Consider the following 45,943-nt stretch of genomic DNA (forward strand, 5'->3'; position numbering starts at 1 on the left):
CCTTCTCGGCCGCACGAGCCTGGGACAGCAGCTCGGCGGGGCCGTACTCCTCGCAGGAAAGGAAGTATCCGATGCGCATTTGCGCCGTATACCCCTACTTCTTGCCTCCGAACATGCGGCGGATCGCCCACAGAAGGATGAGGAAGGCCAGGGCCACGCCGAGCAGGCGGACGGCGTGCACCTCGGACCAGTTGACACCGGACGCGGCCAGCGTGGAGGGAGTCACCAGCGCATGGTAGCGAGCAGGCTTAACCCACACCTAATAGAAAGGTTTGTTGACTGAAACGCGCCCGGGGTGTGACCATTGGTCGGCAACACGGGGGTGCGCGTTCCTCAGAGCGCGCTGGTCGTCACCGGAGGTACGGGGACTAATGCCGAGACATGGCGAATTGCCGGAACTCGCCGCGGCGGTGCTTCAGCCGGGATTCGCCGGCACCACCGCGCCCGACTGGGTCCGGCGGTGGCTCGGCGAAGGCCTCGGCGGGGTCGCGCTGTTCGCCCGCAACGTCGAGTCGCCGGCCCAGGTCGCGGCGCTGACCGCGCAGCTGCGGGCGGAGCGGCCGGACGTGCTGGTGGCGATCGACGAGGAAGCCGGCGACGTCACCCGGTTCGAGTCACGGCACGGCAGCTCCCGGCCCGGCAACCTGGCCCTGGGCGCGATCGACGACGTGCTGCTGACCGAGGAGGTCGCCCGCGATCTGGGCGCCGACCTGGCCAACGCGGGCATCACCCTCGACTACGCGCCCGACGCCGACGTCAACAGCAACGCGGCCAACCCGGTGATCGGCGTACGCGCCTTCGGGGCCGAGCCGCTCCTGGTGGCCCGTCACTCCGCCGCCTTCGTACGCGGTCTGCAGTCGGCCGGTGTCGCCGCGTGCGCCAAGCACTTCCCCGGTCACGGCGACACCAGCGTCGACTCGCACCACGACGTTCCCCTGATCGAGCGCGACCGGGCCCAGCTCGACGAGTGCGAGCTCGTGCCGTTCCGGGCCGCGATCGAGGCCGGCGTCCAGGTGGTCATGACCGGGCATCTGCTCGTCCCGGCGTACGACGCCGAGCTGCCGGCCACGCTCAGCCACAAGATCATGACCGGCTTGCTGCGCGAGGAGCTCGGTTTCGACGGGCTGATCGTCACCGACGGCATCGAGATGCAGGCCGTACGCCGCCGCTACGGGCTGGCCGGCGCGACCGTGAAGGCGCTGGCGGCCGGCGTCGACGCGATCTGCGTGGGCGGCGACCACGCCGACGAGCAGACCGCGATCCTGCTGCGCGACGCGATCGTGGCCGCCGTGCGCTCGGGCGAGCTGGCCGAGGAACGGCTGCGGGCGGCCGCGGCCCGGGTCAGCCTGCTGGGCGCGTGGGCCACCTCGACCCAGACCGCCACCGGCTCCCGAGCGATCGCCGACGCGGCCCCCGAGGTCGTCACGCTGGCCCGCACCGACAGCGTCGGGTTCGCCGCCGCCCGCCGTGCCGTCCGGGTGACCACGACCGAGGACGCCGTCCTGCCGGTCACCGCGGCGCCGCACGTGGTCGAGTTCGCCCCGCCACGCAACATCGCGATCGGCGCCGAGACCCCGTGGGGCGTGGGCGCACCGCTCGACGACCTGCTGCCCGGCACCACGTCCGTACGCCTGACCGAGGACGACCTCGGCGCCGACCCGGCCGTGACGGTGCTGGACGGTGCGGCCGGCCGGCCTCTGGTGCTGGTGGTGCGCGACGTGCACCGGCACGCCTGGCAGGCCGACGCGCTGACCGCCGTGCTGGCCCAGCGCCCGGACGCGATCGTGGTCGAGATGGGCGTGCCCGAGACCGTCGTCGGCGCCGTGCACATCGCGACCTACGGCGCCACCCGGGCCTGTGGCCTGGCCGCGGCCGAGCTGATCGCGGGCGCCGGGGTGCCCGCCCCGCAGCCGCTGGCCGCCTGACGACTCCGGTTGCCGGCGGTCAGGGCGGGGGGCTCGATCGCCGGCAACCGGTAGTCACCGCGGGCTCAGTTCTCGATGATGTCGTCGTACTCCGGGTGCTCGGCGACGTACTTGGCGAAGAACGGGCATGACGGATAGACACGCGCTCCGCGGGCCCGCAGCTCGTCGAGCGTGCGCTGGGCCAGCACGCTGCCCAGGCCCTGGCCGCGGAACCGCCGGTCGACCTCGCTGTGGGTCACGACGACGACGCCGTCCCGCACGCGGTAGACGGCCATGCCGGCCAGTTCCCCGTCGACGGTGAGCTCGAAGCGTTGCTGTTCCGGGTTGTCGCGCACATCGACGTCGCTCATCGGCCCAGCTTAGGGTCGCGCGGGCCTCGTACGCTGGAGAGGTGTTGAAACCCACGCCCCGCCTCGCCATTGTGCCCCGCCTTGCCGCTGTCCTGAGCTCGGCCGCCCTCGGCCTCGCGCTCCTCGCCGGTTGCAGCAACGACAACGTCAGCTGCGGCCTCGACCAGTGCACCGTGACGATCGACCGTGAGACCAACGCCAGCGCGAGTTTCCTGGGTGTGGAGGCGAAGTTCGTGAGCGCCGACGCCAACACCGTCACCCTCGACGTGGCCGGCGAGCAGGTCAGCCTGACCAAGGGTCAGCAGGCGATCGAGGTCGCCGGGCTGCAGGTGTCGCTGGACAGCGTGACCAGCGACCAGATCGGCCTGCAAGTCTCCCGATAGCACATGCCGTCATACCCGTCCCGGGTTTGAGAAAACGCGGGACGGGTCAATGTGGCTGGCATGACCGCCGCCTCTAACGTCAAGGGTTCCGCTTCGCGGGCCGCCAACAGCAAGCCGCTCGAATACCTGGCTCGAGGCGGCTTCATCGGATACGGCATCATCCACCTCCTCTTCGCGTGGATCGCCCTTCAGGTGGCGTTCCAGGGCTCGTCGCAGGAGAGCGACCAGTCCGGGGCGCTGCAGAGCCTGGCCGGAAGCGGCGTGGGCAAGACCCTCCTCGTCCTGATCGTCATCGGCATGGTCGCGATGGCGATCTGGCAGGGCTTCGAGGCCGCGATCGGCGAGAGCGGCGAGCAGACCCGTTCGGCCAAGGCCGAGCGAGGGCTCTCGGTCGCCCGCGCGCTCCTCTACCTCTACCTCGCGTTCTACGCCGTCAAGGTGCTGCGGGGCTCGAACGCCTCGATGGGCGACACCTCGCAGAGCAAGACGTCGAGCATCATGGACCACAGTGGTGGCCGCTGGCTGGTCGGCCTGATCGGCCTCGTGGTGATCGGCGTGGGCGTCGGCATGGCCATCTACGGCTACAAGAAGAAGTTCCAGAAGCACCTCAACACCGGTCAGATGCCGGCCGGCACCCGGCAGCCGATCATCCGGCTGGGCATGGCCGGTTACATGGCCAAGGGCACCGCGTACGCGATCGCCGGTCTGCTGGTCGTCGTGGCCGCCGTGAACTACGACCCGGAGAAGGCGCGCGGCCTGGACTCGGCGCTCAAGACCCTTGCCAGTTACTCCTGGGGCGTCTGGGTGCTGGCGTTGATCGCGGTCGGGATCGCGGCCTTCGGCGTGTACTGCATCGCACAGGCCAAGTACCGGAAAGTGTGAGCAACCTCTGAACTCCGTACGGGAAAGTTGCGGGTACCGGTGACCTGGGCAAGCTGGGTCGCTGGTACCCGCAGCCTTTTCCTGCGAAGGAGAGACAAGTGCCCAGCACTCTGAAGGCCGTGCTCACGGTCGTCGCCGCGACGGGGCTGGCGATTCTGCTGGTCGCCGTGATGCACTGGCTTCTGGGCCGGCTCGGCCGCAAGTCGGAACTCGCCGCCGATCTGGCTCGTACGACTCACAAGCCGTTCCAGGCGACGATGATCCTCTTCGCGATACAGCAAGCGTTGCGAAGCGTGACCGCCGACTTCCCCGGCCGCGACAGTGTTCTGCACGCGCTGGTCGTCTTCTTCATCGCCGCGTTCGCCTGGCTGGTCGCGGCGTTCGTGCTCGTGATGGAGGACGCGGCGCTCGCGCACTGGCGCACCGACGTTCCCGACAACGTCCGCCGCCGCCGCTTCAAGACGCAGATCGTGATGATCCGCCGGATCACCGTGGCCACGATCGTGGTCCTCGCCCTGGGCGTCGTGCTGATGACCTTCCCGGGCATCCGGGCTCTCGGCGCCAGCGTCCTCGCCTCGGCCGGAATCGTCAGCGTCATCGCCGCCCTGGCCGCCCAGAGCACGCTGGGCAACGTCTTCGCCGGACTGCAGCTCGCGTTCAGCGACGCCGTGCGGGTCGACGACGTGGTGGTCGTCGAGGGGGAGTGGGGCCGCATCGAGGAGCTCACCCTCACCTACGTCGCGGTGCAGATCTGGGACGACCGGCGACTGCTGCTGCCCACGTCGTACTTCACCACCAAGCCGTTCCAGAACTGGACCCGCTCGTCCTCGGCCGTGCTGGGCACCGCCGAGGTGGACGTCGACTGGTCGACCGAGATCGAACCGCTGCGGGCCGAGCTGCGCGCCACCTGCGAGGGCTCCGAGCTGTGGGACGGCCGGGTCTGCGTGCTGCAGGTGACCGAGGCGATCGGCGGCATGGTGCGCCTGCGGGCCCTGGTCAGCGCGAACGACGCGCCCTCGCTGTGGGACCTGCGCTGTTTGGTGCGCGAGCGCCTGGTGACCTACATCTGGGCGCATCAGCGTGGCGCCCTGCCGCGCTACCGGGCCGACATGGCCAACGTGACCCGGCCGGTGTCCGAGGTCCTGCGCCCGTCGCCTCGCGCCGACCCGGACGACGCCCGCGTCTTCTCCGGTGAGGACGGCGACGAGCGCGCCGCGACCTTCTCGGGGCCGGGCGAGCCGGTGCCGGTTCCCGCCAACCGCTGACAGTTGTGGCGGGTTCCCGGCAAGAGGATTGACGCTCCGGTGATCAGGGCATACACCGGGACAGGGAAGGGAGAACACCATGGCCGATGTCCTGAACGGTCGCACCACCACGGGCACCGATCAGTCCACCGCCGAGCTGGTTCAGCGCGCGAGCGAGCAAGTCAGCCGGCTCGTTCGTGATGAGATCGCATTGGCCAAGGCCGAGCTCGCCGAGAAGGGCAAGCATGCCGGCATCGGCATCGGGCTCTTCGGCACCGGCGGCGTGCTGGCCATGTACGGAGTGGGCGCCCTCATCGCCACTCTGATCATCGTCTTCAATCTGTTCCTGCCGTTGTGGCTGGCGGCATTGATCATCACGGTGGCGCTGTTCGTGGTCGCCGGCATTCTCGCCCTCGTCGGCAAGAAGCAGGTGACCAAGGCTGTTCCCCCGGAGCCCAAGGCCGCGATCGAGAGCGTCAAGGCCGATGTCGAGCAAGTCAAGCAGTCGGTCAGGGAGCGGAGTCGCGGATGAGCGAGAACAACGGGTCGCCGGCTCCCAAGCCGACGGTCGAGGAGCTGCGCGCCGAGATCAAGCAGACGCGCGCGGAGCTCGGCGAGACGGTTCAGGCCCTCGCCGCCAAGGCCGACGTCAAGGCCCGCGCCAAGGAGCAGGTCGAGCAGACCAAGCTCAAGGTCAAGGCCCAGGCCGCGGAGGCCACCGAGCGCGTACGCGGGGCGGCCGCGGCCGCCGCCGGCGCGGTCTCCGGAAAGGTTCATGAGGTGGCCGACCAGACCACCGAGAAGGTCAACCAGAACGGCTCACGTGACCTTGCCGTGCAAGCCAGGGAACAAATACGGAACAGTCCGGTTCCGATTTCCCTCATTGTCGCGGGTGCGGCTGCGATCGTGGGCATCATTTTGATCGTGCGAGGGAGTCGACGGTGAGCGGCAAGGTTTCGAAGCTGGCCTACAAGCCGGTCGGGTTGCTGCTGGGCATCGGTGCCGGTGCGGTAGCCGGCCTGGTTTTCAAGGAAGTCTGGAAACTTACCGCAGGTGACGACGATGCGCCGAACGCGACGGACGAGGAGCGGGGCTGGGGCGAGATTCTCGCCGCCGCCGCTCTGCAAGGCGCCATCTTCGCTCTCGTGAAGGCGGCCGTCGATCGCGGTGGCGCCGTTGGAGTACGGAAAATGACTGGTCAATGGCCTTCGTGAAGTTAGGTTAACAGTCACTGGTCTCCCACATCGCGAGAGCGAAGTGGGGGACCTTTTCCATATCTGGCCGCCGCTTATTCGATAGTCCTAGGGGCAGCTTTGTACCCCGATTCTCGGGTACAGTGTGCCCAGTTTTTGCGTACGTGGTTCGCTGCTTCCGCCCGATCAAGGGAAGCCGGTCACCAGCCGGGGCCTCGAGACCGAGCGGATGGGACGTCCTCTGAAAGGCCGCCTCACGGCGCCGCTGCTCGAAAACGGTCATCGGCCCGGGCATCACGGGGTCGGCATTTTCAGAAGGAGAGTTCAGCATGGCGCAAGGAACCGTGAAGTGGTTCAACGCAGACAAGGGCTTCGGCTTTATCACCGTCGATGGCGGGGGTGCTGACGTGTTCGTCCACTTCTCGGCCATCCAGACGAGCGGCTACCGCAGTCTGGAAGAGAACCAGCGGGTCGAGTTCGAGATCGCCCAGGGCCAGAAGGGCCCGCAGGCGGAGCAGGTTCGTCCCCTCTGAGAACCCCGTGCCGGTTGCGAGACCGGCCGCCGATCGCCTGGCGGAGATCGGCTCTAGCGCAGAAACCCCCGCATCCTCGGTGAGGATGCGGGGGTTTTGTTCATTGCCCCTCGGGCGTAATCGCGGCCGCTTCGGCTCGCTTCACGCGCGACCTCGTGCGCTCGCCCAGAATGATCATGATCAGTCCGCCGATGGCCACGATCGGACCGATGATCGACCAGATCCCGGCTCCGCTCATCCGGCTGTCGGTGAGAATGTCCAAACCTTGCAGCGTCCACAGTGCACCGACGACGACAGCCAGGACTCCGAGGGCCATTGGCAACCAGCCATAAAGCCTTTTGTGGTCCGGTGCCGGTTCGTTCACCATTTGTTATGCACCTGCGGGCGAATGAGTTCGTCGTACACCTCACGGACGCCGGCTTTCGCCTCGTCGGTGAGCGGCGGAAGCTCGGCCACGGCGGCGTTGGCACGAGCCTGCTCCGGGTTGCGCGCACCCGGGATGACCACCGTGAGGCCGGCCTGGTCGAGCACCCAGCGCAGCGCGAACTGGGCCATCGTGAAGCCCTCGGGCACCAGTGGCCGCAGCCGCCGGACGGCCTCGAGGCCGGTCGCGAACTCCACGCCCGAGAACGTCTCGCCGACGTCGAACGCCTCGCCCTGCCGGTTGTAGTTGCGGTGGTCGTCGGCGCCGAAGGTGGTGTGCTCGTCGTAGCGGCCGGAAAGCAGCCCGCTGGCCAGCGGAACCCGCGCGATGATGCCCACGCCCGCCTCGGCCGCGGCCGGCAGCACCCGCTCGAGCGGCTTGAGCCGGAAGGCGTTGAGGATGATCTGCACGCTCGCGGTGCCCGGGCGGGCGATTGCCGCCAGCGCCTCCTCGACCTTCTCGACGCTGACCCCGTACGCCCGGATCCGCTTCTCCTCGACGAGCGTGTCGAGCGCGTCGTAGACGGCGTCGGACGAGAAGACCGGGGTGGGCGGGCAGTGCAGCTGCACGAGGTCGAGCGTGTCGACGCCCAGGTTGGACCGGGAGCGGTCGGTCCACGCGCGGAAGTTGTCGAGCGTGTAGTTGCCGGGCTCCTGAGCCATCCGGCGCCCCATCTTGGTGGCCACCGTGAGCTGCGGCTTGTCCTTGACGAAGGAGCCGATGATCTGCTCGCTGCGGCCGTCGCCGTAGACGTCGGCGGTGTCGATGAAGGTGACACCGGCGTCCACCGCGGACTGCAGGGTCGCGTGCGCGTCGGCCTCGCTCACGTCACCCCAGTCGGCGCCGAGCTGCCATGCACCGAGTCCTACCACGCCGACCGAGCGGCCCATCCGGCCGAATTTGCGATTCTCCACGGGTCCCGACCTTACTCTCCGCTTGTTATCGTGCATGCAAGACGTACGTACGGTTTGGAAGGGACGATCATGTGGGATCCGGCTGTCTACCGCCGATTCGGCGCCGAGCGCTCGCGCCCGTTCTTCGATCTGATCGGCCGGATCGGCGCCGACCGCCCGCGCGCCGTCACCGATCTCGGCTGCGGCCCCGGCGAGCTGACCCTGACGCTGGCCGAGCGCTGGCCGGGGGCGCGGCTGGAAGGCGTCGACTCCTCACCCGAGATGATCGAGAAGGCGCTCGCGCACGGTGGCCCGGCCGAATTCCGGGTCGGTGACGTACGCGAGTGGCGGCCCGGGCCCGACGTCGACGTGCTGGTGACCAACGCCACCCTGCAGTGGGTGCCGGAACATCGCCACCTGCTCGCCCGCTGGGCCCGCGAGCTGGCGCCCGGGGCGTGGCTGGCCATGCAGGTGCCGGGCAACTTCGGGGCGCCCTCGCACGTGCTGCTCCGCGAGGTCGGGCGGCGCTACGGCGTGGGCGAGGTGCTGCGTGAGGCCCCCGTCGACGACCCGGCCGGGTACGCCGACCGGCTCGTCGCGGCCGGCGCCGAGGTGGACGCGTGGGAGACCACCTATCTGCACCTGTTGCCGGACGACGGAACCGAACATCCGGTGCTGCGCTGGATGGAAGGCACCGCGTTGCGTCCCGTCAAGGCGGCCCTGGACGAGAATGCTTGGCAGTCCTTCCGGGCCGACCTGGGCCGGGAGCTGACCGGCGCCTACCCGGCGACCGGCGGGTACGTCGCGTTCCCGTTCCGCCGCATCTTCGTGGTGGCGCGGACCGCCCGTTGAGAAGGGACCTGAGGTGACCGACCTGACCTCGTTCATCGCCGGACTGCCGAAGGCCGAGCTGCACGTGCACCACGTGGGCTCGGCCTCGCCGCGGATCGTGGCCGAGCTGGCCGCCCGGCACGAGGGCGCGTCCCCGGTGCCGGCCGACCCGGTCGCGCTCGCCGACTACTTCGAGTTCCGCGACTTCGCGCACTTCATCGACGTCTATCTGACCGTGGTCGACCTGATCCGCGACGACGAGGACGTACGCGTGCTGACCTTCGAGGTGGCCCGCGAACTGGCCCGCCAGCAGGTCCGGTACGCCGAATTGACGATCACGCCGTATTCGAGCGTGAAGCGGGGCATCCCGGCCAAGGCGTTCTGCGAGGCGATCGAGGACGCCCGCCGAGGGGCCGCCGCCGAGTTCGGCATCGACCTCCGCTGGTGTTTCGACATCCCGGGCGAGGCCGGTCTGGCCGCGGCCGAGGAGACGGTGCGGGTCGCCCTCGAGGAACAGCCCGACGGTCTGATCAGTTTCGGCCTGGGTGGTCCCGAGGTCGGCGTGCCGCGGCCGCAGTTCAAGCCGTACTTCGACCAGGCCCGCGCGGCCGGGCTGCACAGCGTCCCGCACGCCGGCGAGACGACCGGGCCGCAGACCATCTGGGATGCCGTACGGGATCTCGGCGCCGAGCGGATCGGGCACGGCATCTCCGCCGCCCGGGACCCGGAGCTGATGGCCTATCTGGCCGAGCACCGGATCCCGCTCGAGGTCTGCCCGACGTCGAACGTGCGGACCCGCGCGGTCGCCTCGATCGAGGAGCACCCGCTGGCCACTCTGGTCGGTGCGGGCGTGCCGGTGAGCATCAACTCCGACGACCCGCCGATGTTCGGCACCACGCTCGAGGAGGAGTACGCGGTGGCCGCCCGGCTGCTCGGTCTCGACGAGCAGGGCGTCGCCGGGCTCGCCCGGGCCGCCGTCGAGCAGAGCTTCCTCGACCCGTCGGGCCGGGCCGCCCTGCTCGCCGAGATCGACGCCTACTCGGGCCGCAGCGCGTAGAGCGGTTCCTGCCACATCGCCAGCACCACGACGATGCCGATCGTCAGGACCGCTATCCAGCGCACGAGACGCCGTTTGTTGAACCTGGCCGGGCCTTCCTCGGGCTCGGTCAGGGGCCGATCCAGGGTGTCGCGCACAGCCTTGCCTTCCGCCTAGTCGGGTACCGCCGTCCAGCTCTGGTACCGCTGGTCGTTGCCGGCCTGCAGCACGAGCACCCGGTGGGCGCCGTACCGCTGGTCGCCGACGCCGGCCACGAGGCCGCCGTCCGTGGTGCGCAGGGTGAAGCCGTACGGCGAGGCCTGCAGCGTCCACTTGGCCGCACCGCCGTCGCAGTCGGTCTGCACGAGCGGGATGCCCGCCCCCGTCTGCCGGTCGAGCGGGCCGACGCATCGGCCGGACGCCCGCGAGACCAGGGAGTAGCTGTTGTTGCCGGCCGGCACCAGCTGCCACTGCTGCTGGGCGTCGTCGTCGGCGTCGCTCAAGGTGATCGGCGTGCCCGGAGTCGCCCGGGCCGCGTAGAGGTTGGCCGCGCCGCCGGTCAGAGCGTTCGTCAGGGTGAACCACGAATTCTCGGCCGGGCGGGCCGCGGGGGCCGTCTCGGCGGTGACCTTCGCCGTGTAGCGCGGGCCCGACTTCACGGTCACCTGGTATTTCGCGTCGGGCTTGAGGCCGATCAGCCGGGCCCGGGTCGCCTTCGTCGTGGCCACCGGCTGATTGTCCACCCACACCTGGTAGGTCGCCTTGGCCGAGGCCGCGCTCCAATTCAGACGGACCGTGCCGCTGGTCGCGTCGCGCACCTCGACGACCGCCTGCACCGGCTCGGACTGCACGCCGTTGGCCGGCGCAGTCGGGGGAGCGGTGGTCGCCGCGACCGGCACGGACGGCACGTCAGCGCCGGCGCCGGGGGTCTCGGCCGGGGCGGTGGGCTCGGCGCCCGGCTCCTCGGCCGGGGCCGACTCGCTCGGCGTCACACCGGCCGACGGCGGGGCGTCGCCGCCACCGTCGGCCTCGCCGGGCTCGGCCACCGTCGGGGTCGGCTCGGCGGTCACCGTCGGCGTGGGCCCGGCCGGGGCGGCCGGGCTGGGAGTCTCGGCCGGCTGCGGCGCGCCGATCGCGTCGGGGATGTCGTCACCACCGTCGCTGCGCAGCAGGAACTCGCTCCGCGCGATGTTCCAGTTCTCGTCGAGATAGCTGCCCGGCTTCGGGTTGGTGTTGAAGTAGTCGTCCTTGCCGCAGTCGAGCCGCGTCTCCTGCTTGCGGGGGCAGACGTTGCGCACCGCCTTGCCCGAGCGGTCGGCCCCGCACAGCAGGTCGTAATCGTCGAGGCAGCCGCCGGCTCCGCTCGAGTTGGGCGAGTCGATCAATGTCGCGCCCAGCGTGTGGGTCAGCTCGTGCGCGGCCATCGCCGAGCTCCAGCAGCCCGCGTCGACCCGCCCGTACGAGGGTCCGCCGTTGTTGCGGTTGCCCAGGCCGGGCCGCCGGTCGGCGATGTAGGTGGCGATGCCGCAGTAGACCTTGGTGTCGGCGAACAAGAGGTACTTGCGGTCGGTGCGGTTGTAACCGAGCTTGCCGAGCGCCTCGATGTTGCCGGTGAACGAGCCCAGCGCGCCGGTCGGCAGTTGCACCTCGGACACGTCGACCCGGCACTGCGGCGTGGTCACGAAGCGCACATGCCGGGAGCCGCCGGTCTCGGCCGCGCTCTCGTCGAAGATCTGGTCGACTCCGGCCGACCACGTGCGGATCGAGCCGAGGAAGTCGGTGTAGCGGCTGGGGGTGCCGTACTCGTGCAGATAGAGCACCTGGACCCGCTTGCCGCTGCGCCCGTCGCCCTCGCAGGCCACGTCGTGCGCGCCCATGATGAAGTCGGCATCGCCCGGGGCCGCGTCGGGCACCAGCGCCGGCGCGTCGGCCGTCAGCGCGCTGCCGCCCTCGTCGCGGGCGATCTCGGCGTCGGTCGGGGTGGCCGCGGCGGCTTCGCGTACGGGATCGCGGGGCTCGGGCGCTTTCGCGGTCACCGGGGTGACATCGGTGCGCACCTTGAGCCCGGCCGGCGCCTCGTCGGGGCCGTGCGTGCAGGTCTGCTTGTCCATTTCGTACGAACCCGCGCACAGCGACCCGGCCTTGGCCGGCTTGAGCCCGTCGTAGACCAGTCCCTCGTCGGGCCGGTCGGCGGGCAGGCCGGTGAGCGAGAACTTGCGCGAGCCGTTGCTGCCGGCCACGTTGTCGACCACGCTCGGGCCGACGACCCCGCCCACACCGAGCAACGCCAGGCCCAGCGCCACCGGAACCAGCCGGTGCGGCCGCCGGGAAACGGCCCGGCGGTGACCACGCGGGGCCGGCTGGCGTGGCGTGGACAAAACCTCTCCTAGTTTGGCCGGGAACTGCGCGGGGGCGCGGTGGGAGGTGGTCATGGGGTTACCACCCCTCACCGCGCGGCGGCCTCGCCGGCTCGCGGGTGCGGGCGTCGAGCCGGAAGACCGGATGGGATCGGTGGGAACACTGCCAGCCCGGCCCGGCGAGCGGAACGCCTTTAATACAGATCTAAGCAAGAACTTGGCCCGGTTCACTCGGAACGGGCGGGCCGGCCGCCACGCTCGCGGGCCAGGCGCCCGACCAGGCCGAAACGGCTCGCCTGTTTGGGGGTCGCCTCGGCGTCGGAGAGCAGCATGACCACGCTCGCGCCGCCCATGGCCGCGCGATCGAGGCTGACCGAGCCGCCCGCGGACTGCGCCGCGCGGCGGGCGATGTCGAGCCCGAGCCCGGTCGAGCCCTGGTCGCTCTGGCCACGTTGCATTGCCTTCTCCGGATCTCCGATGCCCGGCCCGGCGTCGTCGACACGCACCGCGACCCAACCGTCGCGCCGCGAGATGCCCACCTCGAACGCCGTGCCCTGGGGGGTGTAGCGGAACACATTACCCAGAATGGCGTCCAACGCGGCAGCCAGTTCGGCCCGGGCCACGGGTACGGGAATGCGAACGCTGGCCCCGACCATGCGGTAGCTGCGGTTCTGGTCGCCGGCCAGCGCCGACCAGAACGTCATGCGCTCGCGCACGACCTCGCTGGCGTCGCACACGCCCGTCTCGGGGGCCGACGCGACCTGGGCCGCCACCGCCTGACGGGTCGTGTTGATCAGCTCGTTGACCTCGCCTTCGAGGGTGACGATGGCCTGCCGGATGCGCCGGATGCCGCGCCGCCGGTCGATCTCGTCGGCGCTCAGGTTGATGATCTGGGTGTCGTCGGGATCGAGGGCCTCGGCGTCCAGGCGCAGCGCGGTCAGCGGGGTGCGCAGCCGGTGCGACAGGTCGGCCACCATCTCCCGCTCGCTGGTGCGCGAGGTCACCAGCCGGTCGGCCATCCGGTTGAACGCGTAACCGGCCTCGGCCAGCTCGCGCGGCCCGGACGGCTGGATGCGCACGCCGAGGTCGCCACCGCCGACGGCCATGGCCGCGTGCACCAGGTTGCGCGCCGAGTTGACCGCGCCCCGGGCCAGCCGGTCGACCACCACGACGCTGCCCGCCACCAGCACCAGCGCGATGCCGAGCAGCAGCCACCAGTCGTTCGCCGTGCCCTCGCTGAGCTCGTCGGCGGGCACGAAGACCTCGACCACCGACGTACGGGTCCCGGCCGTCACCGGCTCGAGGCGCACGAGGCCGCCCTCGACCTCCTGGGTCACGGTCGAGCCACTGGTGGCGGCGTGCCGGACCTCGTTGTCGTCGGCCCGGCCACCGACGGTCTGACCGGGCGCGTAGACCTTCACGCGGCCCCCGCTGCCGGCCAGGGCAGCGGCCAGCCCCTTGGCGCCGGCGCCGGCCGTGATCGCGCCGGCCACCTTGGCGCTCTGCCGTTCGGCCGCGCCGATCGCCTGGTCGCGATGGTCGTTGCGCAGTTCCCAGCCGAGCGGGATGAGGAAGGCGAGGGCGGCGACGGCGGTGGTCGCGGCGGTGATGTAGGCCAGGCGGCCCCTCAGTCCGGCGCCACCAACCGGAATCCGACTCCCCGCACGGTGCGCAGGTAGCGCGGCTTCGCCGCGGACTCGCCCAGTTTCCGTCGCAGCCAGTACAGATGGACGTCGATCGTCTGGTCCTCGCCGACCGATGGCTGTCGCCATACCTCCTCCAACAGCTCACGACGCGAAACCACCCGGCCCGGACGGGCGGCCAGATAGGCCAGCAGGTCGAACTCCTTGCGGGTCAGCGCCAGGGCCTGATCGGCCAGGGTGGCGCTGCGCTCGCCGACATCGACCCGCAGCTCGCCGACCTCGTGCACGGCCGGCTGGGCGGTGCGGCTGGCCCGGCCCACACGCCGCAGCACGGTGGCTATGCGGGCGTCCAGATGGGCGCCGGTGAACGGCTTGACCATGTAGTCGTCGGCGCCGGCCCGCAGCAGCCGCACGACGGTCTGTTCGTCGTCGCGTGCGGTGGCGATGATGATCGGCACGTCCGTGATGCCGCGCAGCATGCGCAGGGCGTCGGAGCCGTCCAGATCGGGCAGACCGAGGTCGAGCACGACGAGGTCGGGCGTCTCGGCGGCGACCCGCCGGAGCGCGTCCAGCGCGGTGCCGACGGCGTGCACGGCATGCCCCCGGTCGGCGAGCGATCGAAGCATGGCACCGCGCACGACGTGGTCGTCCTCGACGAGCAACACCGTGGCCATGCGAAGAAGGTACTGCGCCTGGCAACCAGGGCCTAACCGGTGATCCAGGGATACCCTTCGATCACCGAGGGTGAGCGAATACCATCCGTTGTGCCGATGTCGTTCACACTTTTTCCCGGTACGCGCCGGGCCCTGGCCCTCGACAGCCTGGCCGGCCTGAGCGTGGGTGACGCGCTGGGCGCACAGTTTTCCGGATCTCCGGCCGACCTCGCCGACCCGCCGCCCGCGCCCTGGCCGTGGACCGACGACACCGAGCAGGCGTGCTGCCTCGTCGCCGTGCTGGCGGAGGGTGACTTCGACCGCGACTCCTTCGCCGAGCTGCTGGGCCACCGGCACGACCCCGGCCGTGGCTACGGCGCGGGCGCCGAGGTGATGCTCCGCGCGATCCGAGACGGGCTGCCCTGGCCGATCGCCGCGGCGTCCGCGTTCGACGGTCAGGGCTCGGCCGGCAACGGCGCCGCCATGCGGGCCGCCCCGCTGGGGGCCTGGCACGCCGACTCGCCGGCCCGCGCCGCCGCTCAGGGCGCCCGGGCGGCCGAGGTCACCCACGCGCACGCCGACGGCATCGCCGGGGGAGTGGCGGTGGCCGTGGCCGCGGCCGTGGCGGCGGCGGGCCGGCTCGACGGGCAACGACCCGCGCTGTTGCGGGCCACGGCCGCGCACACGCCCGAGGGCGTCGTGCGCGACGGCCTGGTGGCGGCCACCCGCCTCACCGATCCGGGCGAGGCCGCGGCCCGGCTGGGCAACGGCGCCCGGGCCATGGCGCGCGACACCGTGCCGTTCGCGGTCTGGGTCGCCGACCGGTTCCTCGACGACTATCCGGCGGCGATCGCGGCCTGCGTGCGCGCCGGCGGCGACGTGGACACCACCTGCGCCATCGCCGGGGGCATCGTGGCCGCGTACACCGGAATCGACGGCATCCCGCCGGCCTGGCTCGCCGCCCGGGAGCCGCTGCCCGGCTGGGCGACAGCGGAATAGCCCGACCGCATCCGGCGGCCCGGGAGTCACGCCCGGGTGGAGGACCGCGGAACCAGTCGCAATCGCCGGCCGGGAGCCGCTGCCCGGGTGGGTGGGCGCCGGAACAACCCGATCGCAACCGCCGGCCCGCTCAGGAAATCGGCGGCCGGGCCGAAACAGCGGGCATGCCCAGGGCTCGGAGTCTGTTCGCCGCCGGTGGCGCGGCCGTCGCTGCGGCGTGGTCGCTGCTGCACCCGACCGGGGCGGGGCTCGCGCAGGCGGCCGTCATCGTTGCCGTCATGGCGCTGGTCGTCCGCATGATGGCCGGTCGCGACGCCGACCGGCGCGCGCTGCGTTGCGCTCTGGACCGCGAGAGGGTGCTCGCCGAGCTGACCCCGGCGCTGACCACCACCACGGACGAGGCCGGGGTGCACCGGCACGCCGTCGAGGGGGCCGCTGCCCTGCTGGCCGGCATCCCGGGCGCTCGCGCGACCATCATCCACCCGGACGCCGACGGGTCACCCGACCCCCGAGCGGTGGGGCCGGTCCGCTCACCGCAGGCCGGTGAGCGAACGGCCGACCTGATCGCCCGGCTGCGGGCGGGCGAGGTCGTGGAGGTCACCGACCTGGCCGCCCGGGGCGGTCCCGGTCCCGGCGGCCCGCACACGCTGATCCCTCTGACGACCGGTGGCCGGTTCTTCGGCATCCTCGCGGTCGGCGCCGACACCGTCCTGCCGACCGACGTCCTGCTGGCCCTGCGGGCCCTGGTTGCCCAGGTAGCGCTGGCGCTGAACGCCGTCGCCCTGACCGCCGAGCTGACCGACCGGGCCCTGCGCGACCCGCTGACCGGCCTCGGCAACCGCGCGATGCTGCGCGAACGGCTCGGCACTGCGCTGGCCCGCGCCCGCCGCACCGGCCGCCCGGTCGGTGTGCTGCGGCTCGGCCTCAACGGCTTCGACCGGGTCAACGACGTGCACGGGCCCGGCGTGGGCGACCAACTGCTGCAGGCGGTGGCCGAGCGGCTGCCCGGGTGCGTCCGCGCCGAGGACACCGTCGGGCGGCTCGACGGCGACGAGTTCGTGGTGATCACCGAGGACCTGGCCTCGGCCCGGGACGCCATCGTGGTGGCCGAGCGGATCGTCGACTCGCTCGGCGCGGCCGTCCCGGTCGGGGCCCAGCGGTTGCGCACGCCGGCCGGTGTCGGCATCGCGCTCTCGCACACCGAGATCAGCGGGCCGGACGAGCTGTTGCGCCTGGCCGGCGCGGCCCTGGGCCGGGCCCGGCGCGGCGGTGGCGGTCACCACCTGCACGGGGCGCCGGAGACCGAGCCCGCGCTGACGTAGGGTGCCCCTGTGAGCGATCCCGACGGCCTCGAGCGGCTCTGGACGCCGCACCGCCTCGACTACGTCACCGGCGAGGGCCGCCCCGACGGCTGCCCGTTCTGCCTGGCCCCGAGCGACCCCGAGCCGGTCAGCCTGGTCGTGGCGCGCGGCGAGCTCGTCTTCGCGTTGCTCAACCTCTATCCGTACAACCCCGGCCACGTCATGGTCTGCCCCTACCGGCACGTCGCCGACTACACCGACCTGACCGACGACGAGACGGTCGAGGTCGCCGCCTTCACCCGTACGGCGATGCGCGTGATCCGGGCCATCAGCAGCCCGCACGGCTTCAACCTGGGCATGAACCAGGGCGCCGTGGCCGGCGCGGGCATCGCCGCCCACCTGCACCAGCACATCGTGCCGCGGTGGGGCGGCGACGCCAACTTCATGAGCGTGGTCGCGCAGACCAAGGTGCTGCCTCAGCTGCTGGCCGACACCCGCCAGCTATTGATCAAGGCGTGGCCCGCCCAATAGGCGTACGCCCTCGGCGATCTCCTCCGGGCCGGGCGCGCTCCCGGGGTCGGTGAGCCACTGCGTCACCACCCCGGACATCAGGGCCATCCGGGCCGAGCCGACCGTCCGCACGGTCCGGTCGTCGAGCTGATCCTCGGGGGTGCCGGTGGCCAGCGCGGCCATGCCCCGGCGGCCGGCCTGCAGACCGCCCGCCAGCTGGGCCCGCAGATGCGGGTTGTGCTCGGCCTGGATCATCACCTCGACACTGGCCAGCCACAGCTCGCGGTGCGTGGTGATCGAGTGGATCACCCGGCGCCAGAAGTCCACGACGGGGTCGCCGCCGTCCGCCTCGGGTTCGGCGCCCAGCGCCCGGGCGATCTCGTCGCCCCAGTCCTCCATCGCGCCGAGCATCGCCGCGGTCATCAGCGCCTCGGTCGAGCCGTAGTGGTAGCCGATCGAGCCGAGGTTCGTCCCGGACAGGGCGACGATGTCGCGCGCCGTCGTGCGGGCGTAGCCCTTCTCGTAGAGCGCGCGCTTGGCGCCTTCCAGCAGGTCTTCCCGGTGCCCCATGGTTGCCGATCCTAAGTTCTATACAAACGTATAAGACGTTTGTATAGTAGCGGCATGGACATCCTCGTGGTGGGTTCCGGCATCGCCGGCCCGGCAGTCGCTCACTTCCTCACCCGGCAGGGACACGACGTCACCGTCGTCGAACGCGCCGCGGCGCCCCGCGAAGGCGGATACAAGGTCGACGTGCGCGGCGCGGCAACCACCGTGCTGCACCGCATGGGCGTCTACGAGCAGGCCCGCGCGGCCGACACCGGCATGCGGCAGATCACCTACGTCAACCGGCACGGCAAAGGCTTCGCCGAGCTCCCGGCCGACCTGATCATGGGGCGGCGCGGCGACGACCTCGAGATCATGCGCGGCGACCTGGGCCGCATCCTGCGCGACGCCTCCGGCGCCTCATACGTGTTCGGTGACTCGGTCGCCGACCTCCACGACGGCCCCGACGGCGTCGACGTCACCTTCGCCGGCGGGCGCACCGGGCGATACGACCTGGTGGTGGCGGCCGACGGCCTCCACTCGGCGACCCGGCGACAGGTGTTCGGCGAGATCCCGCTGTCCCACCTCGGCGGCTACATCTCGATCTTCACAATGCCCAACACTCTGGGCATCGACCACGAAGAGGTCATGTTCCCGGAGCCGGGGCGACTGACTTTCGCGTACGCGACCGGCCCGTCCGAGCCCATGCACGTCGGCATGATCTTCGCCGGGCCGCAGGGGCACGAGCGGCGCGACGGCAAGCAGGCCGTCGCGGAGGCCTTCGCGGGCGGCGGATGGCGTACGGGCGAATTCCTCGCGGCCATGACGGGCGCGGACGACTTCTACTTCGACTCGCTGGCCCAGGTCGAGGCGCCGCGCTGGTCGTCGGGGCGGGTCGTGCTGCTCGGGGACGCGGCGCACTGCCCGGCCCCCTCGTCGGGGCAGGGCACCAGCCTCGCGCTGGCGGGGGCGTACGTGCTGGCCGACGAGATCGCCCGGACGGGGCAGGTCGGGGCGTATGAGGAGCGGATGCGGCCCTATGTGGACAAGAACATGGCGTTCGGCCGCCGGATGGTTCGGGACATGGTGCCTGGGGGGCGGTTTGCGGTCGCGTTCCGGAACTATGGGATGCGGACGTTGAAGTTTCATCCGCGCAAGGAGCAGGTTATTGAGCGGGTTTTGGCGCCTTTGCGGGAGGCTGCTGATGGGCTTGCGCTGTGAACCGACTTTCCCGTGCGCCCATGGCGGTGGTCCGCACGTCGGGGGTGGGGTTGCTGCTGCGGTTGGGTGTGAAGGGTGGGGTTGCTGCTGCGGTTGGGATGAGTTGGCTGAGCCTAATTGTCGCCGCTCCGCGGCTCCGGGGATTTCGCCCTTTGAGGTCGATGACTTGGGCACCAAAAACGGCCTCGCTTTGCTTGCCGTTTTTGGCGCCCAAGTCATCGACGGGCGAAATCCGTCGCGCCTCGGACGGGTGGGATGGCCTCGGGACGCACGCGGCCAGGTGGGGCGGACGCGGCCAGATGGGGCGGCCTCGGCCAGGTGGGACGGGCCCGGCCAGGGGGGCGGCCCCGGCCAGGTGGACGGCCCCGGCCAGGTGGACGGGCCCGGCCAGGTGGGACGGCCCCGGCCAGGTGGGACGGCCCCGGCCAGGTGGGACGGCCCCGGCCAGGTGGGACGGCCCCGGCCAGGTGGGACGGCCCCGGCTGGGTGGGGGCTGGTCAGCGGCGGGTGTCGTCCTTGGCTACTGCTTCGGCTAAGTGGGTGGGCATGGGCTCGTGGCGGGTGTAGGTGCGGGTGAAAGTGCCTGCGCCTGAGGAGAGGGCTCGTAGTTCTACGGCGTAGCGGACCAGCTCGGTTGCGGGGACCTCGGCTCGGACCAGGCTGTGGATGCCGTCGCCGTCGCTTTCGCTGCCCAGCGGGCGGCCCCGGCGGCCGGAGAGGTCGCTCATGACCGCGCCCACGTACGCGTCGGGCACCCGCACCACGATCTCGTCGATCGGCTCGAGCAGCGTGAGCTGGCCGTCGGCGGCCGCCTCGCGCAGCGCCAGGGCTCCGGCGGTCTGGAACGCGGCGTCCGACGAGTCGACACTGTGGGCCTTGCCGTCGAACAGGGTCACCCGCAGGTCGACCACCGGATAGCCCGCCACCAGCCCGCGTTCGAGCTGAGCGCGGACGCCCTTCTCGACCGAGGGGATGTAGTTGTGCGGCACCGCGCCGCCGACGACCTTGTCGACGAACTCGAAACCCGACCCGCGCGGCAGCGGCTCGACCCGGATGTCACACACCGCGTACTGGCCGTGGCCACCGGACTGCTTCACGTGCCGGCCGTGCCCCTGGGCCTCGCAGCCGAACGTCTCGCGCAGCGGCACCTTGACCGGCTCGGTGTCGAGTTCGACGCCGCCCGCGCGCAGCCGGTCGAGCACCACGTCGGCGTGCGACTCGCCCATGGTCCAGAGCACCAGCTGGTGGGTGTCGGGATTGCGTTCGAGCCGCATCGTCGGGTCGCCGGCCACCAGCCGGGCCAGGTTCTTGGCCATGGCGTCCTCGTCCGAGCGCGACTTGGCGATCACGGCGATCGGCAGCAGCGGCTCGGGCATCGACCACGGCTCCATCAGCAGCGGCGTCTCCTTGCTGCTGAGCGTGTCGCCGGTCTCGGCGCTGCCGGACTTGGTGATCGCGCAGATGTCGCCGGCGATGCACTGCCCGACCTCGCGCAGCTGGGCGCCGAGCGGCGAGTAGACGTGCGCGACCCGCTCGTCGGCGTCGTGGTCGGGGTGGCCGCGGTCGGCCAGGCCGTGCCCCGAGACGTGCAGCGTCTGCTCCGGCCGCAGGGTGCCCGAGAACACCCGGACCAGCGAGACCCGGCCCACGTGCCGGTCGATCGTGGTCTTGACCACCTCGGCCACCAGCGGGCCGGCCGGGTCGCAGGTCAGCGGCGGGCGGGCCGAGCCGTCGACGCCGGTGACCACCGGAAGGTCGTGCTCCAGCGGTGACGGCGCGCCGTTGACCAGGCCGTCGAGCAGCGCGTCGAGCCCCACGCCGGTGCCCGCGCAGACCGGGATGACGGGGTAGAAGTTGCCGCGGGCGACCGCCTTCTCGAGATCCGGCAGCAGGGTGTCGGTGCTGATCAGCTCGCCGCCGAGGTAGCGGTCCATCAGGGACTCGTCCTCGCTCTCGGCGATGATGCCCTCGATCAGCGCGTTGCGGTCGTCGGCGATCGGGTTCAGATGCTCCGGCTCGGCCTCGCCCTCGCGCGGCGGATAGCCCTCGGAGTAGTCCAGCACCCGCAGCGTGACCAGCCCGATCAGGCCCACGACGGACTCGCCGTCGTCGCCCAGCATGGGCTGATAGATCGGCATCACGTTTTCGCCGAAGGCCTCCTGGATGGTGGCCAGGGTCTCCTCGTAGTCGGCGCGGGGATGGTCGAGCCGGGTGATCGTCACGGCCCGGGGCATGCCGACCGCGGCGCACTCCTCCCAGAGCGCGACCGTGGCGTCGTCGACGCCGTCGACGGCCGACACGACGAAGAGCGCGGCGTCCGCGGCCCGCAGGCCGGCGCGCAGCTCCCCGACGAAGTCGGCGTAGCCGGGGGTGTCGAGCAGGTTGATCTTGACGTCCCGGTGGACGAGCGGCGCGCAGGCCAGCGCGACCGAGCGCTGCTGCCGGATCGCGGCCGGATCATGATCGGAAACCGTGGTGCCGTCGGTCACCGAGCCGGCCCGGGAAATCGTCCCGGTGGCCGCCAGCAGGGCCTCGACCAGGGTGGTCTTGCCCGCGCCGGAGTGTCCCACCAGCACCACGTTGCGTACTCTGCCGGGCTCGGTCACCACCGGCGCTGCCGCGCCGTTGAGCCCCTTCTCCGAAGCCTTCTGGGCCATGGCGGCCGCTCCCGTCCAGTTCGAGGTCATTTGCGGCCGGGCTCCCGAGAGCGGCCGCTCCCGTCCATTACGTGACTGTTACGACGCTGTTCCTGAATCCCACACCCGCCGGTATGCGAAGGGCAACCCTTTGTAGTGGCGGAGCGTCGCAGAAATGACGATACGGCCAAGGCCGCTCACCGGACGCCGGGGAGTGCCGCCCCGGCCGATATGGTGGGACGGCCATGGCAAAGATCGTCCAAGTACCTGCGCGCGCCGTTGTCGCCTACGGCGTGAATCCACTCGCCCGTTTCCTGCTGCGAATCGGCGTCACCCCCAACGCGGTCACCGTCGCCGGAACCATCGGCGTGCTGATCGGCTCCTACTTCGGGGCGATGGGCCACCTCATCTGGGGCACGGTCATCGTCACCTCCTTCGCCCTGACCGACGCGCTCGACGGCACGATGGCCCGGATGCGCGGCGGCTCGAGCAAATACGGCGCCCTGCTCGACTCGTCGATGGACCGCATCGCCGACGCGGCGGTCTTCGGGGCGGTCGTCTATTACCTGCACACCGAGGGCAACCCGTACGGGGGAATGATCGCGGCCCTGGTCAGCCTGGCCGCCGGTCAGGTCGTCTCGTATGTGAAGGCGCGCGCCCAGAGCCTCGGGCTGGACGCCGACGTGGGCATCGCCGAGCGTCTCGAACGGCTGCTCATCGTGGGTGTCGGCGGTCTGCTCGGCGGGGCCGGCCTGGAATGGGGCCTGCCGGCCGCGCTCTGGGTGCTGGCCGCGCTGTCGATCGTCACCGTGTTCCAGCGGCTGGTCCACGCGTACCGCACGGAACCCGCCCCGGCGAAGGAACCCACTGCGTGAAGGACCGCTTGATCGAGCTCGGCTACGCGGCCGGGTGGCGGCTCGCCCGGACGCTGCCGCTGCCGGTCGCGCGCCGGATCTTCACTGCCGCGGCCGACCGGGCGTACGCGAGAAACGGTCCCGGCACCCAGCGGCTGCGGCGCAACCTGCGACAGGTCCGTCCGGACATGGATGATCTTCTGGTCCGCGACGGCCTGCGCTCGTACGCGCGGTACTGGCTCGAGGCCTTCCGGCTGCCCTCGCAGAGCCGGCAGCAGTTCCTCGACGGCTTCGGCATGTCCGACGAGAACTTCGCCGAGCTCAAGTCGGTCATCGCCGACGGCAAGGGCGTCGTGCTCGCGCTGCCCCACCTGGCCAACTGGGACGCGGCCGCCGCCTGGCTGGTCTCGCACGACTGGCGCATGGTCACCGTGGCCGAACGGCTCAAGCCCGAGGGCGTCTTCGAGCAGTTCGTGGCGTACCGGGAAAAGCTCGGCATGGAGGTGCTGCCGCTCACCGGTGGTCAGCGCGCCCCGCTCGACGTGCTGGCCGAGCGTCTCCAGCAGGGCTTCGCCGTGTGCCTGCTGGGCGACCGTGACCTGTCCCGCAACGGCGTCGAGGTCAGCTTCTTCGGCGGGCGCACCCGCATGCCGGCCGGGCCCGCGATCCTGGCCATCCGCACCGGCGCGCCGCTGATCGCCGTCGACCTGTATTTCACGCCCACCCAGACGCGCGCGGTGCTGCGCCGCATCACGCCGCCCACCGAGGGCGCGCTCGACGTGCGGGTCAAGGCCACCACCCAGCTGCTCGCCGACGCCTTCGCCATCGGCATCGCCGACCACCCGCAGGACTGGCACATGCTGCAGAAACTGTGGCTGTAGGGGGTCGGGGCATGCGGATCGGGATCGTCTCGCCCTACTCGTTCGACGTGCCCGGCGGCGTACAGAACCACATCATGGACCTCTCCGAGGCGCTGATCGAGCTCGGCCACGACGTCAGCGTGCTGGCCCCGGCCGACGAGGACGCCGAGCTCCCGCCGTACGTGGTCTCGGCCGGCCGGGCCGTCCCCCTGCCGTACAACGGGTCGGTGGCCCGCATCGCCTTCGGCCCGGTGTCGACCGCGCGGGTGCGGCGCTGGCTCAAGGCCGGGCAGTTCGACGTGCTGCACGTCCACGAGCCGATGACACTCAGCCTCTCGCTGCTGGCCGTGCTCTCGGCCCGCGGGCCGGTGGTGGCCACCTTCCACACCGCGATGACCCGGTCACGGGCTCTTTCCGCCGCTCAGGGCATGCTCCAGCTGGTGGTCGAAAAGATCACCGCGCGGATAGCGGTCAGTGAGCTGGCCCGCAAGGTGCAGGTCGAGCATCTCGGCGGGGGAGCGGTGGAGATCCCCAACGGGGTGGCCGTCGCGAAGTTCGCCTCCGCCGAGCCGCTGGACGGCTGGCCCGGTGACGGCGGGACCCTCGGGTTCCTCGGGCGTTTCACCGAGCCCCGGAAGGGGTTCGACATCCTGCGGACGGCCTTCGTGCCGCTGGCCCGGCAACGGCCGGGCTTGCGACTGCTGGTGGCCGGGCCGGGCGACCGGGGCGACCTCTACGGCGAGATCCCCGCCGACCTGCATGATCGGGTGACGTTCCTCGGTCTGGTCTCGGAAGCCGACAAGGCTCGCATGCTGCGCAGCGTCGACGTCTATGTGGCCCCGAACACCGGCGGCGAGAGCTTCGGCATGATCCTCACCGAGGCGATGGCGGCCGGGACGGCGATCGCGGCCAGCGACCTGGACGCGTTCCGGCGCGTGCTCGACGGCGGCCGCGCGGGGGCGCTCTTCCCGACCGGCGACGCCCGGGCGCTGTGCGGACTGCTCGACGTGCTGCTCGGCGATCCCGCCCGCCGGGGCGCACTGTCCCGGGCGGCGGCGCAGGCGGTTGTGGCCTTCGACTGGACCTCCGTCGCTCAGCGTGTTCTCGAGGTCTACGCAACGGCGATAGAGGCCACGGACGGGCGCGTGATGGACGACGAGTGGGCCGAACCACGTTCCGGCGAATGACATCGGCGGGCTCCAGGGCACTACCATTCCCGCCATGTGGTGGGTCCTGGGTGTCGTCGCGGCGGTCGTGCTGCTCGCGGCATATCTGGGCTGGACGGCCCACCGGGTCGAGCGGGTCCACGTGCGCGCCCAGTCGGCCGAGCGGGCCCTCGACGCCCACCTGATGCGCCGGGCCGCGGCCGCGGCGGTCGTCGCCGAGCAGTCCGACATCGTCGAGCTGTACGCGGCGGCGCGGCTCGCCCTCGACGCCGGCGCCGACGAACGCGAGTCGGCCGAGAACGACCTGACCCGCCAGCTGCAGTCGGTCACGCTGTCCGGGGCCGACCCGGCCACCCGGACGCTCGTGGCCTCCAGCCGGCGGGTGGTGCTGGCCCGCCAGGTGCACACCGATCTCGTACGGGATGCTCTGACCGCCCGCCGCCGCCCGCTCGTGCGCGCCTTGCGGATGGCCCGTCGTTACCCGCTCCCGCAGTATTTCGACATCGAGGAGCCACCGATGCCGGCCGCGATCCCCGCCCCGGCCGTTCCGGCGGCCCCTCTGGAAACCGTCTAGCGTTACCAGCCGCGCTCGGAGAGGCGGTGCGGCACCGGCTCGTCCTCGACGTTGATGCCGACCATGGCCTCGCCCAGGCCGCGCGACACCTTGGCCAGCACGTCCGGGTCGTCGTGGAAGGTGGTGGCCTTGACGATCGCGGCCGCCCGCTGGGCCGGGTTGCCCGACTTGAAGATGCCGGAGCCGACGAACACACCCTCCGCGCCGAGCTGCATCATCATCGCGGCGTCGGCCGGGGTCGCGATGCCGCCCGCGGTGAACAGCACCACCGGCAGCTTGCCCAGCTCGGCCACCTCGCGGACCAGATCGTACGGGGCCTGCAGCTCCTTGGCCGCGACGAACAGCTCGTCCTCGGGCAGCGTCTGCAGCCGCCGGATCTCCTGCCGGATCTTGCGCATGTGCGTGGTCGCGTTCGAGACGTCGCCGGTGCCGGCCTCGCCCTTCGACCGGATCATGGCCGCGCCCTCGGTGATGCGGCGCAGCGCCTCACCCAGGTTGGTGGCGCCGCACACGAACGGCACCGTGAAGTTCCACTTGTCGATGTGGTTGGCGTAGTCGGCCGGGGTCAGCACCTCGGACTCGTCCACGTAGTCGACGCCGAGCGCCTGCAGCACCTGCGCCTCGACGAAGTGGCCGATGCGGGCCTTGGCCATGACCGGGATCGACACCGCGTTGATGATCCCGTCGATCATGTCGGGGTCGGACATCCGCGACACGCCACCCTGAGCGCGGATGTCGGCGGGCACCCGCTCCAGCGCCATGACCGCCACGGCCCCCGCGTCCTCGGCGATCTTCGCCTGCTCCGGCGTGACGACATCCATGATCACGCCGCCCTTGAGCATCTCCGCCATACCCCGCTTGACCCGGGCGGTCCCGACGGCGGGCTGGTTGTCAGACATGGAAATCGGCTCCTCAGACAGGTGGTGAGTAGCCGGATCGTATCCACGCCACCCCGGCCGGCCGATGGCCAATCGACCCCCCGGTGGCCTGCGACCGACCCCATCCGGCCCAGCCCTCACCACCTGCTACTTCTTCTCCACCAGCACCAGCCAGTTGCCGGTGTTGTCGCGCATCACCGCCTCGACGCCGTACGGGCGGTCGGCCGGCTCCTGCAGGAACTCGACCCCGGCCGCGGCCAGCTCGGCGTGCGTCTTGCGGCAGTCGTCGACCCGCAGACCGAAACCGCCCATCTGGCCCGCCTCCAACTGGCCGCGGATGAAGGTGGCCGACTCCGGCGACAACGGCGGACCGGGGGTCATCAGCGTGAGCTCGAGCTCCGGCTGGTTGGGATGGGCCAGCGTGACCCAGCGCAGCTCACCCATGCGGGCGTCGACCCGGGGCTCGAAACCCAGGTGACGGACGTAGAAGTCGCGGGTCGCGTCCTGGTCGAGGCAGTACACGGTCATCAGCGAGACGTTGAGAATCATGGTTCGACGCTAGGGCGTACGGGCTCCGAAGGCTTCTCCGCAATTGCGATCACCCCGTGCATGAAGAGCCAGCAGCCCGGGATGTGCGGCGATCCGGCGGCGAAGCGCCTCTGGTAGGCGAGCGGGCTTTCCCCGACGAGCGCGGTGAAGCGGGACGAGAACGACCCGAGCGAGGTGAAGCCGACCGCCATGCAGACCTCGGTGACGGTCAGGTTGGCGTACCGGAGAAGTTCTTGTGCCTGGGCGATGCGACGGCGCGACAAATAGCGCATCGGAGTTTCCCCGTACGCCGCCCGGAAGGCCCGTACGAGATGGAAGCGGGACATGCCGGCCAGCCCGGCCAGGCCGCTCAGCGTGAGGCCGGTCGCGCTGTGGCGGTCGATGTGGTCGCGCACCCGGCGCAAGGCGAACACGCTCCGAGCCTAAGCTGGGCTCGTGAACATCGGAGTGCTGGCGTTGCAGGGCGACGTCCGGGAGCATCTGGCCGCGCTGGCCGAGAGCGACGTGCTGGCCCGACCGATCCGCCGGCCCGAGGAACTCGCCGATGTCGAGGCTCTGGTCGTCCCGGGCGGCGAGTCGACCACCATCAGCAACCTGGCCGTGTCGTTCGGGCTGCTCGACCCGATCCGCAAGCGGATCGCCGACGGCATGCCGGTCTACGGGTCGTGCGCAGGCATGATCATGCTGGCCACCACGGTGCTCGACGGGCGCCCCGACCAGGAATCGTTCCACGGTATCGACATGACCGTCCGGCGCAACGCGTTCGGCCGGCAGGTCCACTCGTTCGAGGGTGACGTCGCGATCGACGACATCGAGGGCGGGGATTTTCACGCCGTCTTCATCCGCGCGCCGTGGGTCGAAGAGGTCGGCGGCGACGTGCGGGTGTTGGGCCGCGTCACCGACGGGCAGGCCGCCGGTAGGATTGTCGCCGTTCGGCAGGGGAACCTGCTCGCCACGGCTTTCCACCCGGAGCTCACCGGCGACCTCCGCGTCCACCGGTACTTCGTCGAGATGGTCCGCCAGGCCGTAGACGCTTAGGTACGACACGGAGGTTTCGCATGTCCGGCCACTCAAAATGGGCGACGACCAAGCACAAGAAGGCCGTCATCGACGCCAAGCGCGGCAAGATGTTCGCCAAGCTGATCAAGAACATCGAGGTCGCGGCGCGCACCGGCGGCGGGGACCCGACCGGCAACCCCACCCTCTACGACGCCATTCAGAAGGCGAAGAAAAGCTCGGTCCCCAACAACAACATCGACAACGCGGTCAAGCGGGGCTCGGGCCTCGAAGCCGGCGGCGCCGACTGGCAGACGATCATGTATGAGGGGTACGGCCCGAACGGCGTGGCCCTGCTCATCGAGTGCCTCACCGACAACCGCAACCGCGCGGCCACCGAGGTGCGCACGGCACTGACCCGCAACGGCGGCACCTTCGCCGACGCCGGCAGCGTGTCCTACCTGTTCAACCGCAAGGGCGTCGTCATCGTGCCCAAGGGCGGCCTCAGCGAGGACGACCTCATGATGGCCGTGCTCGACGCGGGCGCCGAGGAGATCAACGACCTGGGCGAGGCGTTCGAGGTGGTCAGCGAGCCCACCGACCTGGTGGCGGTGCGCACCGCCCTGCAGGAAGCGGGCATCGACTACGACTCGGCCGACTCCTCGCTGGTGCCGACGATGACCGTCCCGCTCGACGAGGAAGCCGCCCGCAAGCTCCTCAAGCTGGTCGACGCGCTGGACGACTGCGACGACGTCCAAGAGGTCTACCCGAACGCCGAGATCAGCGACGAGGTCATGGCGGCCATCGACGCCTGACGCACAGTATTGTGGCGGGGCCGATCGGTGATCGGCCCCGCTTCGTCATATCCGGGGGGTGTGACCCGCCATGTCCGGCCTCGCGCTACCACCCATCGAGGACCTCGAGATCGACGACCTCGCGTCGCTGCCCAAGCCCTACCGCTACGAGCTGCGCGAGGGCAACCTCGTGATCGCCGCGCCCTCCAGCTTCTGGCACAAGGTCATGGCCCGCCGCGTCCTGCTCATGCTGCACGCCTCCGGTCTCAACGTCTTCCAGGATCCCGGCGTACGGGGTGACCGTCCGCGCGACAACCGCGTCCCCGACCTCGGCGTCGTCTCGCGCCTGCCACCCGGGCTGGCGACCTACTCCAACCTGCCGGCCAGCTCGTTCAGCCTGGTCGTCGAGATCGTTTCCGAGGGCGCGGCCAACGGCGAATACACCGACAAGGCCGCCTGGTACGCCGAGCACGGCATCCCGGAGTACTGGATTGTCGACCGGACGCCCGACCGGGCCGAGAGCGACGCCTTCGTGTTCGTGCACCGGCTGCTGCTGGCCGGCGGCGAACCGATCTACGGCCGGGAACGCAACGTGCTGCTGTCCGAACTCGAGGCCGAATATCCGGGGACCGTGGCCGACTGAATGTCGTCCGTCGATGTCCCGGCAATTGTCAGTAATCGACCGAGAGCCACTGCATCGACTGGATCAGAGTGGCTATGAGAAGCACCCCGATCACGATCCGGCGGCCCACCGCGTGCCACTGCTGGCGCCGGTAAGCCTGACACCACGCGATCCCCGCATCCGCGCTCGCGACCACACTCCGGCGAACCGTGCCCGGGATCAGGCCGGCCTTGCGCAGAGCCAGGCTGCCACCCCGGCGATAGAGGCCGGAGGAGTACGCGGGCGGCCGCAGCACCCGCACGTCGACCTCGTAGATCTGCTCGTCACGCCACTGCTTCGTGCGTACGGCCAGACGGTGTTGCAGATATTCACGCATGGTGTCGGGCCGGCCCAGCAGCCGCCGGCGCCACAACAGGCGGCGCCAGTGACCGGCCACGTCGGCCAGCACGTCCATGTAGATGTGTGCGGCCTCCGGGTCGCCGCCGACCAGCCTCTTCGTCTCCTGGCGCAGGGCGTCGAGGTGGGTCGCGACGAAGGCGACATACTCCCGTGGCGGCTCGTCGTCCATAGGCGGAACGAGATGCATGACTCACCCCCGCCCCTCATCGTCGAGGCGTGTCGCCGCCGGGCGCAAGAGGACAGCGTATTAGGGTGTCGAACACACGTACGTCAGACAGGGGAGGTCCGCGGTGCGCGTGCTCGGGATCGACCCGGGTCTCACCCGTTGCGGGGTCGGGGTCGTCGAGGGCGTGCCGGGACGGCCGTGCAAGCTCATCGGCTACTACGTGGTCTACACCGACCCCGGCGACGACATCTCGCTCCGCCTGCTGCACCTCGACCGTTCCCTGGGCGAGCTGGTGGCCGAGCACAAGCCCGACAGCGTCGCCGTCGAGCGGGTGTTTGCCCAGCACAACGTCCGTACGGTGATGGGCACGGCCCAGGCCAGCGCGGTCGGCGTGCTGGCCGGCGCGCGGGCCGGACTGCCGGTCGAGACATACACGCCGAGCGAGGTCAAGGCGGCCGTCACCGGCTCCGGCACGGCCGGCAAGGCCCAGGTGACGTCGATGGTCACCCGGCTGCTGTCGCTCGACGCGCCACCCAAACCGGCCGACGCCGCCGACGCCCTCGCTCTCGCCATCTGCCACATCTGGCGCGGCGGCACCCGCGCCCGAATCCAGGCGGCCGCGGTGGCCGCCGCTCGTAGAGGGGCCAGGAAGCGATGATTGCCAGCGTGCGAGGAGTGGTGGCGGCGATCGCGCCGGACAGTGCGGTCATCGAGGTCGGCGGCGTAGGGCTGCAGGTGCAGTGTGCCCCCGGCACCCTGGCCGGTCTCAAGGCCGGCGCCGAGGCGCGGCTGGCCACCAGCATGGTGGTGCGGGAAGACTCGCTGACCCTCTACGGCTTCGCCGACGACGACGAGAAGCACCTGTTCGAGCTGTTGCAGACCGCGAGCGGCGTCGGCCCCCGGCTGGCCCAGGCCGTGCTGGCCGTGCACCAGCCCGAGACCGTCCGCCGGGCCATCGCCGGGGGCGACCTGGCCACGCTGACCCGGGTCCCCGGCATCGGCAAGAAGGGCGCCGAACGCCTGGTCCTCGAGCTGCGCGACCGCATCGGCCCGCTGCCGATCGCCGACGGCGGCCCCGCCGGGGTGCTCAACGGCGCCTGGCCCGAGCAGGTCCGCCAGGGCGTGCTCGCGCTCGGCTGGTCCGCCGCCCAGGCCGACCAGGCGGTGGCCGCGGTCGCCGAGGGCATCGACGGCGAGGTGCCGCCCGTGCCGGTGCTGCTGCGTCAGGCCATCCGGCTGCTGGGCAAGGCCCGATGAGCGACCTGATCTCGGCCGACGCGGGCGACGACGAGCTCGACGCCGAGGCGAGCGTCCGCCCGCGCCGCCTGGCCGACTTCATCGCCCAGCACCGGGTCCGCGACCAGCTCGACCTCCTCCTCAAGGGCGCGATGGGCCGCGGCACCCCACCCGACCACATCCTGCTCTCAGGGCCGCCTGGATTAGGTAAGACGACCCTGGCCAACATCGTGGCGGCCGAGCTGGGGACGGGGATCCGGACCACCAGCGGGCCGGTGATCGAGCGGTCGGGGGATCTGGCGGCGATCCTGACCGGTCTCGCGCCCGGGGATGTGCTGTTCATCGACGAGATCCACCGCATCGCCAAGCCGGCCGAGGAACTGCTCTACAGCGCGATGGAGGACTTCCGGGTCGACGTGGTTGTCGGCAAGGGGCCCGGGGCGACCGCGATCCCGCTCGATGTCGAGCCGTTCACGCTGGTGGGGGCGACGACGCGGGCCGGTCTGCTGTCGGGCCCGATGCGCGACCGGTTCGGGTTCGTCGCGCATCTCGACTTCTATTCGCCGGCCGATCTCGACGCGCTGCTGCACCGCTCGGCGCGCATCCTCGGGGTGCCGATCACGGCGGACGGCGCGGCCGAGATCGCGGGCCGGTCGCGGGGCACGCCGCGTATCGCGAACCGCCTGCTCCGGCGGGTGCGCGACTTCGCCGAGGTGCGCGCCGACGGGATCGTGACCGAGGCGACGGCCCGCGAGGCGCTCAAGGTGTACGACGTGGACGCTCTGGGCCTGGACCGGCTCGACCGGGCCGTGCTGCGGGCGCTGATCGATTCGTTCAAGGGTGGCCCAGTGGGTCTGTCCACGCTGGCGGTTGCCGTCGGCGAGCAGTCCGACACGGTCGAGGAGGTGTGCGAGCCCTTCCTCGTACGGGCCGGGTTGCTCGCCCGTACGCCGCGCGGCCGGGTCGCGACCGAGGCCGGCTGGGCGCATCTGGGCCGGACGCCACCCGCCGACGGGCGGTCGGGGGTCGTTCAGGGCGATCTTTTCACCCGCGAGGAGTGACGGCGGATCTTGCGACGCGTCCAAGGGGCGGATGTTTGTCCGGGGATGCGAGAAATCCCCTCGTAATGCGACCGTGATGTGTGCCGCATTCGGACTTCCCAGGTTGACCGATTAGACTCGCCGCCGTTCAACCCGGGATGTGCTTATCGCCCCGGTGCGCGTGATCCGCGCCGCCGGTGGCCAACGGAAGGCTTTATTAGTGATTCAGGCAGCCGAGGCATCCGGCGGTGGCAGCTTCACGCCGCTGCTCCTCATCGTTCTGCTCTTCGCCGTGATGTATTTCCTGATGATCCGGCCGCAGCAGAAGCGGCGCCGTGAGGCGCAGCAGATGCAGAACACGCTCGGCCCCGGCGACCGCATCGTCACCATCGGCGGCCTGCACGGCACGGTCGTGTCGGTCGACGACGACGTGGTCACCCTCGACATCGCCGACGGTGTCCACGTGCAGTTCGCCCGTCCGGCGATCGCCCGCGTCGTGCCGGCCGAGTCCGTCGCCCCCGCCGCCGCGCCGATCGAGGAGCCGATCGAGCCCGCCGTGGAGGAGCCGATTGTGAACCCGGTGACCGATACGCGTAAAAAGGACTGACGTTAGTCCCTACGGGCCGGTCCACGGCGGCACACAGCTGCCGGGCCGGTTCGTCGGGCGTGCGCGGCCACCACCGCGTGAGCTTGATATTCCAGACCGCCCAGAGCCGTAAGACGCCGTAAGACACAGGGAGACCGAAGCCGTGGCACGACCACCACAGGGACAGATGCATCCCGGACGGCAGCTAGCCGTGCTCGGCGCGATCTTCGTTGTCCTGTACCTGCTGGTTTTCTTTGCGGGCGGTGCGAGCGGCAGCTTCACCGACCGTCTGCACCCCAAGCTCGGCCTGGACCTGGTGGGTGGCACGCAGGCCACCTACATCGCGTCCGTGCAGGGCGGCCAGGTGCCGTCCAAGGAGAGCATGGAGCAGGCCCGCGAGATCATCGACCAGCGCGTCAACGCGCTCGGCGTCTCCGAGGCCGAGGTCGTCATCCAGGGTGACCGCAACATCGTGGTCTCCCTCGCCGGTGAGGCCAAGGACCAGCTCAAGGACCTGTCGCAGGCCGCCCAGATGCGTTTCCGCTTGCTGATCGGCACGACCGGCGACGTGTCCGCGGTCGCGTTGAACCCGCCGTCGGCCCAGCCCAGCGCGGCCCCGTCGGGCAGTGCGCCGCCGGCGTCGGCCCCGGCGTCCTCGGGTGGCAGCGCCCCGGCCGTCACCAGCAGCCCGTCGTCCGGCGGCCAGGGTGGTGGCGAGGTCGCGAAGGCCCCGACGCCGACTCCGACCCCGAGCGCGCCGGCCCCGTCGGCCTCGGCCCCGGCCGGCGCCGAGGCCCCGGTTCCCGCCGACAAGCAGGCGGCCCGGGCCGAGGTGCAGAAGAAGGTCGGCGCGGCCGCGTGGGCCGCGGCCGAGAAGCTGACCGCTCCGGTCGACCTGAGCAGCAACCCCGAGGCCGGCAAGCCGTTCGCGAACTTCGCCAAGCTCAGCGGCAACGAGGTCAACGCGTTGAGCGCGCAGATGCAGTTCAACGTGCCGACGATCAGCTGCAAGCAGCTGGGTGACCGGCCGAACGGCGCGATCGACGCGGAGGAGACCCAGGCCGCCGTCTGCTACCAGAGCGCCAAGGTCCTGCTCGACAAGGCCGAGGTCGTCGGCGACGACATCTCCAAGGCCAGCCCGCAGATCGAGCAGCAGTCCGGTCAGTGGGTCGTCTCGCTCGACTTCAAGAGCGAGGGCTCGACCAAGTGGGCCGCCCTGACCCGCAAGGCGTTCGAGGCCACCTCGAGCGACCCCTGCTACGTCGCCGCCCAGTCGCTCTACGGCAGCGTCGAGCACTGCGCCGTCGCCGTGGTCCTGGACAAGACCGTCGTCTCGGCGCCGCAGATCCAGGGCGTGCTGACCGGCACCTCGCAGATCACCGGCCAGTTCAACGCCGGCTCGGCCAAGCAGCTGGCCGACCAGCTCAACTTCGGCGCGCTGCCGGTCACGTTCACCTCGGGCCCGGCCCAGACCGTCTCGGCGACCCTGGGCATCCAGCAGCTGCAGGCCGGTCTGCTCGCAGCCGCGATCGGCATGGGCCTGGTCGCGATCTACGCGTTCTTCTACTACCGTCTGCTCGGCTCCGTGATCTTCCTGAGCCTGATCCTGTCGGGTCTGCTGACGTTCGGCGCGCTGGTCTTCCTGGGCCGCACGATGGGCTTCACCCTGACCCTGGCCGGTATCGCGGGCTTCATCGTGTCGTTGGGTGTCGCGGCCGACTCGTTCGTCATCTACTTCGAACGTCTGAAAGACGAGATCCACGACGGCCGAAGTCCACGGAGCGCTGTGCCCCGGGCCTGGGCCCGCGCGCGGCGTACGATCATCTCGGCGAACGCGATCACCATTCTGGCCGCGGTCGTGCTCTACATCGTCTCGGTGGGCGCGGTTCAGGGCTTCGCGTTCGCGCTGGGCCTCTCGACGGTCCTCGACCTGCTCGTGGTGTTCCTCTTCCGTCACCCGATCATGACGATGTTCGCGAGCACCAAGGCGTTCCTGTCGCCGCGGGTCAGCGGTCTCGGCCGCGTCCTGCGCCGTGCTTCGACCGACCCCAAGGAGGCCTGACATGGCCCGCGAAGGTCTCGCCGCCCGCCTGTACGCAGGCGAGGCGAACGTCAACGTCATCGGCAAGCGCAAGATCTGGTTCGCGATCGCCGCGGCACTGGTCCTGCTGTCGATCGGCAGTTTCGCGATCAACAAGTTCCACCTCGGCATCGAGTTCGCCGGTGGCACGTCGTTCAGCGTCCCGGCCAAGACCGACGACGGCCGTACGCTGACCCAGGCCGAGGCGTCCGAGGCGGTCGATCGGGCGATCAAGTCGGTCGACCCGGGGGCGGAGATCGGCGCCGCTCAGCAGGTCGGCCTGACCGGCGGCGACCAGCGGTTCACGGTCCGCGCCTCGGCGATGTCCGCGCAGCAGGCCGAGGCGGCCAAGGCGGCCCTGGTCGAGGATCTGAACGTGCCGGCCTCCGAGATCAGTGACGACCAGGTGTCGGCCGCCTGGGGTGGCCAGGTCACGAGGCAGGCGCTGCTCGGTCTCGTGATCTTCCTCGTGCTGGTGATGGTCTATCTGGTCGTCCGGTTCGAGTGGCGCATGGCGGTCGCGGCGATCTCGTCGCTGCTGCTCGACCTGATCGTCACCGCGGGCATCTACTCGCTGGTCGGTTTCGAGGTCACGCCGTCGACGGTGATCGGCTTCCTGACGATCCTCGGTTATTCGCTGTACGACGTGGTGGTGGTGTTCGACAAGATCCAGGAGAACACCCGCGGCATCACGGCGGGCAGCCAGCGCACCTACAGCGAGGCGGCCAACCTGGCCGTCAACCAGACCCTGATGCGCTCGATCAACACCGGTCTGGTGGCGCTGCTGCCGGTCGGCGGTCTGCTGTTCATCGGCGCCGGCCTGCTGGGCGCGGGCACGCTGAAGGACCTGGGCCTGGTGCTGTTCGTGGGCATGGGCCTCGGCGTCCTGTTCTCGATCCTGTTCGCGGCGCCGGTGCTGACCGTGCTCAAGGAGCGCGAGCCCAAGATCAAGGCGCACGCCGCCCGGGTCCTGGCCCGGCGGGCCGCGGTCCGCTCGGGTGACGTGGCCCCGCGGGCCGAGCGCACCGGCCGCAACGCCAACGCCACCGACTCGGACGAGGAGGCCCCGGCGCTCGCGTCGGCCGCCCCGCGGCCCGGTTCGCGGCCCACGGCGAAGCGCAACACCAACCGCAGCGGTCGTCCCGGTGGCGCCGGGCCCCGGCCCAGCGGGGGCAACAAGCGGCGGTAACGACAGGCAGTGACAGTGGGGGCGGCCCCGGGTCGGGCCGCCCCCCCCGGCGGTTGGGGGGGGCGGGGGGGGGTTGTATAACACCCCCCCCCCGGGGGCCCCGCCCCCCCCCCCCCCCCGGGGGGCAAAACACGCGCGCACCACCACCCCCTGTCCCGGGGGGGGCGCCCGGGGCCGGCCCCCCCCCCACTGTCGTTAGGCTGGCGCGGTGACTGATGAGATCCCTCGCGCCGCCGGTGACAGCGGCCACGACCTCGCCGCGGTGGTCCTCGGCGGCACGATCGACGTGCCCGATTTCCCCAAGCCGGGTGTCGTCTTCAAGGACCTGATGCCGCTGTTCGCCGACGGGCGGGCGTTCCGCGAGGTGATCGACGGCATCCTCGCGCACTACGGGCCCGGGTCGTTCGACGTGGTGGCCGGGGTCGAGGCGCGCGGCTTCGTGGTGGCCGCCGCGATCGCGTACGCGACGGGCGTGGGCGTGGTGCCGGTGCGCAAGGCCGGCAAGCTGCCCCGCAAGGCCCTGTCGGCCTCGTACGAGCTCGAATACGGCGAAGCCACCCTCGAGGTGCACGAGGACGCGTTCATCGCCGGTCAGCGCGTCCTGGTGGTCGACGACGTGCTCGCGACCGGGGGCACGGCCGGGGCCGCCCTCGAGCTGGTGGAGCGGGCCGGCGGCACGGTCGTGGGTTTCACCGTGCTGATGGAATTGGCCTTCCTCAAGGGCCGCGAGCGCCTCAGCCCCCGTACGGTCCACGCTCTGCTGACCGTTTGATCACCCTTTGCCCGGGCCGCGCCGCTCTTTCGGAGGTTCGGCCAGGGCATCGGGGAAGACTCAGCGGGTAGGATGACGTTCCTAACCAGGTGACCAACCCTGGCATTGGTGGACTTGTCCGGCCGGAAACGACCGGCGTGGTCCCGAGTGAAGGTGTGAGGAGGCCGGTGTCCAGCGACGTCGTCCCTCCGGCGGAGGGCACGGTGCAGCCGACCGAAGACTCACGTAACGGCGCGGATGCCACGGCTCCCGCTGACGAGACCAGGCCGGCCGAGGTTCCAGATTCTTCCGAAGCCACCCAGCCGATGCCGTCCGCCGACGGTTCGGCCGGCGGTTTCGGGCTGGCCAGTGCGCCCACCGGGCGCCGGGTGCGAGCCCGCTTGGCCCGGTTCAACGCGCCGTGGCAGAGCACCCAGGTCAGCGAGGTTCTCGAGCCGCTGATCGCCACCCATCGGGCCAGTCATCCCAAGGCCGACGGCCGCATGCTTCAGCGTGCGTTCGACGTCGCCGCGCGTTGGCACTCCGGTCAGTACCGGAAGTCCGGCGACCCCTACATCACCCATCCGCTGGCCGTGGCGACGATCCTGGCCAACCTCGGCATGGACACCACGACCCTGGTGGCGGCCCTGCTGCACGACACGATCGAGGACACCGACTACTCGCTCGAGTCGATGCGCACCGACTTCGGCGCCGAGGTGGCGCTGCTGGTCGACGGCGTCACCAAGCTCGACCGGGTCAAGCTGGGCGACGCGGCCAAGGCCGAGACCATCCGCAAGATGGTGGTCGCGATGGCCAAGGACCCGCGGGTGCTGGTCATCAAGCTGGCCGACCGGCTGCACAACATGCGCACCCTGACCTTCCTCCCGCGCCCCAAGCAGGAGCAGAAGGCCAAGGAGACGCTCGAGATCCTCGCGCCGCTGGCCCACCGCCTCGGCATGAACACGATCAAGTGGGAGCTGGAAGACCTCGCGTTCGGCACGCTGTTCCCCAAGCGGTTCGAAGAGATCAACCGCCTCATCGGGGAGCACCAGCCGCAGCGTGAGGCGCTGCTCCGCCAGGTGACGAACCGGGTCAGCCTCGACCTCAAGTCCGCGAAGATCAAGGCGGAGACGACCGGCCGCCCCAAGCACCTCTACTCGATCTATCAAAAGATGATCGTGCGGGGCCGCGACTTCAACGACATCTACGACCTCGTCGGCGTCCGCATCCTGGTCGACACGGTCCGCGACTGCTACGCCGCGCTGGGCGTCATCCACGCGAACTGGCAGCCCGTGCCGGGCCGGTTCAAGGACTACATCGCGATGCCGAAGTTCAACATGTACCAGTCGTTGCACACGACGGTCATCGGCCCGACCGGCAAGCCGGTCGAGATGCAGATCCGCACGTTCGCGATGCACCGCACGGCCGAGTTCGGCATCGCCGCGCACTGGAAGTACAAGGAGCAGAAGGGCGCGACGATCGTCGGCCCGCCGGCGCACATCGACGAGATGACCTGGCTGCGCCAGCTTCTCGACTGGCAGCGCGAGGCGAGCGACCCGTCGGAGTTCCTCGACGCCCTGCGGTTCGACCTGTCGAGCCAGGAGGTGTACGTCTTCACCCCCAAGGGAGACGTCATCCCGCTGCCGACGGGTTCGACCCCGGTCGACTTCGCGTACGCGGTGCACACCGAGGTCGGGCACAAGTGCATCGGCGCCCGGGTCAACGGCAAGCTGGTGCCGCTCGAGTCCACGCTGTCCAACGGCGACGTCATCGAGATCTTCACGTCGAAGTCGTCCAACGCCGGCCCGACGCAGGACTGGCTTGGCTTCGTCAAGAGCCCCCGCGCGCGCACGAAGATCCGGCAGTACTTCAACAAGGAGCGCCGCGAGGAAGCGATCGAGATCGGCAAGGAGGCGATCGTCAAGGCGATGCGCAAGCAGGGTCTGCCCCTGCAGCGCATGCTGACGAACGAGAACCTCACGACGATCGCCCGCGACCTGCATCTGCCCGACGTCGCCTCGCTGTACGCGGCGATCGGCGAGAACACGGTGAGCGCCCAGTCCGTCGTGCAGAAGCTGGTCGCCGGTTTCGGTGGCGAAGAGGGCGCGGTCGAGGACATCGCCGAGACCGCGGTCGCGACCCGGCCGCCGCGCAATCGCAGCACCGCGCAGGATCCGGGCGTCGTGGTCAAGGGTGTCAGCGACGTCTGGGTCAAGCTGGCCCGCTGCTGCACCCCGGTGCCGGGCGACGCGGTGTTCGGCTTCGTCACCCGCTCGGGCGGCGTCAGCGTGCACCGCGAGGACTGCGCCAACGCGGAAGACCTGCGCGACCAAGAGGAACGCGTCGTCGAGGTGACCTGGAAGCCGACCAGCGCGTCGACGTTCCTGGTCGCCATCCAGGTCGAGGCGCTCGACCGGCACAAGCTGCTGGCCGATGTCACCCGGGTGCTGTCCGAGGAGCGGGTCAACATCCTCTCCGCAACGGTCACCACGACCCGCGACCGCGTGGCCGTCAGCCGGTTCACGTTCGAGATGGCCGACCCCAAGCACTTGGGCCACCTGGTGGCCGCCGTGCGCAAGGTCGACGGTGTCTTCGACGCCTACCGCGTGACTTCGGGCGCCTAAAGCTTCATCAGCCAAAGGAAAGGGCGGGACCTCAATGAGGCCCCGCTCTTTCCTTTGGTTAATGCCTTACGTCAGGCGATCAGGAACCGGGAACGCAGTCGTTACCGCGGTGGCCGGAAGCGTACTTGATCCAGTTCTTGCGGCTGTAGTACTTCTTGTCCTCGGCGCAGTAGACCCGCGAATACGGCTGAATCCGGTTCCAGCAGTACTCGTAGCACGTGCCCGACCGGCAGTCCACGATCTGGCTCAGGTCGGTTTCGGCGCACGGGTTGAGCACGAAGTTGGGATTCGGCACCCCGCCGACCGACTTCGCCGAAGTGAGTTCAAAATCGGCCGGGATATCGCTCTTGTGCGCCACGACCGGGACGGCCGCGTCCTCCTTGGCCGCCGGAGCGCTGCCCTTCTCGCACAAGGCTTCGCTGGTCACGGAGACCGGCGCCGGCGCGGCCGAGGCCGAGCTCACGAACGTGGAGGCCATGACACCGGACACCGCGATGGACATGCAGAATCCGGCCAGTAGGCGTTTGTACATACGTCCCCCATGCTAGTTATCGAATCGATCGCCTCATGTCGGCCATTGCGCCCGCATCAAAAGCAATACGGTCAATCAAATCTATTCTCTAAATAGATTAATCGTGGCAATGGCCAATCAATTGATCGACTTGATTAACCATAGGCAAGCATCAACACCATGTCAACCCGAGTTAAATTGACGAACTTAAATACAACTGGGTTTATGCAGGTGATCACCGCTTTGTGGCCCGGGATTATCGAGGGACATGTCGACGGGCGTTTACAGACGTGTCGTCACGTGTTAGTGGTCCGGCGGCCGGGCCCCACGGAGGAGGCCCCCACACAGAAACGGGTGGCCCAGAGCCTGAACAGGCTCCGGGCCACTCGGGTGAGGCGAGGGCGGGGCGAACCCCGCCGGGATAACTAGGCGGGCGCCATCGTGAGGGTCTTGATGTTGATCTCGAGCTTCGGGTGACCGTCGCCGGTCTTGTTGTCGGTGCCCGCCTTGGCCACCTTCTTCACGATGTCGAGACCGGACGTCACGGTGCCGAGAACGGTGTACTCCGCGGGGAGGGCGTTCTCGGGGATGTCCTCGTACACCACGAAGAACTGGCTGCCGGTGGAACCCGGAGCCTGCGTCTTGGCCATCGCCACCGTTCCCGCCGGATACGCCGGGTTCTTGCCCACCGGCAGGTTCTCCTCGGCGTACGTGAAGTTCGGTCCGCCGGCGCCCGCGGTCGGCTTGTAGCCCGCGCCGGTCGCCATCGGGTCACCGCACTGCAGCACCTTGATTCCCTCGGTGGTCAGGCGGTGGCACTTGGTGTTGTCCCAGAACTTCTTGGCCGAGAGATATTCGAAGGCGGCCGCCGTACACGGCGCCTTCGACCGGTCGACCGTGGCCACGATGTTGCCCAGGTTGGTTCCCACGGTCATCGTGTCCGTGCCGGTGTTCGGCACGGAACTCGGCGGAAGACCGCCGGTGTCCTTGATCTGGGCGCCACCGGAGGAATCGGCCGGGGTCCAGCTGCAGGCCACCGTGCCGGGCGGAGCGCTGGCGGTAGGGGTGTCGGACTTGTCGTCCTGCAGCGAGGTCGCGATCCAGACAGCGGCCCCCGCGATCAGCACGACGGCGATGGCCGAACCGATGACGGCCTGCTTCTGCCGGCGCTTACGGGCGGCCTCGGCGCGCTCGGCCATCTCCTTCTCGAGCCGAGCCCGCGCCGCCGCGCGCTGCCGGTCCTTGATCGACGACACGGTGTTCCTCCTGCTGAGATGGTCGGCCTGGGGATTAGGTCAGGATTGGGTGCTCGCCGAAGGCGCTGCGGACGCTGGAGCGTCGCCGACGGTCAGGGTCTTGATGGTGATCTTCTGGCTGGGCCGGACCTTCTCGTCCGCGTCGTTGTTCGACGTCGGAATCTTGGCGATCTTGTCCAGCGTCGCGAGCCCGCCGGTCACCTTGCCGACGATCGAATACTGCGGGGTCGCGGGGCTGTAGTCCTTGAAGAAGATCAGGAACTGGCTGCCGTTGGTGCCGGGCGGATCGCCGATCAGCGCCACGGTGCCCTTCGGATAGAACGGCGTCTTCGCACCCGCATCCGGCGCGGGGGACGCGCTCGGCTCCGGAGTGGTCGGCACGTTCTCGTTGTAGATGCTGTACGTCGGGCCGCCCAGACCGGTGCCGCTCGGGTCGCCGCAGCGCAGAGCCCCGTACGTCGTGATCTCGTGGCAGTCCGTGTTGTCGTAGAACTTCTTGCTCGCGAGATAAGTGATGTCGGCCGTGCCGCACGGCGCCAGCTCGCGGTCGAGACCGGCGACGATCGGATCACCCTGGTTGCTGGCGATCGTCATCGTCGAGGTGCCCAGCGTCGGGATGTCCTTGGTCGGGGGAGTGCCCACGTCCTTGAGATTCGAATTCGCGCTGGCGTTCTGCGGCGTCCAGAGACAGACGTCCTGATCGGCGGCGTCGGTCGACGTGTCGTCGGAATCGAACGCCCCGCCGAGCCAGGCCACGCCGGCCACGATGAGCAGAACCGCGACGCCGGAGCCCACCCCGGCCAGCACGCGGCGCCGGCGGCGCTCCTTGACAGCACGACGCGACATCTGCCGATCGAGCTTTGCCCGCGCCAGCTTGCGCTGCCTGTCCCTGCTGGATGCCACCGAACGCTGTCCTCTCGTACGACCTGTGTCACACGCCCGCAAGAGTGTACGGGTACCTCCTGAGAAAGTGGTGTGCGCCCGCCGGGCTAGGCTCGTTACGATTTGCTCCCGCTTTTCGGCGGTTCAGTTCGCACCGTTCATCGGAAGGTCTCGTTGTGCTCGTCACCGGCGTGGAGGCCCAGGCCTTCGGCACCAACTGCTATGTGGTCGCCGCCGCCCCGGGCGAGCAATGCCTGATCGTCGACCCCGGCATCGGCGTGCTCGACCAGCTCGACGAGGTGCTCGCCGAGCACCGGCTCGTCCCGGCCGCGGTGCTGCTCACCCACGGCCACCTCGACCACACCTTCTCGGTCGCCCCGGTCTGCGGCGCGCGCGGCATCACGGCGTACGTGCACCCGGCCGACCGGGAAATGCTGGCCGACCCGGCCAAGGGCCTCAGCATGGACCTCACACAGCTGTTCGGCGGCCGCCTGCCTTACTCGGAGCCCGAGGACGTGGCCGAGCTGACCGACGGCGCGACCCTCACCCTCGCCGGTCTCGAAGTGACGGTCGACCATGCGCCCGGCCATACCGGCGGGTCGGTGCTGTTCCGCCTGCCCGGCACAGGCTCCGAGTTCGAGGCCGACCAGGTCTGCCTCTCCGGGGACGTCCTGTTCGCCGGCTCGATCGGACGCACCGACCTGCCGGGCGGCAGCACCGAGACGATGCTGACCAGCCTGCGGGACAAGATCCTGCCGCTGGCCGACGACACCGTCGTCCTGCCCGGCCACGGACCGGCCACCACCATCGGCCGCGAGCGCGCCCACAACCCGTACCTGCGGGAACTGGTCGCCGCGCCGCGCCGCGGACTCTGAACTTTTTGAGGAGCTTCTGAGCATGCCCATTTCCGGCTTTCCCGAATGGATGCCCGCACAACGGATGATCGAGCAGCGCGTGCTCGACCGCATTCGCACCACCTTCGAGCTCTACGGCTTCGCCCCGCTCGAGACCCGCTCGGTGGAACCGCTCGACACGCTGCTGAGCAAGGGTGAAACGTCCAAAGAGGTCTATCTGCTGCGCCGACTGCAGGCCGACGAGAACGCCAAGGACGACGACGCCCTCGGCCTGCACTTCGACCTGACCGTGCCGTTCGCGCGGTTCGTGGTCGAGAACGCGGGCAAACTGCAGTTCCCGTTCCGGCGCTACCAGATCCAGAAGGTGTGGCGCGGCGAGCGGCCGCAAGAGGGCCGCTACCGCGAATTCCTGCAGGCCGACATCGACGTGGTCAACCGGGGCGAACTGCCGTTCCACTACGACTGCGAGATGCCGCTGGTGATCGGCGACGCGCTCGGCGGCCTGCCCATCCCGCGCGCCCGCATCCTGGTCAACAACCGCAAAGTCTGCGAAGGCTTCTACCGCGGGCTCGGCCTCACCGACACCGCCCAGGTTCTCCGTACGGTCGACAAGCTCGACAAGATCGGCCCGGCGCGGGTGGCCGACGTGCTGATCGAGACGGCCGGCGCGACCCGGGCCCAGGCCGACGCCTGCCTCGAACTCGCGGCTATCTCGGCCGAGGACGGCTCCTTCGTGGACGCCGTCCGCAAACTCGGCGTCACCGACCCGCTGCTCGACGAAGGCCTGGCCGAACTGCTCCAGGTCGTCGAGACGGCCCGCGAACACGCGCCCGGCCTGGTCACGGCCGAGCTGAAGATCGCCCGCGGCCTCGACTACTACACCGGCACGGTCTACGAGACCCTGCTCGAAGGCTACGAGCGGTTCGGCTCGATCAGCTCCGGCGGCCGATACGACAACCTGGCCGCGAGCGGCAACGAGCGGTTCCCCGGCGTCGGCTACTCGATCGGCGTGTCCCGCATGCTCGGCGTGCTGTTCGGCCAGAACGCGCTCAACGTGTCCCGCTCGGTGCCGACCTGCGTGCTGGTCGCCCTGCCCAGCGACGACCAGCGCCCGGCCAGCGACCGGATCGCGGCGGCCCTGCGCAAACGGGGCATCCCGACCGAGGTCGCGCCGACCGCGGCCAAATTCGGCAAGCAGATCCAGTACGCCGACCGGCGCGGCATCCCGTACGTGTGGTTCCCGGGCGATCCGGACACGGTCAAGGACATCCGCTCGGGCGAGCAGGTCGACGCCGACGCCGCCGCATGGCAGCCGTCCGAGGGTGACCTGCACCCCGTGATCGCCGGCTGAGCGATCCGGCCGGGCTCGACGCCCTGGTGAGCGTTATTCTTCCCTACGGTGCCGTAAGTTACGGCACCGTAGGGAGTGATCGTCATGCCGTTGGACCAGACCGCCCTGCTCATCGAACTCGAGCCCGTCGTCGCCACCAACCTCGACCGGCACCTGTCGCTGGCCAAGGAGTGGTTCCCGCACGAATACGTGCCGTGGAGCGAAGGCCGCACGTTCGACGGGCTGCTGGGCGGCGAGGCCTGGACTCCCGCCGACTCGCCGCTGCCCGACGTGGCGCGGACCGCGCTGATCGTCAACCTGCTCACCGAGGACAACCTGCCCTCGTACCACCACGAGATCGCGACGCTGTTCGGCCGCGACGGCGCCTGGGGGACGTGGGTGCACCGGTGGACGGCCGAGGAGGGCCGGCACGGCATCGCGTTGCGTGACTACCTGACGGTGACGCGGGCGGTCGATCCGGTCGAGCTCGAACGGGCCCGGATGACCCACATGGAATCCGGATACTCCAACGACCACCCCGACGAGATCCTGCACTCCATCGCGTACGTTGCCTTCCAGGAACTCGCCACCCGCATCTCGCACCGCAACACCGGCCGGGCGACCGGCGACCCGATCGCCGAGCAGCTGCTGGCCCGGGTGGCGGCGGACGAAAACCTCCACATGGTCTTCTACCGCAACCTGCTGGCGGCGGCCTTCGATCTGGACCCCAACGGGGCGATGCGGGCCGTCACCGACGTGGTCGCCCAGTTCCAGATGCCAGGAGCCAACATCGAAGGTTTTGGTCGCAAGGCCTTGTCGATCGCATTGGCCGGCATCTACGACTTGCGCCAGCACCGCGACGAGGTTCTGCTGCCGGTTTTGCGCCAGTGGAACGTCTTTTCCCGTACGGATCTGTCCGCCGATGGCGAGAAGGCTCGCGAAGCTCTGGCCGCTCATATGGATGAGCTTGAGAGTCAGGCTGCTCGGTTCGAGGAGAAGCGGGAGGCTCGTCGGCAGCGTCTCGCTCGGTAGTCCTTTTATTTTGGGGGCTTGCGGGTTTGGGGTGGGGCTTTCTTGCGCTGGGACGGCTGGGGGCCGGGGTGACCCCGCTCGGCGCAACCCATCTATGCCGTGCGGGGTCACCCCGGCCCCCAGCCTTGCCGGGTTTTGCCTCACGCCAGGCGCTTGGTCACCCCTGCCTCTGCGTGCCTGGCCCGGCTGAGTGATCCCCTTGCCGTTTGTGGTCTGGCTTCCGCTCTGTGGTCCGGGCAGGACTCTCTCCTACCCGAGCCGGCCTGAGCGGTGGGTTGCGCGAGCGCACCGTGCCGCTTGCGCTCAGCACCTCACGCTCGGACGTCGGTCACCCCGGCGCCTGGCCCGGTTCGGCGTTCACCTCGAGCCTTGTCCGGGGCGGCTCGTCGTGCTGCGCGTCCAGGATCTTGCTGGCGCCCTTGCTCGGCGCGGCCTGTTGTGGCTGGGCTGGGCGGTCCTCTCACGCCGGCAGCGTGCCCTTGGCCGCGCCGAGCGTTCACCTTGCGCCGAGTGCCGCGCGCGAGGGCCACGCTTGGCGACCAGCTTGCGCTGGGTGTCGCGCGGGTGGGCCGCGCTTGGCGACCAGCTTGTGCTGGGTGTCGCGCGGGTGGGCCGCGCTTGGCGTTCGGCTTGTGTGGGGTGTCGCGCGCGTCGGCTTAATAGTGAAAGTGCTGATCGACCGTATTGCGTGAGTGCGACCGGCGAGAGGGCGGCGGGTTATGGGGGTCGCTGGGCGGGAGGCCGCCGCGGCCTGGAGGTCGCGCAGCGCGGTCGCGGGACCGGTGATCAGCGGGCGGTGAAGAGATGGCTGAACCATGCAACCAGCGTGAAAGACCATGCACCCAGGCGTGACGTGCTGAGCGCAAGCGGCACGGTGCGCTCGCGCAACCACCGCCCAGGCCCGCCCGGGTTAGAAAAAGGCCCGATTGACCACCGCGCGGAAGCCGGACCACTCGGCGCAACGGGATCACGCACCCCGGCCAAGCACGCAGAGGCAGGGGCGACCAAAGTCCTGGCGCAAGGAGAAACCCCGCAAGGCTGGGGGACGAGGTGTCCCCGCCAGGCAACATGACCGTTATGCACCTCGGCCGGCCCCCCCACACCCCCCCCCCCCCCAACCACCAAAACCAACACCCGAACCCCCGCGAGAAAAC

At 70.3% G+C, this 45,943-nt stretch carries 50 protein-coding genes (1 of these 50 only partly in view); 32 read left to right on the forward strand and 18 right to left on the reverse strand.

Annotated elements, in window-relative coordinates; all coding sequences use genetic code 11:
- On the reverse strand, nt 1-79 hold the beginning of the coding sequence (locus ACZ3I4_RS13600; protein WP_465382205.1) for a TIGR03557 family F420-dependent LLM class oxidoreductase. It extends 872 nt beyond the left edge of the window; only the first 79 of its 951 coding nucleotides appear in the window; the start codon lies at nt 77-79; the stop codon falls past the left edge of the window.
- Nucleotides 80-94: 15 nt separating this feature from the next.
- Complete coding sequence (locus ACZ3I4_RS13605) at nt 95-226, reverse strand: hypothetical protein (RefSeq protein ID WP_465382206.1); 132 nt, start codon at nt 224-226, stop codon at nt 95-97.
- Nucleotides 227-371: 145 nt separating this feature from the next.
- Between ACZ3I4_RS13605 and ACZ3I4_RS13610 the strand changes: the two genes are divergently transcribed.
- On the forward strand, nt 372-1,925 hold the full coding sequence (locus ACZ3I4_RS13610; RefSeq protein WP_465382207.1) for a glycoside hydrolase family 3 protein: 1,554 nt from the start codon (nt 372-374) through the stop codon (nt 1,923-1,925).
- A gap of 65 nt (nt 1,926-1,990) precedes the next feature.
- Here ACZ3I4_RS13610 and ACZ3I4_RS13615 read toward each other — a convergent pair whose 3' ends face one another.
- Nucleotides 1,991-2,275 carry a GNAT family N-acetyltransferase gene (locus tag ACZ3I4_RS13615; protein ID WP_465382208.1) on the reverse strand — a complete coding sequence of 95 codons (285 nt, stop codon included), beginning with the start codon at nt 2,273-2,275 and terminating at the stop codon, nt 1,991-1,993.
- Nucleotides 2,276-2,316: 41 nt separating this feature from the next.
- Between ACZ3I4_RS13615 and ACZ3I4_RS13620 the strand changes: the two genes are divergently transcribed.
- From ACZ3I4_RS13620 to ACZ3I4_RS13650, 7 genes are all read left to right on the forward strand, one after another.
- Complete coding sequence (locus ACZ3I4_RS13620; protein ID WP_465382209.1) at nt 2,317-2,658, forward strand: hypothetical protein; 342 nt, start codon at nt 2,317-2,319, stop codon at nt 2,656-2,658.
- A 60-nt stretch (nt 2,659-2,718) separates the two neighbouring features.
- Nucleotides 2,719-3,540 (forward strand): DUF1206 domain-containing protein, encoded by an 822-nt coding sequence (locus tag ACZ3I4_RS13625; RefSeq protein WP_465382210.1) that lies wholly within the window; start codon nt 2,719-2,721, stop codon nt 3,538-3,540.
- Nucleotides 3,541-3,638: 98 nt separating this feature from the next.
- Nucleotides 3,639-4,805: a mechanosensitive ion channel family protein gene (locus tag ACZ3I4_RS13630; RefSeq protein ID WP_465382211.1), complete on the forward strand. Its 1,167-nt coding sequence runs from the start codon at nt 3,639-3,641 to the stop codon at nt 4,803-4,805.
- A gap of 79 nt (nt 4,806-4,884) precedes the next feature.
- Nucleotides 4,885-5,316: a phage holin family protein gene (locus tag ACZ3I4_RS13635; RefSeq protein WP_465382212.1), complete on the forward strand. Its 432-nt coding sequence runs from the start codon at nt 4,885-4,887 to the stop codon at nt 5,314-5,316.
- Nucleotides 5,313-5,729 carry a DUF3618 domain-containing protein gene (locus ACZ3I4_RS13640; protein WP_465382213.1) on the forward strand — a complete coding sequence of 139 codons (417 nt, stop codon included), beginning with the start codon at nt 5,313-5,315 and terminating at the stop codon, nt 5,727-5,729. Before ACZ3I4_RS13635 ends, ACZ3I4_RS13640 begins: the two co-directional genes overlap by 4 nt.
- Nucleotides 5,726-5,998, forward strand: coding sequence for a DUF4235 domain-containing protein (locus tag ACZ3I4_RS13645; protein ID WP_465382214.1), 273 nt, complete (start codon nt 5,726-5,728; stop codon nt 5,996-5,998). The genes ACZ3I4_RS13640 and ACZ3I4_RS13645 overlap by 4 nt, the downstream gene beginning before the upstream one ends.
- Nucleotides 5,999-6,306: 308 nt before the next feature.
- The gene (locus ACZ3I4_RS13650; protein WP_007458127.1) at nt 6,307-6,510 is read left to right on the forward strand and encodes a cold-shock protein; all 204 of its coding nucleotides are present in this window, start codon (nt 6,307-6,309) and stop codon (nt 6,508-6,510) included.
- 100 nt (nt 6,511-6,610) lie between these two features.
- Here ACZ3I4_RS13650 and ACZ3I4_RS13655 read toward each other — a convergent pair whose 3' ends face one another.
- Both ACZ3I4_RS13655 and ACZ3I4_RS13660 read right to left on the reverse strand, forming a co-directional pair.
- Nucleotides 6,611-6,877: a hypothetical protein gene (locus ACZ3I4_RS13655; protein WP_465382215.1), complete on the reverse strand. Its 267-nt coding sequence runs from the start codon at nt 6,875-6,877 to the stop codon at nt 6,611-6,613.
- Nucleotides 6,871-7,848 (reverse strand): aldo/keto reductase, encoded by a 978-nt coding sequence (locus tag ACZ3I4_RS13660; RefSeq protein ID WP_465382216.1) that lies wholly within the window; start codon nt 7,846-7,848, stop codon nt 6,871-6,873. The genes ACZ3I4_RS13655 and ACZ3I4_RS13660 overlap by 7 nt, the downstream gene beginning before the upstream one ends.
- A gap of 69 nt (nt 7,849-7,917) precedes the next feature.
- On the opposite strand from ACZ3I4_RS13660, the gene ACZ3I4_RS13665 reads away from it, so the two are divergent.
- Nucleotides 7,918-8,679 (forward strand): trans-aconitate 2-methyltransferase, encoded by a 762-nt coding sequence (locus ACZ3I4_RS13665; RefSeq protein WP_465382217.1) that lies wholly within the window; start codon nt 7,918-7,920, stop codon nt 8,677-8,679.
- A gap of 13 nt (nt 8,680-8,692) precedes the next feature.
- Nucleotides 8,693-9,715, forward strand: a complete 1,023-nt coding sequence (locus tag ACZ3I4_RS13670) for an adenosine deaminase (RefSeq protein ID WP_465382218.1) — start codon at nt 8,693-8,695, stop codon at nt 9,713-9,715.
- On the opposite strand, the gene ACZ3I4_RS13675 is transcribed toward ACZ3I4_RS13670, so the two are convergent.
- The 4 genes from ACZ3I4_RS13675 to ACZ3I4_RS13690 all read right to left on the reverse strand — a co-directional run bounded on the left by ACZ3I4_RS13675 (nt 9,694) and on the right by ACZ3I4_RS13690 (nt 14,368).
- Nucleotides 9,694-9,852, reverse strand: a complete 159-nt coding sequence (locus tag ACZ3I4_RS13675) for a hypothetical protein (protein WP_465382219.1) — start codon at nt 9,850-9,852, stop codon at nt 9,694-9,696. The genes ACZ3I4_RS13670 and ACZ3I4_RS13675 overlap by 22 nt on opposite strands.
- Nucleotides 9,853-9,867: 15 nt before the next feature.
- Entirely contained in the window at nt 9,868-12,126 is a 2,259-nt protein-coding gene (locus ACZ3I4_RS13680; RefSeq protein WP_465382220.1) for an RICIN domain-containing protein, read from the reverse strand.
- 152 nt (nt 12,127-12,278) lie between these two features.
- Entirely contained in the window at nt 12,279-13,661 is a 1,383-nt protein-coding gene (locus tag ACZ3I4_RS13685; RefSeq protein ID WP_465382428.1) for a HAMP domain-containing sensor histidine kinase, read from the reverse strand.
- Nucleotides 13,662-13,678: 17 nt separating this feature from the next.
- A complete protein-coding gene (locus ACZ3I4_RS13690; protein ID WP_203382696.1) occupies nt 13,679-14,368 on the reverse strand; it encodes a response regulator transcription factor in 690 nt (229 codons plus the stop codon).
- A 96-nt stretch (nt 14,369-14,464) separates the two neighbouring features.
- Here ACZ3I4_RS13690 and ACZ3I4_RS13695 point away from each other — a divergent pair, with 96 nt between their 5' ends.
- The 3 genes from ACZ3I4_RS13695 (at nt 14,465) to ACZ3I4_RS13705 (ending at nt 17,178) form a co-directional block, all read left to right on the forward strand.
- On the forward strand, nt 14,465-15,346 hold the full coding sequence (locus ACZ3I4_RS13695) for an ADP-ribosylglycohydrolase family protein (RefSeq protein ID WP_465382221.1): 882 nt from the start codon (nt 14,465-14,467) through the stop codon (nt 15,344-15,346).
- Between the two features lie 164 nt (nt 15,347-15,510).
- Nucleotides 15,511-16,668 carry a diguanylate cyclase domain-containing protein gene (locus ACZ3I4_RS13700; protein WP_465382222.1) on the forward strand — a complete coding sequence of 386 codons (1,158 nt, stop codon included), beginning with the start codon at nt 15,511-15,513 and terminating at the stop codon, nt 16,666-16,668.
- A 9-nt stretch (nt 16,669-16,677) separates the two neighbouring features.
- Nucleotides 16,678-17,178 (forward strand): HIT family protein, encoded by a 501-nt coding sequence (locus ACZ3I4_RS13705; RefSeq protein ID WP_465382223.1) that lies wholly within the window; start codon nt 16,678-16,680, stop codon nt 17,176-17,178.
- Here ACZ3I4_RS13705 and ACZ3I4_RS13710 read toward each other — a convergent pair.
- Entirely contained in the window at nt 17,149-17,727 is a 579-nt protein-coding gene (locus ACZ3I4_RS13710; protein ID WP_465382224.1) for a TetR/AcrR family transcriptional regulator, read from the reverse strand. The genes ACZ3I4_RS13705 and ACZ3I4_RS13710 overlap by 30 nt on opposite strands.
- 54 nt (nt 17,728-17,781) lie before the next feature.
- On the opposite strand from ACZ3I4_RS13710, the gene ACZ3I4_RS13715 reads away from it, so the two are divergent.
- Complete coding sequence (locus tag ACZ3I4_RS13715) at nt 17,782-18,924, forward strand: FAD-dependent oxidoreductase (RefSeq protein ID WP_465382225.1); 1,143 nt, start codon at nt 17,782-17,784, stop codon at nt 18,922-18,924.
- 497 nt (nt 18,925-19,421) lie between these two features.
- Here ACZ3I4_RS13715 and ACZ3I4_RS13720 read toward each other — a convergent pair whose 3' ends face one another.
- Nucleotides 19,422-21,581, reverse strand: coding sequence for an elongation factor G-like protein EF-G2 (locus ACZ3I4_RS13720; RefSeq protein WP_465382429.1), 2,160 nt, complete (start codon nt 21,579-21,581; stop codon nt 19,422-19,424).
- 224 nt (nt 21,582-21,805) lie between these two features.
- Here ACZ3I4_RS13720 and pgsA point away from each other — a divergent pair, with 224 nt between their 5' ends.
- The 4 genes from pgsA to ACZ3I4_RS13740 are packed head-to-tail and all read left to right on the forward strand — an operon-like array spanning nt 21,806 to nt 25,014.
- Nucleotides 21,806-22,435, forward strand: coding sequence for a phosphatidylinositol phosphate synthase (pgsA, locus tag ACZ3I4_RS13725; RefSeq protein WP_465382226.1), 630 nt, complete (start codon nt 21,806-21,808; stop codon nt 22,433-22,435).
- A complete protein-coding gene (locus ACZ3I4_RS13730; protein ID WP_465382227.1) occupies nt 22,432-23,295 on the forward strand; it encodes a phosphatidylinositol mannoside acyltransferase in 864 nt (287 codons plus the stop codon). Before pgsA ends, ACZ3I4_RS13730 begins: the two co-directional genes overlap by 4 nt.
- A gap of 11 nt (nt 23,296-23,306) precedes the next feature.
- On the forward strand, nt 23,307-24,461 hold the full coding sequence (locus tag ACZ3I4_RS13735; protein WP_465382228.1) for a glycosyltransferase family 4 protein: 1,155 nt from the start codon (nt 23,307-23,309) through the stop codon (nt 24,459-24,461).
- 25 nt (nt 24,462-24,486) lie between these two features.
- A complete protein-coding gene (locus ACZ3I4_RS13740) occupies nt 24,487-25,014 on the forward strand; it encodes a hypothetical protein (protein ID WP_465382430.1) in 528 nt (175 codons plus the stop codon).
- Between the two features lie 2 nt (nt 25,015-25,016).
- Here ACZ3I4_RS13740 and pdxS read toward each other — a convergent pair whose 3' ends face one another.
- From pdxS to ACZ3I4_RS13755, 3 genes are all read right to left on the reverse strand, one after another.
- Complete coding sequence (pdxS, locus tag ACZ3I4_RS13745) at nt 25,017-25,913, reverse strand: pyridoxal 5'-phosphate synthase lyase subunit PdxS (protein ID WP_465382229.1); 897 nt, start codon at nt 25,911-25,913, stop codon at nt 25,017-25,019.
- Nucleotides 25,914-26,039: 126 nt separating this feature from the next.
- On the reverse strand, nt 26,040-26,441 hold the full coding sequence (locus ACZ3I4_RS13750; RefSeq protein WP_465382230.1) for a VOC family protein: 402 nt from the start codon (nt 26,439-26,441) through the stop codon (nt 26,040-26,042).
- Entirely contained in the window at nt 26,438-26,854 is a 417-nt protein-coding gene (locus ACZ3I4_RS13755) for a helix-turn-helix domain-containing protein (protein ID WP_465382231.1), read from the reverse strand. Before ACZ3I4_RS13755 ends, ACZ3I4_RS13750 begins: the two co-directional genes overlap by 4 nt.
- A 22-nt stretch (nt 26,855-26,876) precedes the next feature.
- On the opposite strand from ACZ3I4_RS13755, the gene pdxT reads away from it, so the two are divergent.
- The 3 genes from pdxT to ACZ3I4_RS13770 all read left to right on the forward strand — a co-directional run bounded on the left by pdxT (nt 26,877) and on the right by ACZ3I4_RS13770 (nt 28,874).
- Nucleotides 26,877-27,479 (forward strand): pyridoxal 5'-phosphate synthase glutaminase subunit PdxT, encoded by a 603-nt coding sequence (pdxT, locus tag ACZ3I4_RS13760; RefSeq protein WP_465382232.1) that lies wholly within the window; start codon nt 26,877-26,879, stop codon nt 27,477-27,479.
- Between the two features lie 20 nt (nt 27,480-27,499).
- A complete protein-coding gene (locus ACZ3I4_RS13765; RefSeq protein ID WP_465382233.1) occupies nt 27,500-28,252 on the forward strand; it encodes a YebC/PmpR family DNA-binding transcriptional regulator in 753 nt (250 codons plus the stop codon).
- Nucleotides 28,253-28,322: 70 nt separating this feature from the next.
- Nucleotides 28,323-28,874 (forward strand): Uma2 family endonuclease, encoded by a 552-nt coding sequence (locus tag ACZ3I4_RS13770; RefSeq protein ID WP_465382234.1) that lies wholly within the window; start codon nt 28,323-28,325, stop codon nt 28,872-28,874.
- A gap of 28 nt (nt 28,875-28,902) precedes the next feature.
- On the opposite strand, the gene ACZ3I4_RS13775 is transcribed toward ACZ3I4_RS13770, so the two are convergent.
- A complete protein-coding gene (locus ACZ3I4_RS13775) occupies nt 28,903-29,439 on the reverse strand; it encodes a hypothetical protein (protein WP_465382235.1) in 537 nt (178 codons plus the stop codon).
- 103 nt (nt 29,440-29,542) lie between these two features.
- Between ACZ3I4_RS13775 and ruvC the strand changes: the two genes are divergently transcribed.
- From ruvC to ACZ3I4_RS13815, 8 genes are all read left to right on the forward strand, one after another.
- Entirely contained in the window at nt 29,543-30,076 is a 534-nt protein-coding gene (gene ruvC / locus ACZ3I4_RS13780; RefSeq protein WP_465382236.1) for a crossover junction endodeoxyribonuclease RuvC, read from the forward strand.
- Complete coding sequence (ruvA, locus tag ACZ3I4_RS13785) at nt 30,073-30,675, forward strand: Holliday junction branch migration protein RuvA (RefSeq protein ID WP_465382237.1); 603 nt, start codon at nt 30,073-30,075, stop codon at nt 30,673-30,675. The genes ruvC and ruvA overlap by 4 nt, the downstream gene beginning before the upstream one ends.
- Nucleotides 30,672-31,715, forward strand: coding sequence for a Holliday junction branch migration DNA helicase RuvB (gene ruvB / locus ACZ3I4_RS13790; RefSeq protein ID WP_465382238.1), 1,044 nt, complete (start codon nt 30,672-30,674; stop codon nt 31,713-31,715). The genes ruvA and ruvB overlap by 4 nt, the downstream gene beginning before the upstream one ends.
- 199 nt (nt 31,716-31,914) lie before the next feature.
- The gene (gene yajC, locus ACZ3I4_RS13795) at nt 31,915-32,301 is read left to right on the forward strand and encodes a preprotein translocase subunit YajC (RefSeq protein WP_465382431.1); all 387 of its coding nucleotides are present in this window, start codon (nt 31,915-31,917) and stop codon (nt 32,299-32,301) included.
- Between the two features lie 166 nt (nt 32,302-32,467).
- On the forward strand, nt 32,468-34,342 hold the full coding sequence (secD, locus tag ACZ3I4_RS13800) for a protein translocase subunit SecD (RefSeq protein WP_465382432.1): 1,875 nt from the start codon (nt 32,468-32,470) through the stop codon (nt 34,340-34,342).
- A gap of 1 nt (nt 34,343) precedes the next feature.
- Nucleotides 34,344-35,549 (forward strand): protein translocase subunit SecF, encoded by a 1,206-nt coding sequence (gene secF, locus ACZ3I4_RS13805; protein WP_465382239.1) that lies wholly within the window; start codon nt 34,344-34,346, stop codon nt 35,547-35,549.
- A 220-nt stretch (nt 35,550-35,769) separates the two neighbouring features.
- On the forward strand, nt 35,770-36,321 hold the full coding sequence (locus ACZ3I4_RS13810) for an adenine phosphoribosyltransferase (protein ID WP_465382433.1): 552 nt from the start codon (nt 35,770-35,772) through the stop codon (nt 36,319-36,321).
- A 167-nt stretch (nt 36,322-36,488) separates the two neighbouring features.
- Nucleotides 36,489-38,924 carry a RelA/SpoT family protein gene (locus tag ACZ3I4_RS13815; RefSeq protein WP_465382240.1) on the forward strand — a complete coding sequence of 812 codons (2,436 nt, stop codon included), beginning with the start codon at nt 36,489-36,491 and terminating at the stop codon, nt 38,922-38,924.
- Nucleotides 38,925-39,003: 79 nt separating this feature from the next.
- On the opposite strand, the gene ACZ3I4_RS13820 is transcribed toward ACZ3I4_RS13815, so the two are convergent.
- From ACZ3I4_RS13820 to ACZ3I4_RS13830, 3 genes are all read right to left on the reverse strand, one after another.
- Nucleotides 39,004-39,456, reverse strand: a complete 453-nt coding sequence (locus ACZ3I4_RS13820) for a hypothetical protein (RefSeq protein ID WP_465382241.1) — start codon at nt 39,454-39,456, stop codon at nt 39,004-39,006.
- A gap of 404 nt (nt 39,457-39,860) precedes the next feature.
- Nucleotides 39,861-40,691, reverse strand: coding sequence for a peptidylprolyl isomerase (locus ACZ3I4_RS13825; RefSeq protein WP_465382242.1), 831 nt, complete (start codon nt 40,689-40,691; stop codon nt 39,861-39,863).
- A gap of 39 nt (nt 40,692-40,730) precedes the next feature.
- Nucleotides 40,731-41,594, reverse strand: coding sequence for a peptidylprolyl isomerase (locus ACZ3I4_RS13830; RefSeq protein ID WP_465382243.1), 864 nt, complete (start codon nt 41,592-41,594; stop codon nt 40,731-40,733).
- Nucleotides 41,595-41,749: 155 nt separating this feature from the next.
- Between ACZ3I4_RS13830 and ACZ3I4_RS13835 the strand changes: the two genes are divergently transcribed.
- The 3 genes from ACZ3I4_RS13835 to ACZ3I4_RS13845 all read left to right on the forward strand — a co-directional run bounded on the left by ACZ3I4_RS13835 (nt 41,750) and on the right by ACZ3I4_RS13845 (nt 44,789).
- The gene (locus tag ACZ3I4_RS13835; protein ID WP_465382244.1) at nt 41,750-42,448 is read left to right on the forward strand and encodes an MBL fold metallo-hydrolase; all 699 of its coding nucleotides are present in this window, start codon (nt 41,750-41,752) and stop codon (nt 42,446-42,448) included.
- A gap of 22 nt (nt 42,449-42,470) precedes the next feature.
- A complete protein-coding gene (gene hisS / locus ACZ3I4_RS13840) occupies nt 42,471-43,778 on the forward strand; it encodes a histidine--tRNA ligase (RefSeq protein WP_465382245.1) in 1,308 nt (435 codons plus the stop codon).
- A gap of 84 nt (nt 43,779-43,862) precedes the next feature.
- Nucleotides 43,863-44,789, forward strand: a complete 927-nt coding sequence (locus ACZ3I4_RS13845) for an acyl-ACP desaturase (RefSeq protein ID WP_465382246.1) — start codon at nt 43,863-43,865, stop codon at nt 44,787-44,789.
- Nucleotides 44,790-45,943 lie beyond the last annotated feature (1,154 nt).

This window comes from Actinoplanes sp. NPDC021490, assembly GCF_055562135.1.

Excerpts from the sequence above, each read along its gene's own strand:
- ACZ3I4_RS13610 (WP_465382207.1), top strand. The coding sequence starts at position 372 with ATGCCGAGACATGGCGAATTGCCGGAACTCGCCGCGGCGGTGCTTCAG.
- ACZ3I4_RS13615 (WP_465382208.1), bottom strand. The coding sequence starts at position 2,275 with ATGAGCGACGTCGATGTGCGCGACAACCCGGAACAGCAACGCTTCGAG.
- ACZ3I4_RS13625 (WP_465382210.1), top strand. The coding sequence starts at position 2,719 with ATGACCGCCGCCTCTAACGTCAAGGGTTCCGCTTCGCGGGCCGCCAAC.
- ACZ3I4_RS13635 (WP_465382212.1), top strand. The coding sequence starts at position 4,885 with ATGGCCGATGTCCTGAACGGTCGCACCACCACGGGCACCGATCAGTCC.
- ACZ3I4_RS13640 (WP_465382213.1), top strand. The coding sequence starts at position 5,313 with ATGAGCGAGAACAACGGGTCGCCGGCTCCCAAGCCGACGGTCGAGGAG.
- ACZ3I4_RS13650 (WP_007458127.1), top strand. The coding sequence starts at position 6,307 with ATGGCGCAAGGAACCGTGAAGTGGTTCAACGCAGACAAGGGCTTCGGC.
- ACZ3I4_RS13655 (WP_465382215.1), bottom strand. The coding sequence starts at position 6,877 with ATGGTGAACGAACCGGCACCGGACCACAAAAGGCTTTATGGCTGGTTG.
- ACZ3I4_RS13665 (WP_465382217.1), top strand. The coding sequence starts at position 7,918 with ATGTGGGATCCGGCTGTCTACCGCCGATTCGGCGCCGAGCGCTCGCGC.
- ACZ3I4_RS13680 (WP_465382220.1), bottom strand. The coding sequence starts at position 12,126 with ATGACCACCTCCCACCGCGCCCCCGCGCAGTTCCCGGCCAAACTAGGA.
- ACZ3I4_RS13690 (WP_203382696.1), bottom strand. The coding sequence starts at position 14,368 with ATGGCCACGGTGTTGCTCGTCGAGGACGACCACGTCGTGCGCGGTGCC.
- ACZ3I4_RS13695 (WP_465382221.1), top strand. The coding sequence starts at position 14,465 with ATGTCGTTCACACTTTTTCCCGGTACGCGCCGGGCCCTGGCCCTCGAC.
- ACZ3I4_RS13700 (WP_465382222.1), top strand. The coding sequence starts at position 15,511 with ATGCCCAGGGCTCGGAGTCTGTTCGCCGCCGGTGGCGCGGCCGTCGCT.
- ACZ3I4_RS13710 (WP_465382224.1), bottom strand. The coding sequence starts at position 17,727 with ATGGGGCACCGGGAAGACCTGCTGGAAGGCGCCAAGCGCGCGCTCTAC.
- ACZ3I4_RS13715 (WP_465382225.1), top strand. The coding sequence starts at position 17,782 with ATGGACATCCTCGTGGTGGGTTCCGGCATCGCCGGCCCGGCAGTCGCT.
- ACZ3I4_RS13720 (WP_465382429.1), bottom strand. The coding sequence starts at position 21,581 with ATGGCCCAGAAGGCTTCGGAGAAGGGGCTCAACGGCGCGGCAGCGCCG.
- pgsA (WP_465382226.1), top strand. The coding sequence starts at position 21,806 with ATGGCAAAGATCGTCCAAGTACCTGCGCGCGCCGTTGTCGCCTACGGC.
- ACZ3I4_RS13735 (WP_465382228.1), top strand. The coding sequence starts at position 23,307 with ATGCGGATCGGGATCGTCTCGCCCTACTCGTTCGACGTGCCCGGCGGC.
- pdxS (WP_465382229.1), bottom strand. The coding sequence starts at position 25,913 with ATGTCTGACAACCAGCCCGCCGTCGGGACCGCCCGGGTCAAGCGGGGT.
- ACZ3I4_RS13750 (WP_465382230.1), bottom strand. The coding sequence starts at position 26,441 with ATGATTCTCAACGTCTCGCTGATGACCGTGTACTGCCTCGACCAGGAC.
- ACZ3I4_RS13765 (WP_465382233.1), top strand. The coding sequence starts at position 27,500 with ATGTCCGGCCACTCAAAATGGGCGACGACCAAGCACAAGAAGGCCGTC.
- ACZ3I4_RS13770 (WP_465382234.1), top strand. The coding sequence starts at position 28,323 with ATGTCCGGCCTCGCGCTACCACCCATCGAGGACCTCGAGATCGACGAC.
- ACZ3I4_RS13775 (WP_465382235.1), bottom strand. The coding sequence starts at position 29,439 with ATGCATCTCGTTCCGCCTATGGACGACGAGCCGCCACGGGAGTATGTC.
- ruvA (WP_465382237.1), top strand. The coding sequence starts at position 30,073 with ATGATTGCCAGCGTGCGAGGAGTGGTGGCGGCGATCGCGCCGGACAGT.
- ruvB (WP_465382238.1), top strand. The coding sequence starts at position 30,672 with ATGAGCGACCTGATCTCGGCCGACGCGGGCGACGACGAGCTCGACGCC.
- secD (WP_465382432.1), top strand. The coding sequence starts at position 32,468 with ATGCATCCCGGACGGCAGCTAGCCGTGCTCGGCGCGATCTTCGTTGTC.
- secF (WP_465382239.1), top strand. The coding sequence starts at position 34,344 with ATGGCCCGCGAAGGTCTCGCCGCCCGCCTGTACGCAGGCGAGGCGAAC.
- ACZ3I4_RS13820 (WP_465382241.1), bottom strand. The coding sequence starts at position 39,456 with ATGTACAAACGCCTACTGGCCGGATTCTGCATGTCCATCGCGGTGTCC.
- hisS (WP_465382245.1), top strand. The coding sequence starts at position 42,471 with ATGCCCATTTCCGGCTTTCCCGAATGGATGCCCGCACAACGGATGATC.
- ACZ3I4_RS13845 (WP_465382246.1), top strand. The coding sequence starts at position 43,863 with ATGCCGTTGGACCAGACCGCCCTGCTCATCGAACTCGAGCCCGTCGTC.